The 57,671-nt window shown below is 65.6% G+C and carries 50 protein-coding genes, 1 pseudogene and 1 riboswitch (1 of these 52 running past the window's edge); of the genes and pseudogenes, 34 read left to right on the top strand and 17 right to left on the bottom strand.

The window, feature by feature from the left end:
• From GGQ90_RS15250 to qhpE, 8 genes are all read left to right on the top strand, one after another.
• On the top strand, positions 1–1,227 hold the 3' portion of the coding sequence (locus tag GGQ90_RS15250; protein WP_188082940.1) for a xanthine dehydrogenase family protein molybdopterin-binding subunit. 957 nt of this gene lie to the left of the window's left edge; the window shows 1,227 of its 2,184 coding nt (coding positions 958–2,184); its start codon lies off the left edge, out of view; the stop codon is at positions 1,225–1,227.
• 175 nt (positions 1,228–1,402) lie between these two features.
• Positions 1,403–3,139: a quinohemoprotein amine dehydrogenase subunit alpha gene (gene peaA / locus GGQ90_RS15245; RefSeq protein WP_188082939.1), complete on the top strand. Its 1,737-nt coding sequence runs from the start codon at positions 1,403–1,405 to the stop codon at positions 3,137–3,139.
• Positions 3,136–4,584: a quinohemoprotein amine dehydrogenase maturation protein gene (gene peaB / locus GGQ90_RS15240; protein ID WP_188082938.1), complete on the top strand. Its 1,449-nt coding sequence runs from the start codon at positions 3,136–3,138 to the stop codon at positions 4,582–4,584. The genes peaA and peaB overlap by 4 nt, the downstream gene beginning before the upstream one ends.
• On the top strand, positions 4,581–4,961 hold the full coding sequence (qhpC, locus tag GGQ90_RS15235) for a quinohemoprotein amine dehydrogenase subunit gamma (RefSeq protein WP_188082937.1): 381 nt from the start codon (positions 4,581–4,583) through the stop codon (positions 4,959–4,961). The genes peaB and qhpC overlap by 4 nt, the downstream gene beginning before the upstream one ends.
• 8 nt (positions 4,962–4,969) lie before the next feature.
• A complete protein-coding gene (locus GGQ90_RS15230; RefSeq protein ID WP_188082936.1) occupies positions 4,970–6,061 on the top strand; it encodes a YncE family protein in 1,092 nt (363 codons plus the stop codon).
• The gene (locus tag GGQ90_RS15225) at positions 6,058–7,077 is read left to right on the top strand and encodes a hypothetical protein (RefSeq protein WP_343053797.1); all 1,020 of its coding nucleotides are present in this window, start codon (positions 6,058–6,060) and stop codon (positions 7,075–7,077) included. Before GGQ90_RS15230 ends, GGQ90_RS15225 begins: the two co-directional genes overlap by 4 nt.
• The gene (locus GGQ90_RS15220; RefSeq protein ID WP_188082935.1) at positions 7,074–8,768 is read left to right on the top strand and encodes an ABC transporter transmembrane domain-containing protein; all 1,695 of its coding nucleotides are present in this window, start codon (positions 7,074–7,076) and stop codon (positions 8,766–8,768) included. The genes GGQ90_RS15225 and GGQ90_RS15220 overlap by 4 nt, the downstream gene beginning before the upstream one ends.
• Entirely contained in the window at positions 8,761–9,435 is a 675-nt protein-coding gene (gene qhpE / locus GGQ90_RS15215; RefSeq protein ID WP_188082934.1) for a subtilisin-like serine protease QhpE, read from the top strand. Before GGQ90_RS15220 ends, qhpE begins: the two co-directional genes overlap by 8 nt.
• Here the strand turns inward: qhpE and GGQ90_RS15210 are convergent, their stop codons facing one another.
• From GGQ90_RS15210 to GGQ90_RS15190, 5 genes are all read right to left on the bottom strand, one after another.
• Complete coding sequence (locus GGQ90_RS15210; protein WP_188082933.1) at positions 9,436–10,188, bottom strand: FadR/GntR family transcriptional regulator; 753 nt, start codon at positions 10,186–10,188, stop codon at positions 9,436–9,438.
• 16 nt (positions 10,189–10,204) lie between these two features.
• A complete protein-coding gene (locus tag GGQ90_RS15205; protein ID WP_188082932.1) occupies positions 10,205–11,128 on the bottom strand; it encodes a Gfo/Idh/MocA family protein in 924 nt (307 codons plus the stop codon).
• On the bottom strand, positions 11,125–12,105 hold the full coding sequence (araD1, locus tag GGQ90_RS15200) for an AraD1 family protein (RefSeq protein ID WP_188082931.1): 981 nt from the start codon (positions 12,103–12,105) through the stop codon (positions 11,125–11,127). The genes GGQ90_RS15205 and araD1 overlap by 4 nt, the downstream gene beginning before the upstream one ends.
• Positions 12,102–13,679 carry an aldehyde dehydrogenase (NADP(+)) gene (locus GGQ90_RS15195; protein WP_188082930.1) on the bottom strand — a complete coding sequence of 526 codons (1,578 nt, stop codon included), beginning with the start codon at positions 13,677–13,679 and terminating at the stop codon, positions 12,102–12,104. The genes araD1 and GGQ90_RS15195 overlap by 4 nt, the downstream gene beginning before the upstream one ends.
• A gap of 158 nt (positions 13,680–13,837) precedes the next feature.
• The gene (locus tag GGQ90_RS15190) at positions 13,838–15,640 is read right to left on the bottom strand and encodes an IlvD/Edd family dehydratase (protein WP_188082929.1); all 1,803 of its coding nucleotides are present in this window, start codon (positions 15,638–15,640) and stop codon (positions 13,838–13,840) included.
• Between the two features lie 135 nt (positions 15,641–15,775).
• Here GGQ90_RS15190 and GGQ90_RS15185 point away from each other — a divergent pair, with 135 nt between their 5' ends.
• Both GGQ90_RS15185 and GGQ90_RS15180 read left to right on the top strand, forming a co-directional pair.
• The gene (locus GGQ90_RS15185) at positions 15,776–16,678 is read left to right on the top strand and encodes a 2-dehydro-3-deoxygalactonokinase (RefSeq protein WP_188082928.1); all 903 of its coding nucleotides are present in this window, start codon (positions 15,776–15,778) and stop codon (positions 16,676–16,678) included.
• 3 nt (positions 16,679–16,681) lie between these two features.
• The gene (locus GGQ90_RS15180; protein ID WP_188082927.1) at positions 16,682–17,314 is read left to right on the top strand and encodes a 2-dehydro-3-deoxy-6-phosphogalactonate aldolase; all 633 of its coding nucleotides are present in this window, start codon (positions 16,682–16,684) and stop codon (positions 17,312–17,314) included.
• A gap of 4 nt (positions 17,315–17,318) precedes the next feature.
• Here GGQ90_RS15180 and GGQ90_RS15175 read toward each other — a convergent pair whose 3' ends face one another.
• Positions 17,319–19,355 carry a hybrid sensor histidine kinase/response regulator gene (locus GGQ90_RS15175; RefSeq protein WP_246428257.1) on the bottom strand — a complete coding sequence of 679 codons (2,037 nt, stop codon included), beginning with the start codon at positions 19,353–19,355 and terminating at the stop codon, positions 17,319–17,321.
• 137 nt (positions 19,356–19,492) lie between these two features.
• Here GGQ90_RS15175 and GGQ90_RS15170 point away from each other — a divergent pair, with 137 nt between their 5' ends.
• From GGQ90_RS15170 to GGQ90_RS15140, 7 genes are all read left to right on the top strand, one after another.
• Positions 19,493–20,536, top strand: coding sequence for a COX15/CtaA family protein (locus GGQ90_RS15170; protein WP_188082925.1), 1,044 nt, complete (start codon positions 19,493–19,495; stop codon positions 20,534–20,536).
• Positions 20,533–20,850, top strand: coding sequence for a divalent-cation tolerance protein CutA (gene cutA, locus GGQ90_RS15165; protein WP_188082924.1), 318 nt, complete (start codon positions 20,533–20,535; stop codon positions 20,848–20,850). The genes GGQ90_RS15170 and cutA overlap by 4 nt, the downstream gene beginning before the upstream one ends.
• Positions 20,847–21,638 carry a hypothetical protein gene (locus tag GGQ90_RS15160; protein ID WP_188082923.1) on the top strand — a complete coding sequence of 264 codons (792 nt, stop codon included), beginning with the start codon at positions 20,847–20,849 and terminating at the stop codon, positions 21,636–21,638. Before cutA ends, GGQ90_RS15160 begins: the two co-directional genes overlap by 4 nt.
• A 131-nt stretch (positions 21,639–21,769) precedes the next feature.
• On the top strand, positions 21,770–22,249 hold the full coding sequence (gene rplM / locus GGQ90_RS15155) for a 50S ribosomal protein L13 (RefSeq protein ID WP_188082922.1): 480 nt from the start codon (positions 21,770–21,772) through the stop codon (positions 22,247–22,249).
• Complete coding sequence (rpsI, locus tag GGQ90_RS15150; RefSeq protein WP_188082921.1) at positions 22,249–22,788, top strand: 30S ribosomal protein S9; 540 nt, start codon at positions 22,249–22,251, stop codon at positions 22,786–22,788. Before rplM ends, rpsI begins: the two co-directional genes overlap by 1 nt.
• Before the next feature lie 249 nt (positions 22,789–23,037).
• Positions 23,038–25,803 carry a DUF3857 domain-containing protein gene (locus GGQ90_RS15145; protein WP_188083040.1) on the top strand — a complete coding sequence of 922 codons (2,766 nt, stop codon included), beginning with the start codon at positions 23,038–23,040 and terminating at the stop codon, positions 25,801–25,803.
• Between the two features lie 87 nt (positions 25,804–25,890).
• On the top strand, positions 25,891–26,073 hold the full coding sequence (locus GGQ90_RS15140) for a CsbD family protein (protein ID WP_188082920.1): 183 nt from the start codon (positions 25,891–25,893) through the stop codon (positions 26,071–26,073).
• Positions 26,074–26,148: 75 nt separating this feature from the next.
• Here GGQ90_RS15140 and GGQ90_RS15135 read toward each other — a convergent pair whose 3' ends face one another.
• Positions 26,149–27,051, bottom strand: a complete 903-nt coding sequence (locus GGQ90_RS15135; RefSeq protein WP_188082919.1) for a hypothetical protein — start codon at positions 27,049–27,051, stop codon at positions 26,149–26,151.
• A gap of 209 nt (positions 27,052–27,260) precedes the next feature.
• Positions 27,261–28,628, bottom strand: coding sequence for an alanine/glycine:cation symporter family protein (locus GGQ90_RS15130; protein WP_188082918.1), 1,368 nt, complete (start codon positions 28,626–28,628; stop codon positions 27,261–27,263).
• A 93-nt stretch (positions 28,629–28,721) separates the two neighbouring features.
• Here GGQ90_RS15130 and glmM point away from each other — a divergent pair, with 93 nt between their 5' ends.
• The 5 genes from glmM (at position 28,722) to GGQ90_RS15105 (ending at position 32,463) form a co-directional block, all read left to right on the top strand.
• Positions 28,722–30,062 carry a phosphoglucosamine mutase gene (gene glmM / locus GGQ90_RS15125; RefSeq protein ID WP_188082917.1) on the top strand — a complete coding sequence of 447 codons (1,341 nt, stop codon included), beginning with the start codon at positions 28,722–28,724 and terminating at the stop codon, positions 30,060–30,062.
• Between the two features lie 108 nt (positions 30,063–30,170).
• Positions 30,171–30,395 (top strand): DUF1272 domain-containing protein, encoded by a 225-nt coding sequence (locus tag GGQ90_RS15120; RefSeq protein ID WP_188082916.1) that lies wholly within the window; start codon positions 30,171–30,173, stop codon positions 30,393–30,395.
• Complete coding sequence (gene thiD / locus GGQ90_RS15115) at positions 30,392–31,153, top strand: bifunctional hydroxymethylpyrimidine kinase/phosphomethylpyrimidine kinase (RefSeq protein ID WP_188082915.1); 762 nt, start codon at positions 30,392–30,394, stop codon at positions 31,151–31,153. The genes GGQ90_RS15120 and thiD overlap by 4 nt, the downstream gene beginning before the upstream one ends.
• Positions 31,146–31,745, top strand: coding sequence for a ribonuclease HII (locus tag GGQ90_RS15110; protein WP_188082914.1), 600 nt, complete (start codon positions 31,146–31,148; stop codon positions 31,743–31,745). Before thiD ends, GGQ90_RS15110 begins: the two co-directional genes overlap by 8 nt.
• 79 nt (positions 31,746–31,824) lie before the next feature.
• Positions 31,825–32,463: a L,D-transpeptidase family protein gene (locus tag GGQ90_RS15105; RefSeq protein ID WP_188082913.1), complete on the top strand. Its 639-nt coding sequence runs from the start codon at positions 31,825–31,827 to the stop codon at positions 32,461–32,463.
• Between the two features lie 4 nt (positions 32,464–32,467).
• On the opposite strand, the gene GGQ90_RS15100 is transcribed toward GGQ90_RS15105, so the two are convergent.
• Entirely contained in the window at positions 32,468–33,889 is a 1,422-nt protein-coding gene (locus GGQ90_RS15100) for an APC family permease (RefSeq protein ID WP_188082912.1), read from the bottom strand.
• A 148-nt stretch (positions 33,890–34,037) separates the two neighbouring features.
• Between GGQ90_RS15100 and GGQ90_RS15095 the strand changes: the two genes are divergently transcribed.
• Complete coding sequence (locus tag GGQ90_RS15095; protein WP_246428256.1) at positions 34,038–34,628, top strand: hypothetical protein; 591 nt, start codon at positions 34,038–34,040, stop codon at positions 34,626–34,628.
• Positions 34,629–34,715: 87 nt separating this feature from the next.
• Here GGQ90_RS15095 and ahpF read toward each other — a convergent pair whose 3' ends face one another.
• From ahpF to betI, 3 genes are all read right to left on the bottom strand, one after another.
• Entirely contained in the window at positions 34,716–36,296 is a 1,581-nt protein-coding gene (gene ahpF, locus GGQ90_RS15090) for an alkyl hydroperoxide reductase subunit F (protein WP_188082910.1), read from the bottom strand.
• A 187-nt stretch (positions 36,297–36,483) separates the two neighbouring features.
• On the bottom strand, positions 36,484–37,047 hold the full coding sequence (gene ahpC, locus GGQ90_RS15085; RefSeq protein WP_188082909.1) for an alkyl hydroperoxide reductase subunit C: 564 nt from the start codon (positions 37,045–37,047) through the stop codon (positions 36,484–36,486).
• A gap of 132 nt (positions 37,048–37,179) precedes the next feature.
• Positions 37,180–37,782, bottom strand: a complete 603-nt coding sequence (gene betI, locus GGQ90_RS15080) for a transcriptional regulator BetI (protein ID WP_188082908.1) — start codon at positions 37,780–37,782, stop codon at positions 37,180–37,182.
• A gap of 171 nt (positions 37,783–37,953) precedes the next feature.
• On the opposite strand from betI, the gene GGQ90_RS15075 reads away from it, so the two are divergent.
• Positions 37,954–38,424: a hypothetical protein gene (locus tag GGQ90_RS15075; RefSeq protein ID WP_188082907.1), complete on the top strand. Its 471-nt coding sequence runs from the start codon at positions 37,954–37,956 to the stop codon at positions 38,422–38,424.
• A 353-nt stretch (positions 38,425–38,777) separates the two neighbouring features.
• Positions 38,778–39,212, top strand: coding sequence for a hypothetical protein (locus GGQ90_RS15070; protein ID WP_188082906.1), 435 nt, complete (start codon positions 38,778–38,780; stop codon positions 39,210–39,212).
• Positions 39,213–39,338: 126 nt separating this feature from the next.
• Here the strand turns inward: GGQ90_RS15070 and ndk are convergent, their stop codons facing one another.
• The 3 genes from ndk to GGQ90_RS15055 all read right to left on the bottom strand — a co-directional run bounded on the left by ndk (position 39,339) and on the right by GGQ90_RS15055 (position 41,762).
• On the bottom strand, positions 39,339–39,761 hold the full coding sequence (ndk, locus tag GGQ90_RS15065; RefSeq protein WP_004210674.1) for a nucleoside-diphosphate kinase: 423 nt from the start codon (positions 39,759–39,761) through the stop codon (positions 39,339–39,341).
• A 112-nt stretch (positions 39,762–39,873) separates the two neighbouring features.
• The gene (locus GGQ90_RS15060) at positions 39,874–40,311 is read right to left on the bottom strand and encodes a DNA polymerase III subunit chi (protein ID WP_188082905.1); all 438 of its coding nucleotides are present in this window, start codon (positions 40,309–40,311) and stop codon (positions 39,874–39,876) included.
• A gap of 5 nt (positions 40,312–40,316) precedes the next feature.
• Positions 40,317–41,762 carry a leucyl aminopeptidase gene (locus GGQ90_RS15055; RefSeq protein WP_188082904.1) on the bottom strand — a complete coding sequence of 482 codons (1,446 nt, stop codon included), beginning with the start codon at positions 41,760–41,762 and terminating at the stop codon, positions 40,317–40,319.
• Between the two features lie 179 nt (positions 41,763–41,941).
• On the opposite strand from GGQ90_RS15055, the gene GGQ90_RS15050 reads away from it, so the two are divergent.
• From GGQ90_RS15050 to rsmA, 4 genes are all read left to right on the top strand, one after another.
• Positions 41,942–44,206 (top strand): LPS-assembly protein LptD, encoded by a 2,265-nt coding sequence (locus tag GGQ90_RS15050; protein WP_188082903.1) that lies wholly within the window; start codon positions 41,942–41,944, stop codon positions 44,204–44,206.
• Positions 44,207–44,292: 86 nt separating this feature from the next.
• Positions 44,293–45,657 (top strand): peptidylprolyl isomerase, encoded by a 1,365-nt coding sequence (locus GGQ90_RS15045; RefSeq protein ID WP_188082902.1) that lies wholly within the window; start codon positions 44,293–44,295, stop codon positions 45,655–45,657.
• On the top strand, positions 45,635–46,660 hold the full coding sequence (gene pdxA / locus GGQ90_RS15040) for a 4-hydroxythreonine-4-phosphate dehydrogenase PdxA (protein WP_188082901.1): 1,026 nt from the start codon (positions 45,635–45,637) through the stop codon (positions 46,658–46,660). Before GGQ90_RS15045 ends, pdxA begins: the two co-directional genes overlap by 23 nt.
• Positions 46,650–47,504, top strand: a complete 855-nt coding sequence (gene rsmA / locus GGQ90_RS15035) for a 16S rRNA (adenine(1518)-N(6)/adenine(1519)-N(6))-dimethyltransferase RsmA (protein ID WP_188082900.1) — start codon at positions 46,650–46,652, stop codon at positions 47,502–47,504. The genes pdxA and rsmA overlap by 11 nt, the downstream gene beginning before the upstream one ends.
• A 550-nt stretch (positions 47,505–48,054) precedes the next feature.
• On the opposite strand, the gene GGQ90_RS15030 is transcribed toward rsmA, so the two are convergent.
• Positions 48,055–48,681, bottom strand: coding sequence for a hypothetical protein (locus GGQ90_RS15030; RefSeq protein ID WP_188082899.1), 627 nt, complete (start codon positions 48,679–48,681; stop codon positions 48,055–48,057).
• A gap of 4 nt (positions 48,682–48,685) precedes the next feature.
• A complete protein-coding gene (locus GGQ90_RS15025) occupies positions 48,686–49,360 on the bottom strand; it encodes a glutathione S-transferase family protein (protein WP_188082898.1) in 675 nt (224 codons plus the stop codon).
• Positions 49,361–49,443: 83 nt separating this feature from the next.
• Positions 49,444–49,553: riboswitch (TPP riboswitch) on the top strand.
• 29 nt (positions 49,554–49,582) lie between these two features.
• Here GGQ90_RS15025 and GGQ90_RS15020 point away from each other — a divergent pair.
• The 5 genes and pseudogenes from GGQ90_RS15020 to GGQ90_RS15000 all read left to right on the top strand — a co-directional run bounded on the left by GGQ90_RS15020 (position 49,583) and on the right by GGQ90_RS15000 (position 57,377).
• Positions 49,583–51,877: pseudogene (locus tag GGQ90_RS15020) on the top strand (TonB-dependent receptor).
• A 2-nt stretch (positions 51,878–51,879) separates the two neighbouring features.
• A complete protein-coding gene (locus GGQ90_RS15015) occupies positions 51,880–53,022 on the top strand; it encodes a phosphotransferase enzyme family protein (RefSeq protein ID WP_188082897.1) in 1,143 nt (380 codons plus the stop codon).
• Positions 53,022–53,600, top strand: coding sequence for a nicotinamide riboside transporter PnuC (gene pnuC / locus GGQ90_RS15010; protein ID WP_188082896.1), 579 nt, complete (start codon positions 53,022–53,024; stop codon positions 53,598–53,600). The genes GGQ90_RS15015 and pnuC overlap by 1 nt, the downstream gene beginning before the upstream one ends.
• Positions 53,601–53,727: 127 nt before the next feature.
• Complete coding sequence (locus GGQ90_RS15005; RefSeq protein ID WP_188082895.1) at positions 53,728–56,097, top strand: TonB-dependent receptor plug domain-containing protein; 2,370 nt, start codon at positions 53,728–53,730, stop codon at positions 56,095–56,097.
• Positions 56,098–56,114: 17 nt separating this feature from the next.
• A complete protein-coding gene (locus GGQ90_RS15000; protein ID WP_188082894.1) occupies positions 56,115–57,377 on the top strand; it encodes an aminotransferase class V-fold PLP-dependent enzyme in 1,263 nt (420 codons plus the stop codon).
• The last annotated feature ends 294 nt before the right edge of the window (positions 57,378–57,671 follow it).

Raw genomic sequence — 57,671 nt, 5'->3', positions numbered from 1 at the left:
GTGGACGCGGCCTTTGCCGCGGCGGCGAAGACGGTCAGCGCGGAATATGATTATCCCTTCCTGGCGCATGGCACGCTGGAGCCGCAGAACTGCACCGCCCTGTTCAAGGATGGCGCGATCGAGATCTGGGCGCCGACGCAAAATCCGGAAAGCGGGCGCGGGCTGGTGGCCAAGGCGCTGAACCTGCCGCCGGACAAGATCCGCATCAACTTCACCCGCATCGGCGGCGGTTTCGGCCGGCGGCTGATGAACGACTATATGGTGCAGGCGGCGGCAATCGCGGCGCAATTGCCCGGCGTGCCGGTGAAGCTGCTGTTCAGCCGCCAGCAGGATATGCAGCGCGACTTCTACCGCCCGGCTGGCTGGCACGGCTTCCGTGCGGCGCTGGACAAGACGGGCAAGCTGACCGCCTTTCACGATCATTTCGTGACCTTCGGCAAGGACGGCAAGCCGGTGCGGTCGGCCGAGATGCCGGCGACCGAAATCCCCGCCGGCCTGATCGACACGGTGCTGCTGGAGCAGAGTTTCCTTGCCACCAACATGCCGACCGGCTGGCTGCGCGCGCCCGGCTCCAATGCGCTGGCGTTCGTCACCCAGGCCTTCCTGGACGAAGTGGCGCAGGCGGCGGGCAAGGATCTGCCGACGCTGATGCTGGAATTGCTGGGCGAACCGCGCGACCTGCCGCGCGGCCCCAACGCGCCGCCCTTCGTTACCGGCCGCGCCAGGGGCGTGATCGAGAAGGTGGTGGCGATGAGCGGCTGGGCGGATCGCGGCCAATTGCCCAAGGGGCGGGGCAAGGGCTTTGCCTTTTACTACAGCCATATGGGCTATTTCGCCGAGGTGCTGGAGGTGGCGCTGGTCGACGGCATGCCGAAGGTCGCGACCGTCTGGGTCGCGGGCGATGTCGGCAGCCAGATCATCAACCCGATGAATGCGCTGCACCAGGCGCAGGGATCGGTGATCGAGGGGCTGGGGCAGGCGCTGGCCGGGCAGAAGATCACCCAGGTTGCCGGCGCGGTGGAGCAGGCCAATTTCGACACCCATCCGCTGCAGCGCATCCCCGATACGCCGCAGATCATCGTCGAGTTTGTGAAGACCGATTATCCGCCGACCGGCATGGGCGAGCCGGCGCTGCCGCCGGTGATCCCGGCGCTGGTCAATGCGCTGCACGCGGCCACCGGCAAGCGCATCCGCACCCTGCCGATCGTGCCGGAGATGTTCGCCTGAACCCTGTTTTCCAACCCCTCTTTACTTGGCCTGAAAAATCTTGATGATCGTCAAGAATCTGATGGCGGATCGACATGGCGTCATCCGTCATGCCGGTCAGAGGGGCAAAAAAGCCCCCGCCTGAGATTGGGCCGCGTCCAGGGCAAAAGGCCGGACGCCAAAGGGGGACATCAGGGTGAAGCAGCTTCCGGTGAAGTTCGGTCTGTTGGCGTTGCTCTCCGCATCGGTCGTGCTCGCCCAGGGGGGGAGCGGGGCCGATGGCGGTCCCGACGGCGCGACGATGAAGGAGACGGAGGAGGGTATCCCCGTCACCGATCCGCTGGTCCAGGAAAAATGCGGCAGCTGTCACGCGCCCGATGCCAAGGGCAACCTGTCCCGCATCAGCTGGGTGCGCACCACGCCGGAGGGCTGGGCGCAGGCGATCAAGCGGATGGTGCGGTTGAATGGCCTTCCCATCACTCCCGAGGAATCGCGCGCGGTCATCAAGTCGCTGTCCGCCTCGCACGGGCTGGCGCCGGAGGAGGCGCGGCCGGTCATGTATCTGCCCGAAAAGCGGATCGTCGACGAAGTGCTGCCCAATGAGACGATGCGCGGCGCCTGCGCCAGCTGTCACGCCTTTGCCCAGCCCTTGTCCTGGCGCCGGTCGAAGCTGGAATGGAAGACACTGCAGGATCTGCATGTCGCCCTCTATTCGCAGGCCGACGCCCAATATCGCCGCCCGGCCGAGGATAGCGAGCAGCCCGCCGGCCGCGACCCCAAGGACAAGATGACGCGCGGCGAATATGCGCTGACCTACCTGCCCAAGGTGGCGGGGCTGCATACGCCCGAATGGGCCGCCTGGAGTTCGCGCCTGCGCGCGCCGCGGCTGGCGGGCGACTGGCTGGTGGTGGCGTCGGTGCCGGGGCAGGGCCGCTTCGTCGGCACGATGACGGTGGCGCCCGGTGCGGCGGCGGACGAGTTCAAGACCAGCGCATCGCTCACCTCGCTCACCAATGGCGCGACCATCAGCCGCAGCGGCACCGGCCTCGTCTATTCCGGCTATAGCTGGCGGGGGTCGTCCAAGGGCGGCGCGGCGCCGGGCAAGCCCGATGACCTTGGCAGCCCGGCGCGCGAGACGATGTGGTTTGCGCCCGATCAGCAGCGCGCCGAAGGGCGCTGGTTCTGGGGCGAATATCAGGAATTCGGCTATGATGTGAAACTGGTCCGCGCGACCGCCGCGCCCGCGATCCTGGCGGTGACGCCGGGCGCGGTCAAGGCTGGGGCGAAGGGCGTCGATGTCACCATCTGGGGCCATAATCTGCCGGCGTCTCTGGCGGCGGGCGACGTCGATCTGGGCGCGGGCGTCACCGTCGCCAGGGTCGTGTCGGCGACGCCGGGCAAGGCGGTGCTGAGCGTTGATGTCGCGGCCAGCGCGCCCGCCGGCCAGCGCGATGTCGGGATCGGCGGCGCGGTGCTGGAAAAGGCGTTCCCGGTCTATCGCAAGGTCGATTATCTCAAGGTCACGCCGGAAACGAGCCTGGCCCGGCTGGGCGGCACCAAGTTTGCCAAGGGATATCAGCAGTATGAGGCGATCGGTTACGATAATGGCCTGGACGGCAAACCCAACACTGGCGACGATGTCGCGATCGGCCCGGTCGACGCGACCTGGTCGATGCAGGAATTCATGTCGGTCTATTATGATGACGACATGAAATATGTGGGCGCGCTGAGCCCCACCGCCTTCTTCACGCCGGGGCTGGAAGGCCCCAATCCCGAACGCCGGTTCAGCCGCAACAATTATGGCGAGGTCTGGGTCGTCGCCACGGCGAAGGGCGAGAAGGACAAGTTCGGCAAGCCCCTGAGCGCCCGGTCCTATCTGGTCGTGACCGTGCCCATGTATCAGCGCTTCGACCAGCCGGAGGTGTCGCGATGACCGTCATGCAGGCCCCCGCCTATCGCCGCGCCGAATATCATGGCTTTGCCGCCGGCGGCAGCGACTTCGTCTATCTGGTGAGCGCTGGCGCGATCTTCGAGATCGATGCGCAGGTGCAGGCCGTGCTGGACCGGCTCGATGGCCAGGAACTGGGCCATGCCGCGCTGGTCCGCGAACTGGCGGGCGAAGGCGGCGACCTGGCCGAAGCCGAGGCGCTGGTGCGCGAATTGCGCGCGGTGCAGCTCATTCATCTGGGCGCTGCGCCATTGTCCGTGCCCGAAGCACCGCCGGCCGATTTCCCGTTGCAGGCGCTGGTGCTGAACGTCACCAACCAGTGCAATCTTGCCTGCACCTATTGCTATGAATTTGGCGCGGACAAGATCGCGACCCCGGCCGGCAAGCCCAAATATATGACGCTGGAGACGGCCAGGGCATCGGTCGACCTGCTGATCGCGGAGGCCGCCCTTCGCCCGTCGGTTCACATCACCTTCTTCGGCGGCGAAACCTTGATGAATTTCAAGCTTCTGCGCGATGTGGTCGATTATGCCAATGGTGCGACGGCCGCCGCGGGCAAGGGCATCACCTATAGCCTCACCACCAATGCGACGCTGCTGACACCGGAAATCGTCACCTTCCTGTCGGACAACCGGGTCGGCGTCACCGTGTCGATGGACGGTCCGCCCGAGTTGCAGGACAAGCATCGCGTCTACAAGAATGGCAAGGGCAGCTATGCGGTGATCGAGCCGCGGCTGCGCACGCTGATCGCCCATCACCGCACCCGCGCCGTGACCGCCCGCGTCACCCTGACCGAGGGCGTGACCGATGTCGTGCGCATCTACCGCCATCTGAAGGAGGATCTGGGTTTCCATGAGATCGGCTTTGCGCCGGTGACCACGGGGGAGACGCGGGCCTATTCGATCGACGCCGACGGCATGGACTACGTGCTGGCGCAGTTCAACCTGCTGGCGCGTGAATGGCTGGAATATGCGCTTCGTGGGGAAATGCATGGCTTCACCAATGTCAGCGAGACGATCAGCGAGCTGATTTCGGGCGTCAACAAATCGCATCCCTGCGGCGCGGGCATGGGGCTGATGGGGGTCAGCCCGTCGGGCGACCTGTCGCCCTGCCACCGCTTCACCGACGCCGACACCCATGTGATGGGCCATGTGTCGAGCGGCATCGACCGGGCCAAGCAGGGCGATTTCCTGAGCCGTGGCCATGTCGGCGCCAAATATGATTGCCAGAGCTGCTGGGCGCGGCCGCTGTGCGCCGGCGGCTGCCACCATGAGGCGTTCGTCCGCTATGGCGACACCGGCCACGCCAATCTCCATTATTGCGACTGGATCCGGCAATGGACCGATACCTGCCTGCATATCTATGGCGAGCTGGCGGTGAAGAACCCCGGCTTCCTCGAACATTTCGCTGAACGAAAGGGGCTGTCATGAAGCATCTTCGTGCCATCAATAAAAAGGCGCGGCGGATCGACGACGCCGTGCCCCAGATGGAGGCGGCGAACGAGGCCGCTGCCGCGTCGGGCGCCACGCCGTCCGACATGGAGGAGGATGTCGTTGCCCTGCAACAGGCGCCGCGTCCGCATGTGCCGATGGGTTGCACCCTGTCCTTCTCGCCGGGCTGGGAAGTGGATGCGGGCGGCGGTACGGCGGGGCTGTGCCAGCCGGTCGAGCGCGACATCTATGATTGCTACGTCACCTGCTTCTGGCCGGTGCAGGTGCCCGACCATGTGAATTATTCGCCCGACTGGGCCAGCAACTGCGCCACCGCGACCAAGGACTGGCGCAATCTCGACCTGGTATTCCCATGAGGCGCGCGATGCAGAAAATCCGCTTTGGGCTGGCGGCGGGTCTGGCCGTGCTGGCAGCTCTTCCGACACAGGCCGCGACCCTGTTCATGGGCGCCTATCCCGACGTTTTGCTGGTCTTTGACGAGGGCAAGGGCGCGGTCACGCAGAAGATCAAGCTGGACACCGGCCTGCCGACGGCGATGTCCCTGTCGGACGATGGCAAGCGCATCTATGTGTCGACCATCACCACCAGCGGGATCGAGGTGATCGACGCCGCCAGCCGGCAGGTGGTGAGTAAGTTCAGCCTGAACGACGGACCCAATAGGGTGCGTTTCTATGGCGGCGTGGCCGACCCGGCGGGCCGCTATTTCTACACGATCGTCACCAGGATCGACAAGGAAATGGACCGCTACAAGGTCAGCAAGCCGCTTTATGGCGTGGTCGACCTGAAGCTCGGCAAGCTGGTGCGCACCGCGGAAATCGAGAAGGAAGACGAGAAGGCGATCGGCGGCTATCGCGTCGCCTTCAAGGTGTCGGGCGACGGCAAGTCTCTCTACGCCTTTGGCGAGAAGGTGATCGTCATCGACACCGCGACATTGAAGGCCACCGACCGCATCGACCTGGCCCGGCCCGAAGGCACGGGGCTGGAGAATGTCGGCTTTGGCGGATCGCTGGAGACGCTGCGGACGCCCGGCCAATATGTCTCGCTGTTCAACGCGGCCGACCCTTACATCCACAGCAAGATGTTCGGCCTGGCCCGGTTCGACCTTAACAGCCGCCAGTTCGACTTCACCCCGATCGGCCCGGCGCCGGCCGCGATGGCGGGCCTTGAAATCACGCCCGACGGCAAGCAGGCCTACACCGTCGTAACCAACGGCACGCTGGGATCGAAGCGCTGCGAATTCTGGCACATGGACCTTTCCACCAATGCGGTGGTGGACAAGGCGGAATTCCCCTGCCGTTCGCGCTTCCGCTTCGGCATGTCGATGGATGGGGCCAAGCTCTATATCTACGGCGCCAGCTTCGACGTCGAGGTCTATGACGCGAAGACGCTGAAGCTGGAAGCGACCTGGGATCTGGGCAATGACGCAACCGGCGCCGGCATGGTGGCGGTGCCGTGATCCGTTCCGGCCGTCCCGACACTCCGATGGCCGTGGCCATCCGGGGCAGCGGGATGGCCGCCAATGCCTGCGCGCATCTGCTGAAAGGAGCGGGCCTTCGGGTCGCAATCGAGGCCGCTCATCGCCCGCCGGTGCCCCGCCTGTTGCTGAGCGAGGCGGCGCTGGCCTTGATGCGCGACCTGTTCGCGCGGCCGGAGCTGTTCGCCGACGCGCCGCGCGTGCGCCGCCGACTGGTCGCCTGGGGCGGCGCGCCGGTGATGGTGCCGCATGATGCCGTGCTGGCATCGGAGGCGATGGTGCAGGCCGCGCTGGCCGTGGCGGAGGAAGCGCCGATAGCCGTGCCCGATTTCACCATCCATGCCGCGCCGCCGCTGCCGATGGGCGAACTGCATGTCTTTGGCGAGCGCGATGCCGTCGCCGCCCGTGTGCGGCTGCGCGACCCGGCCTGTCGGGAAGAAGGCCGGGTCGAGGCGGTCGAGCGCGGCTGGCTGTTCCTGGTCCCGGCGGACGGGGAAGAGGGCTGGCTGCTGGGCGTCGGTGGCGAAATCGACGCGCTGCTGGCGCAGAGCCGGCTGATCGCGCCGGTGGTCGATCCGATCGGCGGATCGTCGCGCCCCTTTCTCGCTGCGCCGCGCCTGCATTTGCCGCTGGTCGGCGACGACTGGCTGGCCTGCGGTACGGCGGCGATCGGCTTCGATCCGATCTGCGGCGATGGGACGGCCCAGTCGGTGCGCGAGGCGATATTGGCGAGCGCAGTGCTGACGGGCATTGCGGAGGGCGGCGATCGGGCTGCGCTGCTCGGCCATTATCAGGCGATGCTGATCGCGGCGCTGCGACGGCATCTGCTGCTCTGTGCGCGATTTTACGCCGATGGCGGGCAGGGCGAGTGGTGGCGGGCGCAACATGAGGCGCTGATGCAGGGGCATCACTGGTGCACCGGGCTGCTGGCAAAGCTGCCCGAACCGCAATTTGCGCTGCATGGGCTGCGTCTGGTGCCAAGGCGGGCGGCGGCGTGAGTGCGCCTGTTGCCGGCTGGAGCAGCTATCGCCGGCTGCTCCCCTATATCCGGCCCTATCGGCGCGGGCTGATGCTGGTGCTGGCGATCAGTGTGCTGTCGACGGCGCTGGGATTGGCGCAACCCTATCTGTCCAAGCTGATGATCGACCATGCGCTGTTGCAGCGGGACATGGGCGCGCTGTGGCGGATCGCCGGGATCATGATCGCGGTCACTGTGCTGGGCTTCGGCGTCAACATCCTGGCCAGCTATCGCTATGTCCGGCTGTCGGCGGCGATGCTTTATGACATGCGCGCCGCGCTGCTGCGCCATCTCCAGACGCTGTCGCCGCGCTTCTATGCCAGCTTCCGGCTGGGCGACCTCGTCTCGCGCATGAACAGCGATGTGAGCGATGTGCAGCGGATCGCGTCCGATACCCTGCTCTCGGTGGTCAGCAACCTGCTCTTCTTCATCGGCTGCGTCGCGATGATGCTCTGGCTCGACTGGCGGCTGTTCCTGGTCGGCGTGCTGCTGGTGCCGGCCAGCCTGGCGGCCTTCACTCATTATCAGCGGCGGCTGACCGCGCTGACGCGCGACATGCGCGAGCGGGGCGCTGATCTCGGCAGCCTGCTGGTCGATACGGTGATGGGCATGCGCGTCGTCACCGCGCTGCGCGCCGGCGAGCATGAGGTCGGTCGCTTCAAGGCGAAGAATGACGCCTTTGTCGGTGCGATGCTGCGGATGCAGGTGGCCTCCTACATGACCGGGGCGCTGCCCGGCACGCTGATGACCGGGGCGACCTCCGCCGTCATCCTATATGGTGGCTGGCGGATCATCGAGGGGGGCATGAGCATCGGCACGCTGGTCGCCTTCATGACCTATCATATGCGGCTGCTGTCACCGATCCAGACGCTGATGGGGCTGACGTCCGGGCTGGCGTCGGCGCGGGTGTCGCTGGGGCGCATCTTCGAACTGTTCGACACCCGGCCCGATGTCGAGGAGCGCGCCGATGCCACGCCGATCGGCCGGGTGCGCGGCGAGGTGCGTTTCGAGCAGGTGGCGATGCGCTATGATCGCGATCCGGTGCTGCGCGACATGGACCTCTCCATCCCCGCCGGCAGCATCTGCGCGATCCTGGGGCCGAGCGGCGTCGGCAAGTCGACCATGGCCGACCTGATGGTGCGCCATGCCGATCCGACCGGCGGGCGTATCCTGCTCGACGGCCATGATCTGCGCGACCTGCGGCTCGACGATCTGCGGCGCGAGGTGATGCTGGTCGACCAGTCGCCCTGGCTGTTCAACGACAGTATCGCCGCCAATATCGGCTTTGCCCTGCCGGATGTGCGCATCGAGGAGATCGAGGCGGCCGCCCATGCCGCCGGGCTGGATGCGTTCCTGGCACGGCTGCCCGAGGGACTGGAGACGCGCACGGGCGAGCGGGGGCTGGCGCTGTCGGCGGGCGAGCGGCAGCGCATCGTCATCGCCCGCGCGCTGCTGCGCCGGCCATCGGTGCTGATCCTCGACGAGCCGACATCGGCGCTGGATGGCGAGACCGAGGCGCTGGTGGCCGGGCGATTGCGCGGTGCGCTGCCCGATGCGACCATCATCCTCATCACCCACAAGCCGGCACTGGCGCGGATTGCCGACCGGATTGTGACGATCGCCGATGGGCAGGCGCATGTGGCGCCGCAGCCCGAGCCGGCCCATGTCTGATCTGCCGCCTGATCCGCTGCGCATCGCCGTGATCGACAGCGGCGTCCATCCCGATCATCCTCATATCGATGCTGTCCGGCTGCTGCCCGGCTATGTGATCGCCAAGGATGGGGGTGACAGCGAAGATGACACAGCCGACCGGCTTGGCCATGGCACCGCCGTCACCGCCGCGATCCAGGATCAAGCGCCCGATGCGCTCTGCCTGCCGATCCGGGTCTTCCATGATGCGCTCAGCACCACGGCGCGGGCGCTGGTCGCGGCGATCGACCGGGCGGTGGCGGCGCGGGTGGACCTCATCAACCTTAGCCTCGGCACCATCAATCCCGCTCATGGCGAGGCCCTCGCGGCGGCGGCGGATCGCGCACTGGCGGCCGGCATCCTGATCGTCGCGGCGCGCGATAATGAGGGCACGCCCTGCTATCCCGGTAGTCTGGATATGGTCTTAGGCGTCGGCCTCGACTGGGATTGCCCGCGCGACGATTATCGGCTGCGTGACGGTCTGGTCTTCGCCTCCGGCCATCCCCGGCCGATCCCCGGCATGGCGCCGCGCCGCAACCTTCATGGTGTCAGCTTCGCTGTCGCCAACATGACCGGCATGATCGCGCGGCAGGGGCGGGCGGGGATGGCCCGGTGGATGCCGGCCGGCGCTCGCGCAGAGGCAGGCTGATCAGCCGCCCGGTTCGGCGAGCGCGATGTCCATGTCGGCAAGGGCGAGCCGTAGCAGTTCCGCCATGGTATTGCGCGCGGCGGCCGTGTCGCGCGCGGCGATGGCGCGATGCACCGCCTGATGGTCGGGCAGCGGGTCGCGGGGCAACAGCTTCTTGCGATGCTTGAAGGTGGTGGTCCAGCTGACCGCCGCGCCGACCGAACTGGCCAGCGCCTCCAGCGCGTCATTATGGGTCGCGGCCAGGATCGCATTGTGGAAACGCTGGTCTGCTGCACGCCCCTCCGGCGTGGACAGGCCATAGCGTTCCATCTCGGCCAGCGCCGCGTCCATGATCGCCAGTTGTTCCTCGGTGCGGCGACGCGCGGCAAATTCGGCCGCCGCCGGTTCGATCACGCCGCGTAGTTCGAACAGGTCGCGGATGAAATGGGCATCCGGCTCGCCAGCGAACATCCAGGCCAGCATTTCGGGGTCGAGCACGTTCCAGCGCGCGCGCGGCAGGACGCGGGTGCCGGCCTTCGGGCGGCTTTCCAGCATGCCCTTGGCGATCAGGATGCGGATCGCCTCGCGATAGGCGGTGCGCGATACGCCGAGGCGTTCCGACGCCTCGATCTCGCCCTCGAACAGGTCGCCGGGCTTGTGCTTGCCGGTCAGGATGGCGGTGCCCATGTCGCGGGCAATCGCCTGATGAATGCGGAGCGAGCCTTCGTCCGTCGCGAACTTGCGTTCCGATCCGTCCTTGCGCTCGCTCCCCATTCTACCTCCGTTGAATTTAGTCCTCAAAATCAGCCGTAGGGCAATGCCGGCCACAAAGGAAGGCATCGGCCACCAGGCGCAGCGGTGCGGTGTCCGCGTCGATCGCCTTGTCCGCCACCAGCCCGACGAAGCGCCGATACATGGTGGGATATTCCTCGTCCGGTGCCTTCAACTGGACTTCGCCGTCCAAGGTCAGCGTGTTGCCGCCTTCGGACAGGAGCAGCTTGCCATTGCTGGTTTCGACCGCGATGTCCCAGGTCTGGGGACCGGTCTGGCGCCAGTCGAACACGGTGTCGATCGGGGCGCCCGAAGCGGTCGCCATCGCCAGCGTGGCGCCGATCGGCGCCTGCTTGTTGGACGGCACTTCCAGTTCGGCCGACAGCAGCGTGATCGGCTCGGCGACGATTTCGGTCAGGATCGACAGGGCGTTGATGCCCGGATCGAACACGCCGAAGCCGCCCGCTTCCCAGATCCAGGGCTGGCCCGGATGCCAGTGACGGACATCCTCGCGCCACTGGATCGAGATGCGCTCGACCGTGCGCGATGCCATCCACTCCTTGGCCTGGGCGACGGCCGCGGCATAGCGGCTATGCCAGCTGGCATAGAGGGTGACGCCATTGGCCCTGGCGAGCGCGATCAGCGCGTCCACTTCCGACACGGTCGCGCCGGGCGGCTTTTCCAGGAAGACATGCTTGCCGGCCAGGATCGCCTGACGGGCCGCCTGATAGCGGACCTGGGGTGGCTGGCACAGGATGACGGCATCCATGTCGGGCTCGCCCGCCAGCATCGCGCCGAGATCGGGATAATTGTTCACCCCTTCGCCCTGCGCGTTGCGGCTGGCGACGGCGACCAGATCGATGCCGTCGATCTTGGCGATCGCGGGCAGATGCTGGTCGCGGGCAATCTTGCCCAGGCCTACAAGGCCGGCCTTGATGCTCATAGCGCCTTCACCTTGGTCTTGCCCTCGTCTGCTGCGCGCTTCAGGCCATTGCGGACCGGCAGGGTGAAGGGCTTGGCCTCGACCTCGAACACATCGCCTTCCTGGGTGGCGAAGCCATCGGAGAAGGAGAGGGTGGCGGTGCCGAAGAAATGGACATGAATGTCGCCGGGGCGGCGGAACAGACCATATTTGAAATGATGATGTTCCAGGTTCGCGATCGTGTGCGACATGTTGGTCTCACCCGACAGGAACGGCTTTTCCCACACCGTCTCGCCATTGCGGACAATGCGGCTGGTGCCACGCAGATCCTGCGGCAGGTCGCCCAGCAGCAGTTCCGGGCCGAGCGAGGCCTGGCGCAGCTTGGAGTGAGCGAGCCACAGATAATTGCCGCGTTCGGTGATGTGATCGGAAAATTCATTGCCGATCGCAAAGCCCAGACGCACCGGCGTGCCGTCGGCGTCGATCAGATAGATGCCGGCGACTTCGGGTTCCTCGCCACCATCCTCGGCAAAGGCCGGCATGGTGAAGTCCAGGCCCGGATCGACCAGGATCTGGCCGTCGCCCTTGTAGAACCATTCGGGTTGCGCACCGATGCCGTCATCGGCGGGCTTGCCGCCCTCGACGCCCATCAGGAACATGCGCATGGAATCGGTGAGGTCGCCCGAGGTGGCGGCCTTGTGCATCTTGTCGCGGCCTTCGGCCGAGCCGAGATGGGTAAGCCCGGTGCCGGCGACCAGCAGATGCGCCGCATCCTCATGATCGATCGGCGACAGCAGGGTGACGGTGGACAGGTCCACCGCATCGCCCAGCTTGCCTTCCGCAAAGGCGGCCAGGCCCTGGCCCGCCGCGATCGCGTCCAGCGCCAGCTGGCGGGTGGAGCTTGCGCCCGTCACCCGCTTCGCCGCGCCGGTCTGGTCGAGGGCGGCGACGCCGCGCGCGCCACCCTCGTTGAACTGAACCAGCGAAATGACGGTCACTGCGCCAGCTCCAGCTTGCCTTCCATGCGGCGGTTGAGCTTCCAGGGATTGGCCGCCTGCAGCGCCGGCGGCAGCACGGCGTCGACGACGTCCTGATAGCAGACCGGACGCAGGAAGCGCATCATGGCCAGCGTGCCGACCGAGGTGGTGCGGCCGTCCGAGGTCGACGGGAAGGGACCGCCATGGACCATGGCATGGGTCACTTCGACGCCGGTCGGCCAGCCATTGGCGAGCACGCGGCCGACCTTGCGGGACAGCGTGGGCAGCAGCTTGGCGGCATTGTCATTGTCGCTTTCGTCCATCTGCAGCGTGGCGGTCAGCTGACCTTCCATCTGGGCGATGGTGGCGATCACTTCCTCGATCGTGGCGCACTTCACCAGGATCGACGAGGAACCGAACACTTCATGCGACAGCGCCGGGTTGGTGCGGAACTGCTCGCCGCTGGTGGCGAACAGGGCCGACTGGGCCAGGTTCACGCCTTCGGCTTCGGCGCCGCGCGCCACGGTGGTGACGCCTTCCGCGCCGGCCAGCGCCTCGACGCCCTTTTCATAGGCGGCGTGGATGCCCGGCGTCAGCATGACATGGGGCTGGTTGGCCGACAGGGCTTCAGCGGCCGAAGCAACGAAGCGGTCGAGATCGGGGCTGTCGAGCGCGATCACCATGCCGGGGTTGGTGCAGAACTGGCCAGCGAAGAGGCTCAGCGAACCGACGAAGGCGGTGCCCAGCGCTTCGGCGCGGGCCGCGAGCGCGCCCGGCAGCAGCACGACCGGATTGATCGACGACATTTCCGAATAGACCGGGATCGGTTCTTCGCGGTTGGCGGCGATCTTCATCAGCGCAATGCCGCCGCCGCGCGAACCGGTGAAGCCGACCGCCTTGATGCGCGGATCGGCGACCAGCGCGCCGCCCAGGTCGTTGGTGGTGCCCGGCAGGTAGGAGAAGACGCCTTCATGCAGGCCGCTGGCCTTGACCGCGGCGGCGATGGCGCGGGCGACCAGTTCGCCGGTGCCGGGATGGGCCGGGTGGCCCTTCACGACGACCGGGCTGCCGGCAGCGAAGGCCGATGCGGTGTCACCGCCCGCGACCGAGAAGGCGAGCGGGAAGTTGGACGCGCCGAACACGGCGACCGGGCCGACCGACTGGTTGACGCGGCGCAGGTCGCTGCGGGGCAGCGGGGTGCGTTCCGGCAGCGCCTTGTCGATGGTGGCGTCGAGCCAGTCGCCCTGGCGGACATAGGCGGCGAACAGGCGCAGCTGGCCGACCGTGCGGCCACGCTCGCCCTCCAGGCGGCCACGCGGCAGGCCGGTTTCGCTCATGGCGGTGGTGATCAGCAGGTCGCCGATCTCCAGGATCTGGTCGGCCACGGCTTCCAGGAAGGAGGCGCGGGTTTCGGGAGACAGGGTCGAGAAGCTCTCGAACGCGGCGTCGGCCAGCGCACAGGCATCGGCGACATCGGCGGTCGAGGCGTTGTGGAAGGCGATGTCGCCCTTGGCGCCGGTCGACGGGTCGACCGCGAAGAAGGGCTCACCACCGGTGCGCTCGGCAGCACCGACCAGAATGGCTCCGTTGAACATGGATATCTCCCGAAATGTCGTGGAAAGGGGGTAATATTTGCCGGAACGGCGCGCCTGTCAGATGGGGACGAGGGGACGCAATTTCGAGCATCGCTGCACGGAAATTACGTCCTGTTGCCTCCTTTGAATGACGCGCCGTTTACCGGATCAATGCCAAATCAGTGGTTGTCGCGCGGCAGGCCCATGGTCTGGGCGATGCGCTGATATTTCTCCGCGCCTTCCAGGATGGCGCCGGTGTTCATCTGGCCGACGACCGAACGCTGGATTTCCTGCCAGGGGGTCTGCGACGCGGGATATTTGAACCCGCCCTCTGCCACCAGCTTGGCGCGGCGTGCTTCCAGTTCCTCGTCGGAAATCAGCACATTCACCACGCCGGCCTTCAGGTCCATGCGGACGCGGTCGCCGGTTTCCAGCAGCGCCAGGCCACCCATCGCCGCCGCTTCGGGCGAAGCGTTGAGGATCGACGGGCTGCCCGACGTGCCCGACTGACGGCCATCGCCGATGCAGGGCAGGGCGGAGACGCCTTCGGTGATCAGATATGCCGGCGGACGCATGTTCACGACCTCGGCCGCGCCCGGATAGCCGATCGGGCCGGCGCCACGCATGAACAGCAGCGTGTCGGCGGTGATGCCGACCGACGGATCGTCGATGCGGTGGTGATAATCTTCCGGACCGTCGAACACGACCGCCGGGCCTTCAAAGGCTTCGGGATCATCGGGGTTCGACAGATAGCGCATGCGGAATTCTTCGCTGATGACGCTGGTCTTCATGACCGCTTCGTCGAACAGGTTGCCGGTCAGCACCAGGAAGCCCGCTTCGTCTTTCAGCGGCTGGTGGAACGGACGGATGACCTTCTCATCCTCGATTTCCACGCCCTTGCAATTCTCGCCCATGGTCTTGCCATTGACGGTCATCGCGCCTTCCTTGATCAGGCCCTGGTCGATCAGCTGGCTGATGACGGCGGGCAGGCCGCCGGCGCGGTAATAATCCTCGCCCAGATATTCGCCGGCGGGCTGCATGTTGACCAGCAGCGGCACCTTGTGCCCGACCGTCTCCCAATCCTTGAGCGGCAGCTCGACGCCCATGTGGCGGGCGATCGCGGCGAGGTGGATCGGCGCGTTGGTCGAACCGCCGATCGCCGAGTTGGCGACGATGGCGTTGTGGAACGCGTCGAGCGTCATGATCTCGGAGGGCTTCAGGTCTTCATGCACCATTTCGACGATGCGCTTGCCGGTGCGGTAGGCGGCTTCCTGACGGTCGCGATAGGGGGCGGGGATCGCCGCGCTGCCGGGCAGCATCATGCCCAGCGCTTCGGCGAGCGCGTTCATGGTGCTGGCGGTGCCCATCGTGTTGCAGAAACCGGTCGACGGCGCGGACGAGGCGACCAGCTTGATGAAGCCTTCATCGTCGATCTTGCCGGCGGCCAGCAGCTGGCGGCCATGCCAGACGATCGTACCCGAACCGGTGCGCTCACCCTTGTGCCAGCCATTGAGCATCGGGCCGACCGACAGGGCGATCGCCGGGATGTTGACGGTGGCGGCGGCCATCAGCAGCGCCGGGGTGGTCTTGTCGCAGCCGCTGGTCAGGATCACGCCGTCGAGCGGATAGCCATACATGGCTTCGACGAGGCCCAGATAGGCGAGGTTGCGGTCAAGGCCGGCGGTCGGGCGCTTGCCGGTTTCCTGGATCGGATGGACCGGGAATTCGAGCGCGATGCCGCCCATTTCGCGAATGCCTTCGCGCATGCGCTCGGCCAGCACGAGATGATGGCGGTTGCAGGGCGACAGGTCGCTGCCGGTCTGGGCGATGCCGATGATCGGCTTGCCGCTGCGCAGTTCTTCGAGGGACAGGCCGAAGTTCAGGTAGCGCTCCAGATAGAGCGAGGTCATGTCGATATTGTCTGGGTTGTCGAACCAGGCGCGGCTACGCAGCTTGGGAGTAGGCTTGGACGAATCGCTCATGTGGGCATCCTGACACTTTGAAAAGGCTTGGCACGTTGACGCGCTTGCCTCTCCGATATACTCAGACAAATAACTTTTCAAGGATACAAAGAGAGGGAAAGTGCGGTTGAACGCGAAAAATCGGGCGGATCATCGATGAGCGACTATGCAGTGATCGGCGACTGGGGGACCAGCAATCTGCGGCTGTTCCGGGTGGAAGCGGGGCGGATCGTGGCGCGCCGCGACGGGCCGGGCATCGGCGTGGTCGGCCGCGAGGCGGAAGCCGCCTTTGCCGAGACGATCGCTCCCTGGCTGGAAGATGGCCTGCCGACATCGATCCGCCTGTGCGGCATGGTCGGCGCGCGCGACGGTTGGGTCGAGGCGCCCTATGCCGATTGCCCTGCCGATGCCGATAGCTGGGCGGCGGTTGCCGTGCGCTTCGACTGGCGCGGCGCGCCGCTGGCGATCATGGCGGGCCTGGCCTGCACCGACGCCGACGGCATTGCCGATGTGATGCGCGGCGAGGAGGCACAGATTTTCGGCGCGATGGCGCTCGATCCCCGGCTCGCCACGGGCCGCCACCTGATCGTGCTGCCCGGCACCCACAGCAAATGGACCCTGGTGGAGGATGGCCGGGTGATCCGTTTTCGCACCGTGCCGACCGGGGAATTGTTCGCGCTGCTGCGTGACCGCTCGACGCTCAGCCCCAGGATCGCCGCTGCCGATGCCGATCCGGCAGAGGAAGCGGCCGGTTTTGCCGAGGGGCTGGAGCGGGCCGGCGCGGGCCGGCTGCTCGCTTCGCTGTTCGCGGCGCGGGCAATGCGGCTGCGCGCCGGGCGTTCGGCCGACTGGGCGCTGGGCTATCTGTCGGGTCTCGTCATCGGCTGCGAAATTGCCGAGGCGCGGGCTGCGCTGGCGGGCGACACCGGCGTCGTCTTGATTGGTGACGCGCGGCTTTCGGATCGCTATGCCCGTGCCCTCGATGCCCAGGGCATCGCTTCGCAATCGCTCGACGGCGACGCCTGTGCGCGGGCTGGCCTTGGCTTTCTGGAGAACTGACCCATGATCCTCGACGACCTGCTGGCCGACGGCGCGCCGCCGATCGCCGCCATATTGCGTGGCGTGAAGCCCGAAGAGGCGCTCGATATCGCCGCCGCCCTGGTGGAGGCGGGCATCCGCGTGATCGAAGTGCCGTTCAATTCGCCCGAACCGCTGGTCAGCATCGCCGCGATGCAGAATGCGTTTGGCGACCGCGCGCTGATCGGCGGCGGCACGGTGCTGACGATCCAGGCGGTCGAGGCGCTGGCAGGTGCGGGCGGCCGCATCATGGTGACGCCCAATACCGTCCCCGACGTGATCGCGCGCGGCGCGGAGCTTGGTCTTGACCTGCTGCCTGGCTTCATGACGCCGAGCGAGGCGTTCCGTGCGGTCGAGGCTGGCGCGCGCCGGGTGAAGCTGTTCCCCGCGGCCCAACTCGGCCCGGCCTATGTCAAGGCGGTCAAGGACGTGCTGCCCAAGCATGTCGGCGTGTGGGCCGTAGGCGGCACCGGTGCGGACACGATCGGTGACTGGCTGGCCGGCGGCTGTGAGGGTATCGGCGTGGGCGGCGCGCTCTATCGTCCCGGCGACGATGCGCTCACCGTGCGGGAGCGGGCGGTCGATCTGGTCACCGCCTGGCAGCGGGCGAAGGGCTGACCTCCTACCGGGCCGGGGTTTCCACCCGGTCCAGCATCTCGCGAATCTTCTCGCCCAGCGCGCTATATGTGAAGGGTTTGGTCAGCAATTCGACCCCCGGATCGAGCCGTCCATGGTGGATGATGGCGTTGCGGGCATAGCCGGTGGTGAACAGCACGCGCAGCCCCGGCTGCTTCGCTTTTGCGGTGCGGGCGATGTCTGCACCGGTCATGCCGCCGGGCAGCACCACGTCGGTGAACAGCAGGTCGATCGGCTCGGCGGCGGCATCCAGCGCCGCCAGCGCCGATGAGCCATCGCCCGCCTCGATTACGCGATAGCCCAGGTCGCGCAGAACCTCGACCGAATAGGCGCGGACGTTCTCGTCATCCTCGCACACCAGAATCGTCTCGCGCCCGGCCTGCGGGGAGGGTGGAGGTGGGGCCGGCACGACATCCTCGGTTGCCGGGAGGGGGCCATGATAGCGCGGCAGGTAGATTTTTACCGTCGTGCCATGGCCGGCCTCCGAATAGACCCGGACATGGCCGCCCGACTGCTTGACGAAGCCATAGACCATCGACAGGCCGAGGCCGGTGCCGCGCCCGACGTCCTTGGTAGTGAAGAAGGGTTCGATCGCGTGCGCCAGCGTGTCTGCATCCATGCCCATCCCGGTGTCCGACACGCAGATCAGCATATATTGGCCGGGTGAGATTTCCTGCTCGGTCGCGGTATAATGGCTGTCCAGATGGGTGTTGGCGACCTCGATCGTCAGCTTGCCGCCTTGTGGCATGGCATCGCGCGCATTGACCGCCAGGTTGAGCAGCGCATTTTCCATCTGGTTGACGTCGATCTCGACCGGCCAGACCCGCGGGCTCTGCACCGTCTCCACCTCGATCATCTCGCCCAGCGTCCGGTGCAGCAGGTCCGACATACCGGCGATCAGCCGGTTGGGATCGACCCGGTCGGGGGCCAGCGGCTGGCGGCGGGAAAAGGCGAGCAGGCGCTGGGTCAGTATCGCCGCCCGCTCGGCCCCGGCCATGGCGTTGTCGGCGGCGCGGCGCAGGCGCGGCAGGTCTTCCGGCAGCCCGCGCTGCAGCAGGTCGAGATTGCCGGTGACGATCTGCAGCAGATTGTTGAAGTCATGGGCCACGCCGCCGGTGAGCTGGCCCAGCGTCTCCATCTTCTGTGCCTGGCGGAGCGCTGCCTCGGTCTCGCCCAGGGCGCGGGCGTCGGCACGATGCTGGGTCACGTCGCGCGCGACGCAGTAGATGAGGTCGCCCTCGGGCACGGCGGTCCAACTGAAGGTGCGATAATCGCCCCGCTTGGTGCGGAAGCGGTTTTCGAACCGCATGGTGGGATGGCCGTCGGCGAGATCATCAATCTGCCCACGGGTGCGCTTCACATCGTCGGGATGCTCCATCCATTCCGACGTGCGGCCGATCAGTTCCTCCTGCGACCAGCCCAATATGTCGGTCCAGCCTGGACTGGCCGACAGCCAGACGCCGGCACTGTCGGCGATCAGGAACGGATCGCGCGCCAGCGCCCAGAGCCGGTTGCGGTCGGCCCGCGCCTCGCGCTCGGCCAGCACCCTGACCGTCGTTTCGCTGACGATGCACAGCACGCCGCCGATCGACCCGTCGCCTTCGAACACCGGCGAATAGGAAATGTCGAAATAGACTTCCTCGCCCCGCCCTCCGTCCCGCTCGATATAGAATGGGCGATCCTTGGCATGGAAGGTCTCGCCGCTCTCACGCACCGATTTCAGCAAGGGGCCAAGATCGTTCCACAATTCCGCCCAGCCTTCGCTGGCCGGGCGTCCCAGCACATGGGGATGCTTGTCCCCGATCGTCGGGGCATAGGCTTCATTGTAGAGGGCGCAGAAATCGGCGCCCCAGAACAGCACGATCTCCGCCTTGGACGACAGCATCAGCCGCACCGTCGATACCAGCGATGGCGACCAGCGTGATACCGGTCCCAGTGGCGAGGACGCGTCGATCGTCGCGGTCAGGGCGCCCAATGGCCCCTGCCCGGCGATCATGTCGGCAATGTTCCTCTGCTGGCTCATCATAACCCTGTCGTTGCAATGCGTTGGGGGGAGACGCCCATCAACCGATTTGTATCCCCCGGCGATGGCACCCCCATGACCTTTTGTCCCAGTCCGTCCCTCTTGAATAGGGCGCGTCATCGGCGCATGGACCGGGCATGAATCGCACTGCATCCACCGCTTTCAGCGCGGCTCCGCGCCCCGTTTCCATCGCCCGCTGGCTGCTCATCGTGGCGGCTCTGGTTTTCTGCATGGTGGTGGTCGGCGGTATCACGCGCCTGACCGAATCCGGCCTGTCGATTACCCAGTGGAAGCCGATCACCGGCGCGATCCCGCCGTTGACCCATGACCAGTGGATGGATGCGTTTCGCGATTATCAGCAGATCCCCGAATATAAGGAGATCAACCAGGGCATGAGCCTGGCCGCCTTCCAGTTCATCTTCTTCTGGGAATGGCTACACCGGCTGCTTGGCCGCCTGATCGGCGTCGCCTTTGCCCTGCCTTTGATCTGGTTCGCGGCGCGGCGGGCGATTCCGGCCGGCTATGGCTGGCGCCTGGTCGCGCTGCTGGCGCTGGGCGGGCTGCAGGGCGCGATCGGCTGGTGGATGGTGAAGTCGGGCCTGTCGGTGCGCACCGATGTCAGCCATTACCGGCTGGCGGTGCATCTGCTGACCGCGCTCTTCATCATCGGCGGGCTGGTCTGGACCGCGCTCGACCTGCTGGCGCTGGCGCGCAACCCCTATGCCCGGCCCGCCACGCTGCGGCCTTTAGCGCTGGCGACCCTGCTGGTGCTGCTGGTCCAGCTGATGTTCGGCGCCTTCACTGCGGGCCTCGACGCCGGCTATGTCTCCAGCACCTGGCCGCTGATGAACGACCATCTGGTGCCCGATGGCATCCAATGGCTCGGTTCGCTCTGGGCGACGGTCTCCAGCGATCCCTATCTGGTCCATTTCATCCACCGCTGGTGGGCCTGGGTTGCGGCGGCGATGCTGATCCTGCTGGCGCGCAAGGCCAAGGCGGCGGGCCATCGCGGCGCGTCGATCGCGATCAATGCGGCGGTCGGCGCGCAGGTGTTGCTGGGCATCGCCACCGTCATCAGCGGCATCGCCCTGCCGCTGGCCGTGTTGCACCAGGCGGTCGGCGCGCTGGTGGTCGCCGCGGCGGCCTGGGGCGCCCATGCGGTGGGATCGCGCCGGGCATGAGCGACATGATGCTGGTCTACAGCCTGTTTGGATCGGCCGAGCAGGCCCGCGCCATCGTTCGCACGGTGGTGGAAGCAAGGCTGGCCGCCTGCGCCAATATCCTTGGCCCTTGCACCTCCATCTATGAATGGCAGGGCAGGGTGGAGGAGAGCGCGGAAGTCCCGGTCCTGTTCAAGACCGGCGCCGATCGCCGCGATGCGCTGATGGCGCGGCTTGCGGCGCTGCACGATTATGATGTGCCGGCGATCCTGGCGCTGCCGGTCGAAGCTGCCCATCCGCCCTTCGCCGCCTGGATCGCGGAGCAACTGGCGTGAAGCGGGCGATCGCCTTCCTGTCGCTGGCCTTCGCATCGCCGGCGCTGGCCGCCCCGGTCGCGATCGGCTTCGCGCCGCCGACCGGGCAGGATCTGCTCTATCGCATCGAACAGCATCGCCCGGTCGACGGGCGCGACAGCCTGTTCAGCGCCGAACGGACCCTCCGCTTCGAAAAGGCGGGGGATGGCTATATCCTGCTTGTCACGCTGCGCAGTCTGGACAGCGACGCGCCCGGCACTGGCGCCGATGCCTATCGCGCCGCCCTGTCACCGCTGATCGGGGTGGCGCATCGCTTCCGTCTCGATGCCCATGGCAGGATCGTGGGCCTCGACAATCTGGACGAGGTCCGGGCAGTGATGGAAAAGGCGCTCAATGCCATGGTCGCCGGCGCACCGGACGACAGTCCGCGCCACCGGACGGCCAGGAATGTCCTGACCCTGCTCGATGGCTTGACGCCCGAAGGGCGGCTGGCGCTGCTGTCGGGCGAGGTGCAGCCGTTGCTGCTGTTCGTTGACAGCGAAGTTGACGATGCCAGGCCGCGCGGCGTGCGCACCATGGCCGGTCCGCCGCTTGGCCGCGCGGTGGCGGTGGAGGGCAATTCGACCGTCACAGGGCACGAGGGCAACCGTCTGACCTTGCACGAGGAACTTCAGGGCGAAGGTGCGCATGTCGCGATGCGCTACGCGGTCTCGACCCGGACGGGCCTGGTGGATGAGCAGGAGCGCAGCCTGACGCTGGGCACCCAGACGCTGACCGAAAAGCGCAGCCTGACCCTCGCCGGCAAGTGAGCGGTATTATTTTACCCGTCGTGAAAGCCGCCGAATCTCTTGACTTGTTGGCCCCTAACCGTCATTAGCGCCCATCTTCCGGCGACCCCAAGGGTGGCTGGTTCACTGTTCATTCTTGGAGAATTGGCACCATGAAGGCGCTGATGAAGACCACCAAGCCGGCAACCCCGGCGACGGTCGAAAAGAAGTGGATCCTGATCGACGCCGAAGGGCTGGTCGTGGGTCGTCTTGCTTCGACTGTAGCGAATATCCTGCGCGGCAAGCACAAGCCGAGCTTCACCCCCCATGTCGATTGCGGTGACAATGTCATCATCGTCAACGCGGGCAAGGTCAAGTTCACCGGCCGCAAGCTGACCGACAAGGTTTACTACAAGCACACCGGTTATGCCGGCGGCATCAAGGAAACCACCCCCCAGAAGATCCTGGAAGGTCGTTTCCCCGAGCGCGTCCTGGAAAAGGCCATCGAGCGCATGATCCCCCGTGGTCCGCTGGGCCGCCAGCAGATGCGCAACCTGCGCATCTTCGCCGGCACCGAGCATCCGCATGAAGCCCAGAACCCCGAAGTGCTCGACTTCGCGTCGCGCAACCGCAAGAACAAGGTGGGTGCATAATGTCCGATAACCGTCAGTCCCTGTCCGACCTCGCGTCGCTGGCCACTGCCGCTCCTGCCGCCGCCGCTCCGGCTGCCGTCGAAGGCGAAGCGCCCGTCGCTGCCGCCCCGGTTCAGCCCTCGGCTCCGCTGCGCGACCAGGAAATCGACGGCCTCGGCCGCGCCTATGCCACCGGCCGCCGCAAGGATGCCGTGGCCCGCGTGTGGGTCAAGCCCGGCACCGGCAAGATCACGGTCAACGGCCGTGACCAGGAAGTCTATTTCGCCCGTCCGACCCTGCGTCTGGTGATCAACCAGCCGTTCGGCGTCACCGAGCGTGAAGGCCAGTATGACGTTGTCTGCACCGTCAAGGGCGGCGGTCTGTCGGGTCAGGCCGGTGCGGTCAAGCACGGCATCGCCCAGGCTCTGTCGAAGTATGAGCCGGCGCTGCGCAGCGCGGTCAAGGCCGAAGGCTTCCTGACCCGCGACAGCCGCGTCGTCGAGCGTAAGAAGTACGGCAAGGCCAAGGCCCGCCGCAGCTTCCAGTTCTCGAAGCGCTAATCCGCTTCGCGACAGCGAGACATTTCGAGAAGGGGCCGGTTTTCCGGCCCCTTTTTCTTTGTGCCCGCCGCTTTCCCTTGAGCGCTTCGCCGCGATGCCATAGCCTTTGATCAAACGGGGTCTGGACCTTGATCGCTTCAGGTTGAATCGGCCTGAAGCGTGAAACAAGGTCCAGAATTAAAGAGCAGCGCGCAAAAGGATGTTCGGGGGAAAATGAGGCATTTCGGGTGGTTGGCGGCTTCGGCGGCCATGACGGTTGTGGCGCCTGCCTTGGCCGGAGAGGTGCCGCTGTACCAGCCAGCGCCTGGCTGGATCGACAAGGCGGCGATGCCCAGGCTGGCGGCCGATGGCGATCCGCCCTCGATGATGATCCTCGACAGCCAGCAGCGGGTCGAAAAGGGCCGGTTGTGGAACTATGCCGACATCGCCACCCGCGCGGGATCGGCCGAGGCGCTGACCCAGTTGTCGTCGCTGACCCTGCCCTGGGCGCCGGACAAGGGCGACCTCATCATCCATGAACTGTCGATCCTGCGCGGCGATCAGGTGATCGATGCGCTGGCCAGCGGCAAGAAATTCACCGTGCTGCGCCGCGAACAGGGGCTGGAAGCATTGCAGATCAGCGGCATCCTGACCGCGACCATGGCGGTCGAGGGAGTGCAGGTGGGCGATGTGGTGCGGCTGCGCTATTCGACCACCAGCAAGGATGATGCGCTGGGCGGCCATGTCCAGAATGTCTCGGCCCTGCCGGCCGCGCCGCTGCGGCTGGGCTATGGCCGGGTCCGCCTGCTATGGGACGATACGGATGCGCCGCGCTGGAAGCTGCTGGCGAGCGGCGTCGATGCCAAGCCGGTCAAGAAGGGCGGCCTCACCGAGCTGAGCTTTGCCGTGCCGCTGGCCAAGCAGCCGGAAATGCCGGCCGACGCGCCGACCCGCTTCACCCATCCGCCGCTGTTCGAACTGTCGACCTTTGCCAGTTGGGCCGATGTGTCGAAGACGATGGCGCCGCTCTATGCAACTGACGGGCTGATCGCCGATGGATCGCCGCTGGCGGGCGAACTGGCCAAGCTCAAGGCGCTGCCGGGATCACCGAAGGACAAGGCGGCGGCTGCGCTGCAACTGGTGCAGGACCATGTCCGCTATCTGATGGTCGGCATGAATGGCGGCAATTATGTGCCGCAGAAGCCGGCCGAGACCTGGACGCTGCGCTATGGCGACTGCAAGGCGAAGACGCTGCTGCTGCTCTCGCTGCTGCGCGGCCTTGGGATCGAGGCGGAGCCGGTGCTGGCCAGTTCGACCCTGGGCGATTCCGTGCCGGAGCGGCTGCCCACGGCTGCGGCCTTCGACCATGTGCTGGTGCGTGCGGTGATCGATGGCCAGTCCTACTGGCTCGACGGCACGGGCCTTGGATCGCGGCTGGAGGATATCGGTGACACGCCGCGTTTCGGATCGGTGCTGCCGGTGCGCACCGCCGGCGCCGATCTGATGGCGATCCGGACCCATGCCAATGCCCGACCGACGATCGACGTCAGCGTCGAGGCGGACGAAAGCGGGCATGAGAAGCTGCCGACCGTGTTCGATGCAAAGGCGGTCATGCGTGGTCAGATCGCGACGATGATCAGCACCGGCCTTGGCCAGATGGATGCCAAGCGGCGTGACGAGATGGTGCAGGGCTTCTTCAGCGAGCAGGTCGGCACGGCCCAATATAGCCAGGTCGGTGTCACCACTGATGCAGCGTCGGCCACCGTTACCTTTACTGCCCATGGCGTCACCGGCTCGCCCTGGAAGCTCAGCGACCGGCGTTATCGCCGCGACGCCAGCAAGCTGATCGACGAGATCAGCTTCGCGCCGGACCGGGCGCGGCCTGCCTGGCTGGCGATCCCGGTGGCGACGAGCGCGCCGATCGGCATCCGCTATCATCTGCGCCTGCGCCTGCCCCAGGGTGGCAAGGGTTATGTGATCGAAGGCGAGCAGGGCCTCAGCAAGACGGTGGCCGGCTATGACCTGCGCCGGACCGTGCAGCTGAAGGACGGCGTGCTGGATGTCGAGGAGCGGACCGACGCCACCGGCGTCGAGATCGCGGCCGATCGCCTGCCCGACGAGCGCGATGCGCTGGCCACGGTGCAGGCCATGTCGCCGCATGTGATCGGCCCAGCCAAGCCCACCTATTTGTGGGATTACAGCCCGGCGACCATCGCCGCCTGGCCGCAGTCCAGGGCGGTCGAGGCGACCTTTGCCAAGGCGATCGCCGCCGATGCCGAGGACGCAACCGGTTACTCCAGCCGCAGCAATTTCCGCTGGGGCATCGGCGACTACAAAAATGCGCTGGTCGACCTGGACAAGGCGATCGGGATCAAGCCCGACGTCGATCTCTATCTGCAGCGCGCCTATCGCCGGTTCCAGACCGGCGATGTGACCGGCGCGCTGGCCGATGGCCGGATGGCGCGCCAGCTCGACCCGGCGTCGGGTGCGGCGGTCGGCACGGTCGCGACCTATCTGGCGGAAAGCGGCAAGCTGGACGATGCGATCGGCATGGTCGACGCGAAGATCGCGATCGGTGGCGAGGCGCGCGACAGCTATCGCAGCTTCAAGGCGACGCTGCTCGGCACCTATGGCGATCCGGGCAAGGCGATCGAGATCATCGACGCGCAACTGGCGGAAAAGCCGGGCATGACCGGCCTGTTCAACGAGCGTTGCTGGGTCAAGGGATCGCGCAATGTCGAACTGGACAGTGCGATGCAGGATTGCACCAAGGCGGTGGAACTGAGTTCGGGCAGCATGGCCGCGCTCGACAGCCGGGCGATGCTGTGGTTCCGCATGGGGCGGTTCGATGATGCGCTGCGCGACCTGGACGTCGTCGTCGCGCAGGAGCCGGGCAAGGAGCCGAGCCGCTACATGCGCGGCATCGTGCTGCACCGGCTGGGCCGGGGGAGCGAGGGCGATGCCGAGATCGCGATTGCCCGCCGTATCGATCCGCGCATCGACGCCGTCTACGCCCGCTACGGGATCAAGCCCTGATTTAGTCGTGACGCCTGCGTTTTGATGGAAACCTTTCCCCCTGTTGGCTGGTTGACAGGGGGAAAGCCACTTTCAAGGAGAAACCAGATGGGTGAAATGACCGACAAGGTGAAGGCCGCGGGCAACAAGGCCGCCGGTGCCACGAAGGAAGCGATCGGCAAGGCCACGGACAACGAGCGTCTGGAAGCCGAAGGCAAGGTTCAGAAGGCCAAGGGTACGGCTCAGGACGTAGCCGGATCGGTCAAGGGTGCGCTCGGCGACAAGATCTGACGTCCAGCCGCTCGCCAAACGAAGAGGCTCCGCTAAGTGGCGGGGCCTTTTTCGTTTCTGTCCTATCTGGTTATGTTACCATTTGCCGCGGCCGCGGTCCTGGCGAGCCGGCATGCGCTTTGTACGGCTGCAATAGAGGAAATGATTGGGGTATGTGGCTGGTGTTTCCGCAAGGCGCGTTGCGTGAACCAGGTTGCTGAATGTTGATTGCCGCAATCCGACATAGATGGGGGCAGTCAGGGCCATCTCGAAATCGAGCGAGGCATTGGCCAGGCTGGCGGACGGCAACGAGAAGAGGTGGGCAATGTCGGGCTTGAACAACAGGTCCAGGCCGAATTGACGTCGAATATCGTTCTTTATGGTTTCGATGTTCCATGGCAGTGCGGCTAGGTCGCAGAAGGCGAACCAGCGCCGATAGGATGCGGTTTCCGGTGTCGCGACGATCTTTTCGAAAATGGCCGACGGATCAAGCAGGAAACCGCGTCGTCCGCTCGCCATCTTTGCGCGGGCATAATCCTGCCAATCCTGTTCGATGCGCAACTGGATATAGCCGATATCGGACCCCAGCGCCGCGACGAGGTTGCTTGCCAGAACGCGCAAAGGGGCCGCGCCGCGCATCGCCCGCAGAAAATCGGCGACAAAATCCTCCTGTTGCGGATCTTCCCAGATTTGCGCACCATAGGAGAAACAGTCGACCCAATTGACATGATGATAGCTGTCGGGATCCCCGCCCAGGAGATTTTGCCGCCGGAGCCAGGCGAACAGCGCATCCGTGTCGAAGACTTCGGCGGCGTCGACACGACCCAGACCCTCGCGACGAGCCGAAAAATCGACCAGTCTGTGAGGAATGCGCACCTGTCCCTGGGTGGCGATCGCCATCGCGCATAGCCCCAGGATGGCAATGCGCTGGTTGTTGAGGCCCGCCCGGACCGCCTTGGGCGTCGTGCTATATTCACATCGTTTGGGTTGGTCCGCCAATGGCCTGTCCCGCTATCCTGCTCTGTCGACAATGCCACTAGAGCCTTTTCTGCGGTCGTCGAAAAGGCTGGTGTCGTTCGGGTGGATATTTTTGTTCGAGTCGAGTGCCTGTCCTATGTGAGCGGGAACGTGCTATAAAGATGAGGCCGCTTTCCGATAGGATCGCGGCCGCGCAAGAATATGTCAGAATGTGCGGGAAATGTGCGAAGTTAAGCCTGTTCCGCCAGATAGGCCTTCACGTCACGGCGCAGTTCGCCCGCGCACAGATACAGGGCGATGACATTGGGGATCGCCATCAGGAAGAAGCTGCTGTCGACGATGCCGACGACCCGGCCGAGGTCGATCGCGGCGGCCGGGGGCAGGGCGACGACATAGAGAATCTTGTAGACCCATTGCGCGCGCGGGCCGTTGCCGAACAGATAGCCCCAGGCCTGAAGACCATAAAAGCCCCACGCGACCAGCGTCGAATAGGCGAAGAGGAAGACGACGACGGCGAGCAGCCAGGGGAACCAGGGCGACACCTTGGCAAAGGCGGCGGAGGTAATGGCGATGCCTTCCAGCCCGTTGTTCCAGGTGCCGGCGACCACCAGCGCCAGCCCGCCCAGCGCGCAGACGATCATCGTGCCGAGCAGCGGTTCCAGTAGGGCGACAAGCCCTTCGGACACCGGATGGCGTGCCCGCGCCAGGCTATGCGCCATCACGGCCGAGCCCACGCCGGCCTCGCTGGCGAAAACGGCGCGGCGCATGCCCGCGACGAAGGCGCCGATCGCGCCGCCGGTGGCCGCATCGCTGGAAAAGGCGCCGTGCCAGATCAGCGTCAAAGCGCCGGGAATGGCGTCGGCATGGAGGATCAGGATCGCGGCGACACCGCCCAGATAGACGGTGACCTTGAGCGGGGTCAGGCGCTTCGACACCTCGCCCAGCCAGGCCGCGCCGCCCATCGTCACCAGCGCGACGGCCGCGGCGATGAACACGCCATAGGCCCAGCCATTGGTCATGCCGGTGACCACCTTCACCTGGGCGAAGCTCTGGTTCACCTGCACCATCGGGATCGCGCCGAACAGGGCGAAGAAGGCATAGGCGCCGCCTAGAATGATACCGATCTTCGGCCAGCCGCGCGCCGCGCCGACGGCTTTGAGCACATACATCGGCCCGCCATGGACATGGCCGCGTTCGTCGAACACGCGATATTTGAGGCCCAGCGTGACCTCCGCCATCTTCACCGTCATCGCGAACCAGCCGATGATGAACATCCACAAGATCGCGCCTGGCCCGCCCATGGTCAGCGCCACCGCGACGCCCGCGATATTGCCCAGCCCGATCGTGCCGGACAGGGCGGTGGAGAGCGCACCCCACTGGCTGACATCGCCCTTCGCCTCGCCCTCATGCGGCTGGCTGCGCAGGATGCGGATCGCCCGACCGACCTGGGTGACATTGGGGAAACCCAGCCAGATGGTGAAGAACAGCATGGGGAGCGCGAGGTAGAGCACGATCAGCTCGATCTGTGCGCCGAACAAAGGCACCTTGAAGAAGACCGTGCTGGACAGCGCGTCGACGGCGGCGTTGAAATTTTCCATGCGGCGGCGATGCCGGGACAGCGGTGGAAAGTCGATCAAAGATTGCTATGGGGGAGCTGAGTTTTACCCATAGCCGCCCTGGGGCAGGATCGCATGAGCAGACAATATTTCGGCACCGACGGTATTCGTGGTCGCACCAACCAGTGGCCGATGACGCCACAACTGGCGATGAAGGTCGGCATGGCCGCCGGCACCCATTTCCAGCGCGGCAGCCATCGTCACCGGGTGGTGATCGGCAAGGATACGCGCCTGTCGGGCTATATGGTCGAAAATGCGCTGGTCGCGGGCTTCACCGCCGTCGGCATGGACGTGGTCCAGTTCGGGCCGATCCCGACGCCGGCGGTCGCGCTGTTGGCCCATTCGATGCGCGCCGACCTGGGCGTGATGATCTCGGCCAGCCACAATCCCTATTATGATAATGGCATCAAGCTGTTCGGCCCCGATGGCTACAAGCTGTCGGACGAGGATGAGCTGAAGATCGAGGCGCTGCTGAACCAGGATGTGCCGCTGGCCGCGTCCAAGGATATCGGCCGCGCTCGCCGGGTCGAGGACGCCCGTGGCCGCTATATCCATGCGGTCAAGTCCAGCTTCCCCGCCGACCTGCGCCTCGACGGCCTCAAGATCGTGGTCGATTGCGCCAATGGCGCCGCCTATCAGGTCGCGCCGTCGGCCTTCTGGGAATTGGGGGCGGAGGTGGTCGCGGTCGGCGTTACGCCCAACGGCACCAATATCAATGACGGTTGCGGCTCGACCTCGCCCTTGCTGTGCCAGGAGACCGTCGTGTCGTCCGGCGCGGACATCGGCATCGCGCTGGACGGCGACGCCGACCGGCTGATCGTGGTCGACGAAAAGGGCCAGATTGTTGATGGCGACCAGATCATGGCGCTGATCGCGTCCAATTTCGCCCGCGCCGGTACGCTGCGCGGCGGCGGGTTGGTGGCGACGATCATGTCGAACCTGGGCCTCGAACGCTTCCTGACCGGGCAGGGCATCGGCCTGGAACGGACCAAGGTCGGCGATCGCTATGTGCTGGAGCGGATGCGCGAGGGCGGCTTCAACGTCGGCGGCGAACAGTCCGGTCACATGATCCTGTCCGACTATGCGACCACCGGCGACGGCACGGTGGCGGCGTTGCAGGTGCTGGCCGCTTTGGTCCGGTCGGGCAAGCCCGCGAGCGAGACGCTGCACCAGTTCGATCCGGTGCCCCAGTTGCTCAAGAATGTTCGCTTCGCCGGCGGCAAGCCGCTGGAGGATGAGACGGTGCAGCGGGTGATCGCCCAGGCCGAGGCGGAACTGAACGGGTCGGGCCGGCTGGTCATCCGCCCGTCCGGCACCGAACCGGTGATCCGCGTCATGGCGGAAGGTGACCGCGAGGATCAGGTCAGGGATGTGGTCGAGCGCATCTGCGCCGCGGTCGAGAAGGCGGCGGCGTGAACGCTTCTCAATCCCGTCATGCCAGCGAAGGCTGGCATCTCTCTTCTTCTTGCCGCTGGCTCAGTAACAGTGAGATCCCAGCCTTCGCTGGGATGACGGAGTGGTTCCATGCTTGAGATGCGCCCCGATTGCGAACGTTGCGGCACCGACCTGCCGGCCGATGAACCCGGCGCGTTCATCTGCTCGTTCGAATGCACCTGGTGCGCGCCCTGTGCCGAGGCGCTGGACGATCGCTGCCCCAATTGCGGCGGGGAACTGATGGATCGGCCGACGCGGATGGGTAAGGCGCTGACGAACAACCCGGCCTCCACGGAACGCAAGTTCAAGGGATGAGCGTGCCCCGCATTCTCATCATTGCCGGGTCCGACAGCGGCGGCGGCGCCGGTATCCAGGCGGACATCAAGACGGTGACGCTGCTGGGCGGCCATGCCATGACCGCGATCACCGCGATCACCGCGCAGAACACGCTGGGCGTGCAAGGCGTCCATCCGGTGCCGACCGAGATGGTGCTGGCGCAGATGGAAAGCTGCATCAGCGACATCGGCGTCGACGCGGTCAAGATCGGCATGATCGGTTCGGCGCAGACGGCTGCGGCCGTGGCCGAGCGGCTGGCGCTGCTGGAGAATGTGCCGATCGTCTTCGACCCCGTCATGGTTGCGACCAGTGGGTCGCTGCTGGCCGACGACGCGACCATCGCGGCGTTCGAGCGGTTGATGGCCATCGCCACGCTGGTGACGCCCAATATCCCCGAACTGGCGGCGCTGGGCGGCGAGGAGATCGCCATCCGTTTCGCCACCCATGTGCTGGCCAAGGGCGGCCATGGCGAGGGGCCGATGCTGACCGACCGGCTGATCGGGCCGCAGGGTGTGCGCAAGGCATGGAGCAATGTGCGGATCGACACGCGGCACAGCCATGGCACCGGCTGCACCCTGGCCAGCGCGATCGCGACCGGCCTGGGGCAGGGGCTGGACCTGATCGAAGCGGTCGAGCGTGGCCGCAAATATGTGCGCGAGGCGCTGGCGCTGGCGCCGGGGCTTGGCGCGGGCCATGGCCCGATGGGCAATCCCTTCGGCTTCCACGCCTATGCCTGATTTCGCGCATGAACTGATCCATCATCCCGGCCTGGTCGCCGGGGTGGACGAGGCCGGGCGCGGGCCGCTGGCGGGGCCGGTGGTCGCGGCGGCGGTGATCCTGCGGCAGGAGGATTGCCCCGATGGCCTCAACGACTCCAAGAAGTTGACCGCCAAAAAGCGGGCCGTGCTGGAGGGGGAGATCAAGGCCCGCGCGCTGTGCTGGGGACTGGGCATCGCCAGCGTGGCCGAGATCGACGAACTCAACATATTATGGGCGACGATGCTGGCCATGACCCGTGCGGTCGAGGCGCTGGAGCAGGAGTGCGCTCATGTGCTAGTGGATGGCAATCGTTGTCCCAACTGGCGCTGGCCCTCGACCGCGGTGGTGGAAGGCGACGCCAAATGCCTGTCGATCGCCGCCGCATCGATCCTGGCCAAGGAAGAGCGCGACCGGATCATGATCGCCGCCGCCGCCGAGCATCCCCATTATGGGTGGGAGAGCAACAAGGGCTATGGCAGCGCCAAGCATATGGCGGCGCTGCGCGACCATGGGCCGACCCCGCTGCACCGGCGCAGTTTTTCGCCGGTGGCGCAACTGCTGCTGATCTGACGATGCTGTCCCGTCTCGGGGCGGGATAGGGATGCATTGAGGGCTGGCGCGGGTGTGGCGCTTGCTTAAGAAGGGATTCATGTCCTTCGCCCGTTCCGGCCCTGCCAGCCTGTTCCTGCTTGTCGGTGCGCTATCGCTGCCGGTGCAGGCGGCTGCGCCGGTCAAGCGCGCGCGGCCGGCTGCCAAGGTCGGCGCGCTGGCGCCGGGTGGCTATCGCTGGCTGGAGGAGGGGCCGCTCGACGGGCCGATCCATCTGGTCATCAGCATCGATCGACAGATGGCCCATGTCTATAGCGGCGACCGGCTGGTCGGCATGGCGAGCGTGTCGACCGGCATGGCCGGGCACAGCACGCCGACCGGCGACTATCCGATCCTGCAGAAGAATCAGTGGCACCGGTCCAACCTCTACAGCAATGCGCCCATGCCCTTCATGCAGCGGCTGACCTGGGACGGCATTGCGCTGCATGCCGGGCATAATCCGGGCTATCCGGCCAGCCATGGCTGCATCCGCCTGCCCTATGCCTTTGCCCAGAAGCTGTTCGGCATGACCAGCCTGGGCGGGCTGGTGACGGTGACCAGGGATCGGCTGTATCCCTCGCTGACGATCGCGCAGATGGCGGCGGCGGATTCCGTGGCCAAGGTCGCTGCGCCGGCCCCGGCCCAGCCGGCGCTGGATATCGACCCGATCATCTTCATGCCGAGGGTATCGCGCCGCTGAGCGATCAGCGCTGGGCCAGTGCCGAGCGCCGCATCGAATAGCCGAAATAGAGCAGGGCAGCAGCAGCAACCCAGACAGCGAACAGCGCATAGGTGTCGGCCGGCAGGCCGAAGATCAGATAGGCGCAGAAGAGCGTGCTGGCGATCGGCAGGACCGGATAGAAGGGCACCTTGTAGCCGCGCGGCAGGTCCGGCCGCGTGCGGCGCAGGATGATGACGCCGATCGACACGGTGGCAAAGGCGATCAGCGTGCCCATGCTGGTGAGGTTGACCAGCACGTCGAGCGGCACGAAGGCGGCGAGCAACGCGACGCCGATCGCGACGATCCATGTATTCTGGCGCGGCACATGGCGCACCGGATCGACCCGGCAGAAGAAGGCGGGCAGCAACCCGTCACGACCCATGGCATAGAGGATGCGGGTCTGGCCGTAGATCACCACCAGGGTGACGCTGAAGATCGAGGCGATGGCGCCCAGCGACAGGATCACCGCCGGCCAGCCCGCGCCGGTGAGGTTGTGGAGGATGACGGCCAGGCCGGCTTCCTGCCCGGCAAATGCGGTCCAGGGCTGGGCGCCGATCGCCGCGACCGCGACCAATATATAGGCGGCGGTGACGATCAGCAGCGACAGGATGATCGCGAGCGGCAGGTCGCGGCGCGGATTGCGCACTTCCTCGCCGGCGGTCGAGACTGCATCGATGCCGATATAGGAAAAGAAGATGGAGGACGCAGCGGCGCCGATGCCGACCATGCCCTTGGGCGCGAAGGGATGGAAATTGGCGGGCTGGAAATGGGCGAGCGCGACGGCGACGAACAGCGCCAGCACGGCGAGCTTGGCGATCACCAATATGGCGTTGGCGGTGGTCGATTCCCGCGTGCCGCGCAACAGCAATATGAGGCAGAGGCCGACCAGCAGCACGGCGGGCAGGTTGACGATGCCGCCCGCTCCCGGCGGCCGGGCGATGATGTCAGGCAGGCGCCAGCCGGTGCTGATCGACAGAAGTTCATTGAGATATTGCCCCCATCCCACGGCGATGGCGGAGGCGGAGACGCCATATTCCAGCAGCAGGCAACTGCCGATCAGGAAGGCGGCGAGTTCGCCCATGGTCGCATAGGCATAGGAATAGGAAGAGCCCGACGCCGGCACGGCTGATGCCATTTCGGCATAGCAGAGCGCGGTCAGCGCGGCGGTGATGCCGGCGATGACGAAGGACAAAGTGACCGCCGGCCCGGCTTCGGGCACGGCAGTGGTCAGGGCGACGAAGATGCCGGTGCCGATGGTCGCGCCGACGCCCAGCATGGTTAGCTGGAACAGGCCGATATTGCGGGCGAGGGGCTTCGCGTCGGGATCGTCGCCGATGAAGTCGAGCACCGGCTTGCAGCGCAGCAGCGCGATCAGGAGCGGATGGCGGGGCTGTTTGGGCGTCATGTTGCGCCGGGCGCTGTCACGATCCGCGCGCGAAGGCAAATGAATATCGCGTGAGAAAAGGGCGGTGGCAGGCGGTGGGCCGCGATTGTCGGCAGGCTGCCACTCGGCTAGGCATGGGGCTGTTGGCCGCCGACCTGTTCGGCTTGGGATGGATGATCGAGCCTTGATGGATCAGAAGCGATTGCCCGGCGCGCGGAAATGGGCGCGGTCCATGCTGATGGCGGCGGCGATGCTGCTGCCTGCCATGGCATCAGCGGCGGATGTGCCGAGCGGCGGCACCATATCGGTATCCATGCAGGAGGATGCGAGCGGACAGGCGGGCGCGGCGGATGCCTTTGTTGATGCGGCCACACTTGCCCTGTCGGACAAGGGCTTCACTTTGCTGGACGACGGCCATGCCGCGCTGGTCATGGAACTGGTCATCCGCGCGTCCGAGGTTGGGACCGGGACCGGCAAGGTCGAGAAGAGCAATTCCGACCTGATGCCTGGAGGTGTGTCCGGGGCGGTGGGATCGAGCTTCTCGCTGGCGGTGCCGTCCGGCAAGACGCGCCATGTCGCGCTGGAACGCACCGAACTGGAGATGCGCCTGCACCGCCGGGGCGACGCGGCCGTGATCTGGAGCGGCAGCGCCGTGACAGTGCGCCCGGCCGACAAACGGGATAGCGCTGCCATGGCGTTGTGCAACGCGCTGCTGCGCGCCTATCCCGAGCAGCCCGAAACGGTGATCGGCGTTCCCTGACAGGAAAAAGGCCGGTCCGTCAGGGCAACGGACCGGCCTTCGCTGGCCTGAAAACCAGAAGGGGGGACTGGTTCAGGCGGGCATTTTTCAGGCTGCCTCGGCCGCTTCCTCGGCTGTGGGCAGACGGATGAGATAGTCGAAGGCCGACAGGGCTGCGGTTGACCCCGCACCCATGGCGATGACGATCTGCTTGTAGGGCACGGTGGTGCAGTCGCCGGCGGCGAAGATGCCGGGCTGGCTGGTTTCGCCGCGCGCATCGATCTCGATCTCGCCACGGGGCGAGAGGGCGATGCTGTCCTTGAGCCATTCGGTGTTGGGCACCAGTCCGATCTGGACGAAAATGCCTTCCAGCTCGACATCATGCTCGGTGCCGCTGTTGCGGTCCTTGTAGCTGAGGCCGCTCACCCGTTCGCCATTGCCGTTCACCTTGGTGGTCAGCGCCGAGGTGATGATCTTGACGTTGGGCAGGCTGGCGAGCTTGCGCTGCAGCACCGCATCGGCGCGGAGCTGGCTGTCAAACTCGATCAGCGTCACATGGGCGACGATGCCGGCCAGGTCGATCGCCGCTTCGACGCCGCTATTGCCGCCGCCGATCACCGCCACGCGCTTGCCCTTGAACAGCGGACCATCGCAGTGCGGGCAGTAGGCCACGCCCTTGTTGCGATATTCGTCCTCACCGGGGACACCCATCTGCCGCCAGCGGGCGCCGGTCGACAGGATGATGGTGCGGCCCTTCAGCGACGCGCCATTTTCCAGCACGACCTCATGATAGTCGCCTTCGGTCTTGGCCGGGATCAGCTTCGCCGCCTTCTGCAGGTTCATGATCTCGACGTCATAATCCTTGACGTGCGCTTCCAGCGCCGAGGCGAGCTTGGGGCCTTCGGTGCGGCTGACCGAGATGAAATTCTCGATATCCATGGTGTCGAGCACCTGGCCGCCGAAGCGTTCCGCCGCGACGCCGGTACGGATGCCCTTGCGCGCCGAATAGATGGCCGCCGCCGCGCCGGCAGGGCCGCCGCCGACCACCAGCACCTCGAAGGGGTCCTGCGCCTTGATCTTCTCGGCCGCCTTCGCCTCGGCACCGCTGTCGATCTTGGCGACGATCTGCTCCAGCTCCATCCGGCCCTGGCCGAAGGGTTCGCCGTTCAGGAAAATGGTCGGCACGGCCATGACCTTGCGCGCGTCGACCTCATCCTTGAACAGGCCGCCGTCGATCGCGACATGGCTGATCCGGGGGTTCAAGACGCTCATCAGGTTCAGCGCCTGCACCACGTCGGGGCAGTTCTGGCACGACAGCGAGAAATAGGTTTCGAAGGCATAGTCGCCATCGAGATTCTTGACCTGCTGGATCAGATCCTGCGCGGCCTTAGACGGATGACCGCCGACCTGCAGCAGGGCGAGCACCAGCGAGGTGAACTCATGGCCCATCGGCAGGCCCGCGAAGGTCACGCCGATATCGGTGCCGACGCGGCGGATCATGAAGCTGGGCTTGCGCTTGTCCGAACCGGTGGCAAGGCTGACCTTGTCCGAAAGTTCGGCAATTTCGGTCAGCAATTCGTTCATTTCGCGCGACTTGGCGCCTTCATCCAGCGAAGCCACCAGCTCGATCGGCTGGGTGATGTTCGCCAGATAGGCTTTCAACTGCCCCTTGAGATTTGCGTCCAACATGTCTGTCTGGCTCCGTGGAAAAGATGGCGGGCCGTCCCGATCGGGAGGACGCGACGGCCCGTCCGGGGAATTGGTGCGACCCAAAAGCCCCGTTGAAACTAAGATAAGTCTGTAGAAAATATTTTGAAGGTCCGCCGGGTCCCCTCAATCTGGGCGAACCCGGCGGCCTATCAGCACCTATAGGTGCTTAGATCTTGCCGACGAGGTCGAGCGAGGGGGCGAGGGTTTCCGCGCCTTCTTCCCACTTGGCGGGGCAGACTTCGCCCGGGTGGCTGGTCCAGTACTGCAGGGCCTTGATCTTGCGCAGCAGTTCGGCCGCGTTGCGACCCACGCCCTCGGGGGTGATTTCAACCAGCTGGATCACGCCTTCCGGATCGAGCACGAAGGTGCCGCGATCGGCCAGGCCGACGCCTTCGCGCAGCACGCCGAACTGGTTCGAGATGTCGTGGTTCTGGTCACCCAGCATGTAATAGTTGATCTTGCCGATGGCCGGCGAGGTGTCGTGCCAGGCCTTGTGGCAGAAATGGGTGTCGGTCGACACCGAATAGACTTCCACGCCCAGGCCCTGCAGGGTGGGATAGATGTCGGCCAGGTCTTCCAGCTCGGTCGGGCACACGAAGGTGAAGTCGGCCGGGTAGAAGAAGAAGACGGCCCACTTGCCCTTCACATCGGCATCGGTGACGTCGACGAACTTGCCTTCCTTGAAAGCGGTTGCCTTGAACGGCTGCAGGGGGGTGTTGATGAGAGCCATGGGCTATCCAGTTCCTTATTGGGTTGCTGTTGCGAAGCCTGTGTAGGGAAGCGGATGATTCGGGGGAAATTGGTTTTCTCGGACATGTTGATAGATAAAAGCGATCACACACTATCCGATTAATCGAACCGGTCATTGGTCTCGCAAGGCATGGCCCATCGCGCGTTCGACCAGTTGCTGCGCCTCCGCCGCGCTGAAACTGGTGGGGTCGAGGCAATATTCAAGCCACAACCCATCGACCAGCGCGGTCAGGCCGATCGCCTTCAGCCGCACCTGCGCAGGCGAGAAGCCGGGACCGGCGGCGGCGACCAGCCCCTCCAACTGGGTCCGCGAGGCAGCGTAGATCTCCGCATGGGCGGCGGCGACATCGGCATTGGACTTGATGAGGCTCCAGAAGGCGATCCAGGTGGCGAGCAGGTCCGCGTCGAGCACGGGGGCGCGGAAATTGGCCTGGAGAAAGGCGCGCAGCCGGTCCTGCGGATCGTCGCCCGCCGCTACGATCGCCGCGTCCATGGCCTGGGATACGCGCTGGCCGACATCGCGATAGGTGGCGAGGATCAACGCGTCGACGCCCTCGAAATAATGGGTCAGTAATCCCGAAGACACGCCGGCCGCGGCGCAGATGGCGCGGACCGACGTGGCCGCCACGCCCTTTTCCGCCAGACATTTTGCCGTCGCGTCGATCAGTGCCTGCCGCCGGACATCGGCGGACTCCCTTACGAATTTCGCTCTCACTCGCCCCCCGGCATGGGACGACCTGGCGCCCCGAACATGTTATTTCTGCGCCGCGCATTGTGCGGATATGACGGGCGCTGGCAAGCGCGGTTCGACCCGATTGGGGATCGATCCGGCCGGTTCGCCCGTTTGCCCCGCATATATGTCGTCATGACAGCAAGGAGACCATGGATGATCCGCCAGCCCGCTTTTCGCCTGATCCTGCCCGGCCTGGGCGCCGCATTGCTGCTGGGCGGCTGCGCCAAGGGCGTGGACAATGAAGCGGTGGCGAACAATGCGAGGGTGCCGGCCCATGCCGAGGCGATCGAGGATACCGACTCTGTCGCGGCCCCGGACAATGCCGGTGCGGCGCGGCCGACCGACGAGTGGGTCGGGCGCTGGACCGGGCCGGAAGGGCTGTTCCTCGACATCCAACCCGCGTCCGACGGTAAGCCGGGCCATTATGCGCTGGCCAACAGGGATAATCTCGACCGGGAAGCGACCTATAGCGGGCTGGCCGATGGCGCGACGATCCGCTTCGTTCGCGATGGCCGCGACCTCGCCATCCGGCCGGGCACGGGGGCGGAGACAGGCTTCAAATATCTTGCCGACAAGCAGGACTGCCTGATCGTGAAGCCGGGCGAGGAAGGCTATTGCCGATAAAGCGGGATCAGCAAAGGTCATGCCGACGCGACAGCGCCGAAGTTCACAGTGTCGTGCGGCATTTAGGGCCGTTTGCACCGGATATGCGCCTGCCGCGCGCCCAGGAGGCGACAGGCGCGCGTCAACTGGGTCAGGGCAGCCTCGCACCGACGCGCCGGTCGGGTCATGCCGACGCGACAGGGAGGCGACATATGGGGCACGGACTGTGGCGGGCTGCGGCAGGGGCGAGGGAAGGGCACGGTGCTGGTGCATCGCCCAGGGTAGATCAGAGATTGGGCGAGTAGGACAGGGGCGTCGCTACGCCTGCATGACGATGTCGGGCTTTGACAGCTAACGACCAGTTGAAGACATAAATGGCATACGATAGCCTTTCCATCATGCGGACGTTCATCCTATTCGGTTTCTTATGGGCGCTTTCAGGATGCGACGCATGGCCAACGGTCGTCGGCAATCGAGCGGAATCGAATGTCACTGTCCAATATCTGCATCAAGATTATGATCAGTGGTCAGCACCTTTCACGGTCAAATCTGGCTTCTCGATGCCCCTAGCCTTGGCGCATTGGATACCTGAAATTCGTGGCATCCGTATCAAAGACGGCCAGCGCACTTACTCATGGTCCGCAACAACAATGCATCGTCTTGCCGCAGCATGTCCCGGCTCAGACCTGCCCGGCAGAGCATATTTCGTTGGCGATTGTTATCTTATCTACCTCGGGCATGGCCGCATAAAGGCTGTAGCGGAAAGGCCGGGCGATTTGCTTCCTGAACAAATGTCAAGCGGCAGCTAGCCTAGGTTCCTGCTTAGGAAGCAGACCGTCCACTTCCCACCCAACGCCGCCATCCCCCAACAAAAAACCCGGCCGTTCCTTGCGGGAGCGCCGGGCCTTTTGCTCGTCCGTGGACGGGTGTCGGGTTTAGCCGACGATTTCTTCGGGCTTGAAGAAATAGGCGATCTCGATCGCGGCATTTTCTTCGCTGTCCGAACCATGGACCGAATTGGCTTCGATCGATTCGGCCAGTTCCTTGCGGATGGTGCCGGCGTCGGCATTGGCTGGGTTGGTAGCGCCCATGATGTCGCGGTTGCGGGTCACGGCGTTTTCGCCTTCCAGAACCTGGACGACGACCGGGCCGGAGATCATGAAGGCGACCAGGTCAGCAAAGAAGGGGCGTTCCTTGTGAACGGCATAAAAGCCTTCGGCCTGTTCGCGGCTCATGCGGATGCGCTTGGAAGCGACGACGCGCAGGCCGGCTTCTTCCAGCATCTTGGTGACGGCGCCGGTCAGGTTGCGACGAGTCGCGTCGGGCTTGATGATCGAAAAAGTGCGCGTGACGGCCATGGCCCTCATAACTCCGAATTGTTGGAATAAAGTTGCGCGCCCTTTAGACCGGGCCGGATCACTTCGCAAGGGGGTGGAAAAGGGGACGGGGAAAGCCCCTAGTTCCGGCGGTTCATGGACCCTGCACCCATTTGCGGCCTTCCTGCCGCCAGAAGCGCGGGGTCACGCCCTCGCGCTTGCTGAGCGCGCGCCAACTGGCCCGCGCCCCGTCGATCGTGTCCGCATCGAAGAAATAGAAGGCGCGCTCGAAGTCCAGGGCCTCTTCGCGCCATATCCCGTCCGCCAGCGCGATATGCCTGGCGCCATTCGCGGCGACACAGTCCTGTGCCAGCAGCACCGGCTGGGCAGAATCCACGCCGTCCCCTGCCTGGCCATTGGCCAGGAAGCTTTCGGGTGGCCCTGCCCATAGCCCCGCCGATATGCGGGCCAGCCGTTCCGGCTCATCGGCCACCACCAGCAGCCGCGCGCCCATGTCCAGGATGCGCGCCGCGATCGCGGGCAGCACCCCTTCCACGGGATCGCGGCTGAGCTGGTAGAAGTCGACCTGCACCGGCTTCAGCGCTCGAACTTGTCGGCCACCAGTTGGTCGATCAGGCGCACGCCATAGCCGGTCGCCCCCTTGTCGGCGGTGGCGCCTGGCTTGTCCGACCAGACCATGCCGGCAATGTCGAGATGCGCCCACTTCACGCCTTCGTTGACGAAGCGCTTGATGAATTGGGCGGCGGTGATCGAGCCGGCGAAGCGCGGGCCGATATTCTTCATGTCGGCGATCGGGCTGTCGATCAGCTTGTCATAGGCCTCCGACAGCGGGAAGCGCCACAGCTTCTCGCCGCTGGTCTTGCCCGCCGCCAGCAGGTCGTCGGCCAGCGCATCGTCATTGGCAAACAGGCCGCCATGCTCGCTGCCGAGCGCGATCATCATCGCCCCGGTCAGGGTAGCAAGATCGATCATCACCTCGGGCGCATAGGTCTTCTGCGCCCAGGTCACTGCGTCGCACAGCACCAGGCGGCCTTCGGCATCGGTGTTCAGCACCTCGATCGTCTGACCCGACATCGACGTCACGATGTCACCGGGGCGCTGGGCATTGGCGTCGGGCATATTCTCGACCAGGCCACAAATGCCGACGACGCGGGCCTTGGCCTTGCGACCGGCCAGCGCCTTCATTGCGCCCGCTACCGCGCCGGCGCCGCCCATGTCCCACTTCATGTCTTCCATGCCCGGCCCGGGCTTGAGCGAAATGCCGCCGGTGTCGAAGGTCACGCCCTTGCCGATGAACACGACCGGCTTGTCGGCAGCGCCATCGGTGCCGTCCCATTCCATCGCCAGCAGCCGCGCCTCGCGCGCCGACCCCTGCGCCACGCCCAGCAGCGCGCCCATGCCCAGGTCCGTCATCGCCGCGCGGTCCAGCACGGTGATCTTGACGCCGAGGTCAGCCAGATGCTGGCACCGCTCGACGAAGCTTTCGGGATAGAGGATGTTCGCCGGCTCCGACACCAGTTCGCGGGTGAAGGCGACGCCGGCGGCGACCGCCGACAGCTTGGCCCATTCGGCCTCGGCGCCGGTCGCGACGATCGTCACGGTCGCCAGCGTCGGCTTGGCCTTCTCCGGCTGGCGGGTGCGGTAAGTATCGATCCGCCAGCTGCGCAGCAGCGCGCCCAGGCCCAGCCGCGCGGCGTCCTCGCCGCTGACGCCGGCCGGGAATTCGACTGCCGCGTGGGTCGCGCCGCTGGTCGACAGCTTGGCGGTCAGCGCGCCGCCGGCCCGTTCCAGATCCGCCGCGCCGCCATTGCCGATGCCCAGCAGCAGGACGCGCAGCACCGCGCCGCCTTGCTCGACGAAGCTCTCGACGCTCGCGCCCGCTTCACCGGCGAAGCGCGCAGCCGCGGCGCCAGCGACCAGCGTGGCCGACGCGGTCAGCGGCAGGCTCTCGACAGTCCCCTTCGCCACGGCAAGGACCAACGTGTCGACCTGGGGGCGCGTGGGGCTGAATTGGATGTCCATCTGGGGGCCTTTTCTCTGGATTGCCGTTTCTTTCTTGGTTCTGCCAGATAGTGCGGCTTTGCCGCTCTGCAAAGCCATTCGGCGGATTTCGGTTCTCCCGAATGCCAGGACCGATTGCGGCGCGCGCCAAGCAGTGCGATAGGCAGGAACCACAAGTGCCCCCAAAGAGGCCCCATCGCTTGCAGATTTCCGTGTTTCCCCTGTCGTTCAAACAGGCGCTGCTTGCCGGCGCGGCCTCGTCCTGCCTGCTCGCGGCGCCGCTGGCGCATGCCCAACAGGCGCCCGAGCCCAAGCTGAACGAGCCCCAGACGCCGATCAGCGCGCCCGATGCGCCGGTGCCCGACAACGACCAGGAAATCGGCTTCGCCGCCGATGCGCTGGAATATGACACCAACAGCCAGGTCGTGACCGCGACCGGCAATGTCCAGTTGCTGCGCGACGGCAACCGACTGCGCGCCGACAAGATCGTGTGGGACCGCACCACCGGCAAGGTCGAGGCGCAGGGCAGCGTCTCGGTGATCGATCCCGACGGCAATGTCGCCTATGGCGACCGCTTCGACGTCACCGATACGCTCAAGGACGGCGCGGTCGACAATATCCTGCTGGTGCTGCAACAGGGCGGCCGCATGGCGGCGACCAAGGGCGAGCGGGTCAACGGCGTCTACACGCTGCATCATGCCGCCTATACCGGCTGCCCGGTGGAAGGCGGCGACGGCTGCCCCAAGGAACCGACCTGGCAGATCAACGCGGTCAAGGTCGTCTATGACCCGACCAAGCAGCGCGTGTCCTACACCCGCGCCAATGTCGAACTGTTCGGCCTGCCGCTGATCCCGGTGCCGGGCCTGTCGCATCCAGTCGGCGATGACGGCGGCAGCGGCCTCTTGGTCCCCAATATCCGTTATGACCGGGTCAACGGCTTCGAGGTCGCGGTCCCCTATTATCTCAAGCTCGCGCCCAATCGCGACCTGACCGTCACGCCGCACGTCTACACCGATTCGCTGCCGATGATCGAAGGCAATTTCCGCCATCTCTATGACCGCGGTGCCTATCAGATCACCGGCTATGCCACCTATGGCAGCCGGTCGAGCGGCATCACGCCGACCGATTCGCAAAAGGATATTCGCGGCGCGATCGACGCCAGCGGCGGCTTGCAGTTGACACCTGAATGGAGCGTCAACGGGTCGATCCGCGTCGCCACCGACCGCACCTTCCTGCGCCGCTACGACATCAGCCGCGACGACCGGCTGCGTTCGACCCTGGGCGTCCAGCGGATCGGCGACAACAGCTATTTCTCGCTCGCCGGCTGGGCGGTGCAGACGCTGCGCGTCGATGACCCCCAGGGCCAGATGCCGATCGCCCTGCCGGTGATGGACTATCGGTTGCGGATGAAGGATCCGCTGCTCGGCGGCCAGATGCAGTTCCAGGCCAATACGCTGGCGATCACCCGGACCGAGGGGCAGGATACCCAGCGCGCCTTCGCCGCTTTCGAATGGAATCTGCGCAAGCTGACCGGCCTGGGTCAGGAAGTGACCTTTACCACCTATCTGCGCGGCGACGTCTATCACAGCAGCGACAATGCGCTGACCGACACGATCAGCTATGCCGGTGATCCGGGCTGGAAGGCGCGCGGCATCGCCGCCGCCGCGGTCGACATGCGCTGGCCCTTCATGGGCGAGGCGTTCGGCGGCGTGCAGCGCATCGCCCCGCGCGTCCAGATCGTCGCGGCCCCGCATCTCGCCAATCTGTCGGTGCCCAATGAGGATGCCCGCTCGGTCGACCTGGAGGATAGCAATCTCTTCGCGCTCAATCGGTTCGCGGGCTATGACCGGTTCGAGGATTCGAGCCGTATCACCTATGGCCTGGAATATAATCTGGCCGTGCCCGACTTCACGCTCGACGCCAATGTCGGTCAGAGCTACCGGCTCGACAATCGCGCCAGCATCCTGCCCGACGGCACCGGCCTGTCCGACCGCATGTCCGATATCGTCGGCCGCTGGACCGTGCGCTACAAGGATTTCCTCAGCTTCACCCAGCGTTTCCGGGTCGACAAGGACAATCTGGCGGTCCGCCGCAACGAAGTCGATGCGACCGTGGGCAGCAAGAAAACCTATGCCCAGGTCAGCTATCTGCGCCTCAACCGCAACGCCAATGCGGCGCTGGAGGATCTGCAGGACCGCGAGGAACTGCGCGTGGGCGGCCGCGTCCAGTTCGCCCGCTTCTGGTCCGTGTTCGGCTCGACCGTCATCGACCTCACCGGTGCGCAGGAAGATCCGGGCACCACGGCCGACGGCTATCAGCCCGTGCGCCAGCGCCTTGGCGTTGCCTATGAGGATGATTGTTTGACGCTGGGCTTTACATGGCGGCGCGACTATCAGACCAACGGTGACGCGCGCGCCGGCAACAGCTTCCAGCTACGGCTGGCTTTTCGTAATATTGGCATATAAGGAACTGCCTTCCCGCCGTCCGCTCAGGACCGGTTAAGGCGGACCGGGGCATAGGCACCGGACCGTATTGGAGATTTTTGCCGACGATGTTTTCTGTCGTTTTCTTGCCCAAATCCGTTCGCTCGGGCCTGCGCACCCTGTTCCTGTCCACCGCCCTGCTGGGCATGGCGGCGCAGACCGTGTCGGCGCAGGCCGTCGACGATGATGCTGGCCAGGGGCTGAACCTGCCCAAGGACGTCACCATCTTCGGCAAGAATGATCCCAATGTCCGCAAGGCCACGGCGATCGTGAACGGTCGCATCATCACCGGCACCGACGTCGACCAGCGTCTGGCCCTCATCATCACCGCCAATGGCGGCAAGGTGTCGGCCGAGGAAAAGGATCGCCTGCGCGTTCAGGTGCTGCGCAACCTGATCGACGAGACGCTGCAAATTCAGGAAGCGGCGGCCAACGACATCAAGATCGATCCCGCTGAAGTGAACCAGAGCTATGAGCGCGTCGCGGCCAATTTCCGCAAGTCGCCGCCCCAGTTCGACCAGTATCTGCGCGAACAGGGCAGCGCCGCCGCCAGCATCAAGCGCCAGATCGAGGGCGAACTGGCCTGGAGCCGCCTGCTCCGCCGCAACATCCAGCCCTTCGTCAACGTCTCGGAAGACGAGGTGAAGTCGGTGGTTGATCGCCTCAACGCCGCCAAGGGCAGCGACGAAGTGCGAATCAGCGAAATCTATCTGTCCTCGACGCCGGAAAATCGCGAGCAGATTGCAGCCAACGCCCGCAACATCATCGAACAGATCAAGCAGGGCGGCAGCTTCGCCGCCTATGCGCGCCAGTTTTCCGAAGCGTCCACCGCGGTCGTCGGCGGCGATCTGGGCTGGGTGCGCCCCACCCAGTTGCCGACCGAACTGGCGCAGGCGGCCACCGAATTGCAGGTCGGCCAGCTTGCCGGGCCGATCGAGACGGTCGGTGGCCTGTCGATCATCTATGTGATGGACAAGCGCAAGGTGCTGACTGCCGATCCGCGCGATTCGCTGCTCAGCCTGAAGCAGCTGTCGGTCCTGTTCCCAGCCGGCACCACCAAGGAAGCCGCCAGCCAGAAGGCCGCCGCCTTCGCCGCGGCGGTCAAGGAGATCAAGGGCTGCGGTCAGGCGAACGAGATCGGCGCCCGTGTCGGCGCCGATGTGGTCGACAATGACAATGTGAAGCTGCGCGACCTGCCGCCGCAGTTGCAGGACATTCTGGTCAATCTGCAGGTCGGCGAATCCACCCCGCCCTTCGGGTCGATCAACGATGGCGTCCGCGTCCTGGTCGTCTGCGGCCGCGACGAACCCGCATCGGCCAACGCTCCCAATCCCGAACAGATTCAGGCGCAGTTGGAAGAGGAACGCGTGAACAAGCGCGCCCGCATCTATCTGCGCGATCTCCGCCGCGATGCCGTTATCGAATATAACTGATCCGGGCACCCTGCCGCCCTTCGCCGTCTCGCTCGGCGATCCGGCAGGCATCGGCCCGGAAATCGTCGCCAAGGCGTGGGTCATGCGCGAAGCGCGTGGCCTGCCCGCCTTCTTCGCCGTCGGCGACGCCGCATCGCTGCGTGCGGTCTGGCTCGGCCCGGTCGAGATCGTCGGATCGCCCGAGGAAGCCGCGCAGGTCTTCCCCGATGCGCTCCCTTGCCTCCAAGTAGCGGAAGCGGGTGAAATCGTGCCGGGATCGCCCAGCATCGACGGCGCCCGCACGGCCTTCCAGTCGCTGGAGGTCGCGGTCGGCCTTGCCCGGACCGGATCGGCAGCCGGCATCGTCACCGCACCGGTCGGCAAGGAACAGCTCTACGGCGTCGGCTTCACCCATCCGGGCCAGACCGAATTCGTCGCCGAACGCTGCGGCGTCTCGGCCCAGAACGCCGTCATGATGCTCGCCGGCCCGTCGCTCAAGGTGGTGCCGATCACCATCCATATCGCGCTGGCCGATGTGCCTTCGGCGCTGACCATCGACCTGATCCGCGCCCGCGCGCTCACCACGGTGAAGGGCCTGCAGCGCAATTTCGGCATCGCCCGCCCCCGCCTCGCCGTCGCCGGCCTCAACCCCCATGCCGGGGAAAATGGCGCACTTGGCCGCGAGGAGATCGATGTGATCCGCCCGGCGATCGAATCGCTCCGCGCCGAAGGCATCGACATAATCGGCCCGCTGGCCGCCGACGGCATGTTCCATGCCCGCGCCCGCGAAACCTATGATGCGGCGCTCTGCATGTATCATGACCAGGCGCTGATCCCGATCAAGACGCTGAATTTCGACGATGGCGTCAACATCACGCTCGGCCTGCCGATCGTGCGGACCTCGCCCGATCATGGCACCGCCTTCGGCATCGCCGGCACCGACAGCGCCAATCCCGGCGCGATGATCGCCGCCCTCAGGATGGCGGCCGAAGCCGCGCGTGCCCGTATCGCCTATGCCGCCTGAATCCCGTCCCACCCTGCCGCCGCTGCGCACCGTGATCGCGGCCCATGGGCTTCAGGCCAGCAAGGCGCTCGGTCAGAATTTCCTGCTCGATGAGCAATTGCTCGACCGGATCGCCGCCATTCCCGGCGGCATTCAGGATCAGCCCACGTTTGAGGTTGGCCCCGGCCCCGGCGGCCTGACCCGCGCGATCCTGCGCGCCGGCGGCCGGCTGGTCGCGGTCGAGCGTGATCGCCGCTGCCTGCCGGCGCTCGCCGAACTGGAGCTGGCCTTTCCCGGCCAGCTGCGCGTCATCTCCGGCGACGCGATGGAGGTCGATGCCCGTGCCGAGGCCGGCGATGGCGCCCATATCATCGCCAACCTGCCCTATAATGTCGGCACTGCCCTGCTGGTCGGCTGGCTGTCGGCGCAGTGGGCGCCGCTGCCCTGGTGGTCCAGCCTGACGCTCATGTTCCAGATGGAAGTGGCCGAACGCATCGTCGCGAAGCCGGGCACCGACCATTATGGCCGCCTCGCCGTCCTTGCCCAGTGGCGCAGCGACGCGCGCATCGCCATGAAGGTGCATCGCAGCGCCTTCACCCCGCCGCCCAAGGTGATGTCGGCTGTGGTCCACATCACCCCCAAGCCAGCGCCCGAAGGCGTGCAGCTCAAGATCCTGGAACGCCTCACCGCCGCCGCCTTCGGCCAGCGCCGCAAGATGCTGCGGCAGAGCCTCAAGGGCGTCCCCGGCGCCCTCGACGCGCTGGAAGCGATCGGCATCGACCCGCAACGCCGCGCCGAAACCGTCAGCGTCGAAGAATTCATCGCCCTTGCCCGCCAGCTCGGCCAGGCAACGACCATCGCCTGACCCCGCTGCGGCGCGCTGCATGCGATATCGGTGGATGGGGCTATGTAGGCATGCGCCACCTTAATCTTCATACTGTCGTCCCAGCGAAGGCGGAGATCCATCTCCCCGGCATAGTGTGACACTCAAGGTCAGGAGATGGGTTCCCGCCTTCGCGGAGATGACGAGACGGGGTGGTTCTGTGCCATTCCCCTTCCCGCAGGCGGGAGGGGCAGCGAGACTTGCGCGCGTAGCGCGTTAGTCGCAGCGGGGTGGGCTTTCGCGACGTCCAACCCACCCCCTTGATGGGAGTCACGTGCCTCCCATCAACCCCTCCCGTTTACGGGAGGGGGAACAGGTCCGCTTCTGGCCGTTAGCTGCCAAGCACAGCCGGCGTCATCCTGACGAAAGTCAGGATCCATTATGCGCGACGACGGACGGCGAGCGCCGAATGGATCCCGGACCAAGTCTGGGATGACGGAAACGGCTAGGCCCGCTTTTCGGAACGACGATCGAGCAAATCGACGACAGTGAATGGTCGACTTGCGGCCTGTCCAAATGTGGCCGTGTGGTCCTATCGTTTCGTCTGGCGCGCCCAGCGGGCGTCGATCTGGGACTGGGCGCTGGCGCCCTTGGCATGGCTGACCAACGAGAGGCCGCGCAGGGTCAGCTTGTGGCCGGACAGCCATTTGCCGGCGATGCCATAGCCGATGTCGTAGACGGCGGAATCGTTGTGGGTGTCGCCATTGACGACGAACTGGGTGACGATGGTCACCGGCAGTTTCTCGTCGCCGATGCTGTCGTCGGGCAGTTTGGCGGCGTTGCGCGCCTTTTTCAGCGCATCCTCGAACCAGCCTGCCTCGATCCGCGATTCGCCGGTGGTGTCGACCGGGGCTATGCCAAGCGCCTTGGGGAAATGGATGGTCTGGCTCTGCACCAGCTGATCGGGATCGGCGGGCTTGAGCGTCAGGCGGCTGTCACCATCGGCCGCGGCGTTCAGCACCAGCCGGGCGGCGCGGGCGGAGGCCTTGCTGCTTTCCGCGGCCTTGCTGGCGCGTTCGTCTTTCTTGTCGACCCAGTTGAGATAGAGAGTGAGGGCCGAGATCAGCACCGCCGCCACCGCGAGCGTTTCGCCCAGCGTGATCCAGCGTCGGCGAATCCTGGCCGCTTCTTCCTTCCGTGTTTCCGGGCTGTCGCTCATCGGGTCAGGCCGTCTGGGGCGGGACTTCGAACTTGTCGATCACCCATTCCTCGGCCTGCGCCTCGCCGATCCATTCCTGCATCCAGGGATGGGCGATGATCGCGCGCATATAGGCTTCGGCAAAACGGGCGACCGGCAGTTGATAGGTGATGAAGCGGGTGACGACGGGCGCGAACATGATGTCGGCCGCCCCGAACTCGCCGAACAGGAAGTCGCCTTCGCCACCATAGCGGGCACGGGCCTGTGCCCAGAGCTGCATGATCCGGCCGATGTCGTGGGCAACGGCCTCCGACGGCGGGACCGGATCATAGATCTGGCGAATGTTCATGCTGTGCTCGCGGCGGAGCGCGGCGAAGCTGCTGTGCATTTCTGCCGCCATCGAGCGGGCCATGGCGCGGGCGCCCGGATCGGTCGGCCAGAACTGGTCGCCGTCGATCTTCTCATTGAGATATTCGATGATGGCGAGGCTGTCCCAGACGACGATATCGTCGCCGTCCCACAGGATCGGCACCTTGCCGGACGAGGGAGCGAACTCATCGCCCTCGCGGCGCTTTTCCCATTCCTCGTCATAGAGGGGGACCACCACTTCCTCGAACGGAAGGCCGGACAGCTTGCATGCCAGCCAGCCGCGCAGCGACCAGCTCGAATAGGCCTTGTTGCCAATGAACAGCTTCATCATGGCCATGTCTTAGCCGGGCGGGCTTCGATAAGTCGAGAGCCGATAGAGAGGGCTTTCCACTTCGCGTCGAAACGCCTAAGGGGCGGGCATCCCCGGGGGGCCGCTGATGCGCGGCTGAGAGGTGGTCCGCAGACCACGACCCGCTGAACCTGATCCGGCTGATACCGGCGTAGGGAGGGCAAGGCGGCAGGTCCGTCGTCCCTCCTGTGGAGTGGACGTGAGATGAAGACTGCCCGATTACCCCATGCTGGAAGTGCCTGCCTGACGCTGGCCCTGTTGATGATTGCATCGCCCGCGATGGCGGAGGATGCGCCGGATCAGTCGACCAATATCCAGGTTGTCGGCCATCCCGACCCGGAAGGCCTGTTGCCCGATCAGAGCGCACCCAAGGCGGTCAGCGCGATCTCGACCGACTTCATCATCAAGCAGGCGCCGACGCTCAACGCGTTCCAGCTGGTCAACCTGCTGCCGGGCGCCAATGTCTCGTCCAGCGACCCCTATGGCCTGTCGGCATCGTCCAGCCTGACGCTGCGCGGCCTGGGCTAGGACCAGATCGGCGTGCTGATGGAAGGCGCGCCGCAGAACGACATCGGCTATTATTATGCCTATCCCTCGCAATTCGCCGATGCGGAGAATGTGCGGCAGGTGATGCTGGCACAGGGCGCGGCGGATATCGATTCGCCGGTGGTCGCGGCCGCCGGCGGCCTGTTGTCGCTGACGCTGGATGATCCCAGGGCGGAGGCGGGCGGCCTTATCAACCTGTCGGTCGGTTCCTATGACGAACGGCGCGTCTTTGCGCGGATCGACACGGGACGGATCGGATCGACCGGGCTGAAGGGCTTCATTTCCTATTCCAACAACCGCGCCGACAACTGGCGCGGGGCAGGCCATGACCAGCGCCAGCATATCGACGCCAAGCTGCTGAACGAATGGGGCGAGGGCAATCGGGCGAGCATCGCCTTTTCCTTCAACGACGCCAAGACATCGACCTATCCGAGTCCCGGCAAGGCGGATTGGGAGGCGTCCGGTCGCGGCTATAATTTCGACGAGCGCTACAGCGAGGGGAACACCAACTACTGGCGGCTCTATCGCGCGCCGTTCCGCAATTTCTACGTCGCGGCGCCGGTGCATCTCAAGCTCAGCGACACGCTGAACTTCGACAGCAGCGCCTATCTGCAGATGGGCCATGGCAATTCGCCCTATGGCACGCAACTCGCCACCACAGGCAATTATCTGGGTAGTGAGGAGCTGACCCAGCCGATCGACCTGCCCGGCGCGGTCGATGGCGTCGCCACGGTGATGGGCAACTGGACCGGCAAGCAGTTCCGCGTCGGCGACGTCAGCAAGCTGACACTGCAGGCCGGCGCGCATCGGATCGTGGCTGGCCTCTGGTTCGACTATGGCACCGACCGGGTGACGCAATCCTATACGTCGATCGATGCCGATGGCCGGCCGGTCGACCAGTGGGGCTATCAGGACAAGGCGATCCGCACTGCCGACGGTCGGCTGCTGGCTTATGAGAATCAGCGCACGGAGACGGTCACCAAGGGCTTCTTCCTGGCCGATAGCATCGCGGTGACGCCCAAGCTTGGCATCGACATCGGTTTCAAGGGCGTCAACCTGCTGCGCAACGGGCGCAATTATCTGCCCGGCCCGCAATCGAGGGTGCGGATCGACAGCTTCGCCGCGCTGCCGCGGGCGGCGATCCATTATCAGCTGGACGACCGGCAGCAGCTGTTCGCCAACATCACCACCAATTTCCGCACGCCCAACGAGTTCGCGCTCTACGACAGCTATTATGGCGGCGAACTGGTGAGCCAGGGCACCGACCGCCTAAAGAATGAATATTCGATCTCGCAGGAGCTGGGCTATCGCTATATCGGCCCCAGCCTGTCCTTTTCGCTGACCGCTTTCCATTATCATTTCCGCAACCGCCAGGTGGCAACGGTGATCGACAGCGGCGGCGCGCTGGTCAATTCGACGATCAACGCGGGCAGCCAGAGCAGCTATGGCCTGGACGGCGAGATCGACTATCGACCGGCCAAGGGGATGAGCATCTATGCCTCGGCCGAATATCTGCACACGCGGCTGAACGACGATCTGGCGATCAACGGTGATTATCTGCCGACCAGGGGCAAGCGGGCGGTGTCGGCCCCCAGCTTCCAGTTCGCGCTGGGCAGCACCTATGATGACGGCCGGCTGTTCGGCAGCAGCGCGCTCAAATATGTCGGCCGCCAATATGCGACCTTCATGAATGACGAGAGCATCAAGGGCTATGCCACGCTGGACCTGTCGGTCGGCGTGCATCTGGCCGGGTTGATCGACGCGCAGGTGATGGACCTGCGCATCAACGCGATCAACGTCACCAATCCGCGCGTCCTGTCGGGCGTCTATTCGATCGGCACCAATGCGCAGGATACGGTCGGGCGCAACGGAACGCTGATCACCGGGTCGGCGCCGACCTATTATGTCGGCAGCGGGCGCGCCGTGGTGGCGACGCTGTCGCGCGCCTTCTGACGATGAGCGCCGCCGCCCCGCATCTGGTCCATGGCATGGGGCTGACGCTGGAGGCGCCGGCCTGGCCGGCGATCACGGCGGACGAGGCAGCGGCGGTGCTGGCCCACTTCCCCGACGCAGGCCGGCTGGCGGCGATCGCCTGGCATTCGCCGCGCCCCTTTTCGGCGGCGGCGCTGGTCGAGACGGATCGCGGTGCGCTGTTCCTGAAGCGGCATCACCAGAGCTTGCGGACGCCGGCGGCGCTGACCGAGGAGCATCGCTATATGGCGCATCTGCGCGGTGCCGGGCTGGCGGTGCCCGATGTGCTGCGCGCCGCCGACGGCGCTGGTGCGATCGCTCTTGGGGAATGGAGCTATGAGCTGCATTGCCAGGCGCCGGGCATCGACCTGTATCGCGATCACCAGTCCTGGACGCCCTTCCTGTCGCCCGATCACGCCTTTGCGGCCGGTGTCGCGCTGGCACAACTGCATCGGGCCGCAGCCGGTTTCGGTGCGCCTGCCCGCGGACTGCATCCGCTGGTGTCAAGCTTCACCATATTGCCCGCCGTCGATCCACTGGCCGCAGCGGACGCCTATGTCGCGGCGCGGCCGGCGGTGGCGGCCTTTCTGGCGGGCCGGCCCTGGCGGACGGAACTGGCGCGGTTGTTTGCGGCGCTGGGGGAGGGGCTGGCGCAGCGGCTGGCGGATGAACCATCGCTCTGGACCCATAATGACTGGCACCCCTCCAACCTGCTCTGGTCGGCGGAAGGCGCGGTCAGCAGCATCTTCGATTTCGGCCTGTCGACCAGCAGTTGCGCCCTGCATGATCTGGCCACCGCGATCGAGCGGACGGCCATTCCCTGGCTGACGCTGGATCAGGGGCGGCTGGCCGAGCCAGTGGATATGGATGGGGCGCTGGCCTTGCTGGCGGGCTATCACAGCGTCCTGCCGCTGGGGCCTGGCGAGATCGATACGCTGCTGCGCCTGCTGCCGCTGGTCCATGTCGAGTTCGCCCTGACCGAGATCGATTATTTCTTTGGCATATTGGCCGATCGGGAGGGAGCGATGCTGGCCTGGCAAGTCTATCTGGTCGGCCATGCCGACTGGTTCCTGTCGGACGAGGGGCAGGGCTTTCTGGCGCGACTCCGTCAGGGAGTAAGGTGCTGATGTCTGTGCTGGAGATCGTCGCCGTCATCATCAGCTTCCTCGGCATCTGGCTGACGGCGCGGCGGCATCTGCTGTGCTGGCCGGTCAATCTGCTGGCCTGCGCCCTTTATGCCAGGCTGTTCCTGGACGTGCGCCTCTATGCCGACATGGTGCTGCAGGGCCTGTTCGGCATCGCCATCGTCTATGGCTGGATCGGCTGGGCGCGGGGCAAGCGCGAGGAGGGCGAGGTGCGGGTGGTGCCCTTGCCGCCGATGCGGGCGGCCAAGGGGCTGGCGCTGGGCGCGCTTTGTGCCGGCGCGATCGGCTGGTTCACCCATCATTATACCGATGCGGCGCTGCCCTGGATGGATTCGGCGCTGAGCAGTTTCAGCCTGGTCGCCCAATATTGGACCGCACGGCGCCATGCCGCGAGCTGGCTGCTGTGGATCGCGGTCGACATTTTCTATGTCGGGATGTTCGTGTTCAAGGGATTATGGCTGACGGCCGGCCTTTATGCCGCGATGATCGGGCTGGCGGTGCTGGGCTATGGGCGCTGGCGGCAGGCGGCTCGGCGTATGCGTGGCGAGACCGGCAGGTAAGATCGTATCGCAAGCGCATGCCCCCGTTTTGCGCATCAAAGATTTTCCCGCCGCGACACGGAAGCGTCATCTAGCGTCCCTATCCGCTGCCGCAGAACAAGAATCTGTCGCATCCGTGGGGACAATCATGAAATTTATGACCGCCAGCGCGCTTGTCGCGCTGCAATTTGCTGCGTGCTCTTTCGCTGCGGCCCAGGATGCCGCACCGGCCGCCGACAATGCCGGTGACGCGATCATCGTGACCGGCACGCGTGACGCGAAGCGCACAAAATTCGATGCGTTGGCGCCGATCGACGTCCTGTCGTCGAAGGCGATCGACGGCAGCGTTTCCAACGATCTGTCCGATACGCTGGCCCAGTTGCTGCCGTCCTTCAACGTGCAGCGCCTGCCGGCGGCTGACGGCCAGGCCTTTGTCCGGCCCGCCACGCTGCGCGGCCTGTCCGCTGACCAGACGCTGGTGCTGGTCAACGGCAAGCGCTATCACCGCTCCGCCCTGCTCGGCACCCGCGGCGCGCAGTCGGCCGACCTCGCCACCATCCCCAATCTGGCGATCAAGCGGATCGAAGTGCTGCGTGACGGCGCGTCGGCGCAATATGGGTCGGATGCGATCGCCGGCGTCGTCAACATCATCCTCGACGACCAGCCGGGCATGGAAGCCTATGGCCAGTTCTCGCAATATTATAAGGGCGATGGCACCACCTATCAAAGCGGCGCGCAGGGCGGCCTGGCGCTGGGCGATCGCGGCAGCATCGTCTTCACCGGCGAATTTTCCAAGTCCGATGCCACGTCGCGCACGCGCCAGCGGCCCGATGCCGCCGCGTTCCAGGCGGCCAATCCCGATCTGGACGTGCCCGATCCGGTGCAACGCTGGGGCCAGCCCGACCTGCGGTCGGTGCGGGCGGGCGTGAACGCCCATTATGATTTTTCCGATGCCGTCACCCTCTATGCCTTTGGCACCGCGGGCAATGGCGAGGGCGTGACCGACTTCAACTGGCGCAACCCGGCCAGCACGGCGAACGTCTATGGCAATAGCTCGGCTTTCCCCGGCTTCAACTTCGCCAGCCTCTATCCGGCCGGCTTCACCCCGCGCTTCGGCACAAAATATGATGATTATCAGGCCGATGCCGGCCTGCGCGGGGCGATCAGCGAGCGCCTGACCTATGATATCAGCGCCTCGTCCGGGCGCAGCCGCATCAACTACAACATGCATGAATCGCTCAATGCGTCGATGGGGCCGGACAGCCCGACCAGCTTCTATCTGGGCCGCCTGCGCCAGAGCGAGTTCAACCTGAATGCCGACTTCGTCTATCGCCTGCCGCTGGGACTGGTCGAGCCGGCGAACATCGCCTTCGGCGCCGAACGCCGCAAGGAAACCTACGGCATCCGTCCGGGCGACCCTGCCTCCTATGCGATCGGCGCGGGGGCGGCGACCGGCCTTGCCCCCAACAGCAACGGCTTCCCCGGTTTCAGCCCGCTCAATGCCGGCCAATGGTCGCAGACCAGCTATGCCGGCTATGTCGATGTGGAGGTGCGGCCGATCGAGGCGGTGACGCTCGGCGCGGCCGGCCGCTACGAGGATTTCTCGGCCTTTGGCGATACCTTCAACTACAAGCTCTCGGCCCGGTTCGAGCCGGTGAAGGGCGTGGCCCTGCGCGGCACCTATTCGACCGGCTTCCGCGCGCCGACACCGGCACAGCTCAATGCGGTCAACACCAGCCAGGGGCTGGACACGACCACGATGCAGATCTTCAACACTGGCCGCCTGTCGCCCAATGATCCGATCGCGATCGCCCTGGGCGCAAAGCCGCTGACTCCGGAAAAGTCGCGCACCATCACAGCGGGCCTGACCTTCCAGTCCAGCTTCGGCCTGACCGGCAGCGTCGATCTCTACCAGATCAAGCTGCGCGATCGCTTCGGCCAGTCGCGCACCTTCGCGGTGCCGGCCAGCCTGCCCAATCCGCAGCGCTTCACCTCGGTCACCTATTTCACCAATGATTTCGACACCCGCACCCGCGGTGTCGATGTGGTGCTGGCCTACACCAAGCCGGTCGGGCCGGGCACCGCCGACATCAGCCTGGCCTACAACTACAACCAGACCAAGGTGACGAGCGGCACGTCGGCGGCGATCGCCAACGAAAGCCAGCGCATCATCTTCGAGGAGCGGTTGCCCAAGCATAATGGCACCGCCTCGCTCGGCTATACGCTGGGCAAGTTCGGTATCCAGGGCCGGGCGCGCTATTATGGCGCCTGGACCGACGTCAGCGGCAATGCGACCGGTGACCTCTACCAGCGCTTCGGATCGATGGTGTTGTTCGACCTGTCGGCCAGCGTCCAGGTCACGCCCAACATCTCGATCCGGGGTGGGGCGGAGAATATCTTCAACGCCTATCCCGACGAGGCGACCAACCAGGCGGTGCGCGGCCTCATCTACTCGCGCAACGCGCCCTATGACACGGACGGCGGCCAATATTATGTCCGCTTGGGCCTGACCTTCTGATCGGCTGGGCACGGGACATGGAAATCAGCCGCAGGCAGATGATGATCGGGGCGGCCGCCGTGCCGGTCGCAGGGCGGGCCGCCGCCCTGTCGACCGGTTCGGCCCGGCCCGATGATGAAGCATATTGGGCCGGGATCGCGGCCCAATATGATGTCACCCGCGACGTCATCCAGCTGGAAAATGGCAATTGGGGGATGATGGCCCGGCCGGTGCTGGAACGCTATGAGGCGGCCGTGCGCCGGGTCAATCGCGAGACCAGCTATTATGCCCGGCGCGGCCTGACCCCCGACCTGATCGCCGTGCGCGATCGGGTGGCGGCGAAGATGGGCGTCGCCCCCCAGGAAATCGCCTTCACCCGCAATGCGACCGAGGCGCTGAAGGCGCTGATCGGCGGCTATAACCGGCTGCGGCCGGGTGATGCTGTGCTTCAGGCCGATCTCGACTATGATAGCATGCAGGCCTGTTTCGATACGCTCAAGCGCAGCCGGGGCGTGGATGTGGTGCGGATCGCGCTGCCCGAACCGGCGACGCATCAGGGGCTGATCGATACCTATGAAGCGGCGCTGAAGGCCAATCCGAAGATCCGCCTGATCCTGCTCACCCATCTCAGCCATCGCACCGGCCTGGTCATTCCGGTGAAGGAGATCGTGGCGATGGCACGGGGGCGCGGCGTGGATGCGATCGTCGATGCGGCGCATAGCTGGGGCCAGCTGGATTTCCGGCCAACCGATCTCGACGCGGATTTCATCGGTTTCAACCTGCACAAATGGTGGGGCGCGCCATTGGGTGTGGGCGTGATCTATATCCGAAAGGCCAGACTGGATCTGATCGATCCGGACAGTGCCAACAGCCCGCCCTTTGCCGCCAGCACCTATTCGCGCGTGCATACCGGCACGGTGGATTTCGCGGCGCAACTGACCGTGCCGGCCGCGCTCGATTTCCAGGATGCGATCGGCGATATCGCGAGGGCGGCGCGGCTGCGCCATCTGCGCGACCTGTGGGCGGAAGAACTGCGCGGCGCGAAGGGGCTGGAGATATTGACGCCGGCCGATCCGCGCCTGCACGGCGGCATCACATCGTTCCGGCTGGCGGGACGGACGAGCGTGCAGGACAATATGGCGGTCGCCAAACGCCTGCTGGATGACCATCGGATCTTCACCGTCCATCGCGATGGCCCGGCGCGTGGCGCCTGTGTCCGCGTCACGCCCGCCTTATTCAACAGCGCGGTGGATATTGGTGCGTTGGCAAAGGCGCTCTCGCTGCTGCTGTCTGCCAGGTGAGATGTTCGGGGCCGCATCGAATAAAATTCAAAAAAGTGAGAATGAGGCATTGACCGACTCGCCTGACGGGCCTAGATGCCACTCCACCGACGCGGTGAAGACCAACGGTTTTCGCCACGCACGGTCGCCAACATAGTAGGACAGCATGTCCCCCGATAGAGATAGCGGGGAACGATCACTGTCCGCTTCGATGTTTGGACGGCTCTTTGACATTGTGATTTAGATGAAGGGACATGTGGGCGGCGGCCCTGGGTTCTTACGGCTTTCAGGCGTAGGAGTTCAGATAAAATTAGG

It is taken from the genome of Sphingobium scionense (assembly GCF_014197035.1).
GTDB classification, from domain to species: Bacteria; Pseudomonadota; Alphaproteobacteria; order Sphingomonadales; family Sphingomonadaceae; genus Sphingobium; species Sphingobium scionense.
This window is presented reverse-complemented; position numbering and strand designations above follow the sequence as displayed.

Coding starts and splice junctions, on each gene's coding strand:
- peaB (WP_188082938.1), top strand. CDS start 3,136: ATGACCGTCATGCAGGCCCCCGCCTATCGCCGCGCCGAATATCATGGC.
- qhpC (WP_188082937.1), top strand. CDS start 4,581: ATGAAGCATCTTCGTGCCATCAATAAAAAGGCGCGGCGGATCGACGAC.
- GGQ90_RS15230 (WP_188082936.1), top strand. CDS start 4,970: ATGCAGAAAATCCGCTTTGGGCTGGCGGCGGGTCTGGCCGTGCTGGCA.
- qhpE (WP_188082934.1), top strand. CDS start 8,761: ATGTCTGATCTGCCGCCTGATCCGCTGCGCATCGCCGTGATCGACAGC.
- GGQ90_RS15210 (WP_188082933.1), bottom strand. CDS start 10,188: ATGGGGAGCGAGCGCAAGGACGGATCGGAACGCAAGTTCGCGACGGAC.
- GGQ90_RS15205 (WP_188082932.1), bottom strand. CDS start 11,128: ATGAGCATCAAGGCCGGCCTTGTAGGCCTGGGCAAGATTGCCCGCGAC.
- GGQ90_RS15195 (WP_188082930.1), bottom strand. CDS start 13,679: ATGTTCAACGGAGCCATTCTGGTCGGTGCTGCCGAGCGCACCGGTGGT.
- GGQ90_RS15190 (WP_188082929.1), bottom strand. CDS start 15,640: ATGAGCGATTCGTCCAAGCCTACTCCCAAGCTGCGTAGCCGCGCCTGG.
- GGQ90_RS15185 (WP_188082928.1), top strand. CDS start 15,776: ATGAGCGACTATGCAGTGATCGGCGACTGGGGGACCAGCAATCTGCGG.
- GGQ90_RS15180 (WP_188082927.1), top strand. CDS start 16,682: ATGATCCTCGACGACCTGCTGGCCGACGGCGCGCCGCCGATCGCCGCC.
- GGQ90_RS15175 (WP_246428257.1), bottom strand. CDS start 19,355: ATGAGCCAGCAGAGGAACATTGCCGACATGATCGCCGGGCAGGGGCCA.
- GGQ90_RS15170 (WP_188082925.1), top strand. CDS start 19,493: ATGAATCGCACTGCATCCACCGCTTTCAGCGCGGCTCCGCGCCCCGTT.
- cutA (WP_188082924.1), top strand. CDS start 20,533: ATGAGCGACATGATGCTGGTCTACAGCCTGTTTGGATCGGCCGAGCAG.
- rplM (WP_188082922.1), top strand. CDS start 21,770: ATGAAGGCGCTGATGAAGACCACCAAGCCGGCAACCCCGGCGACGGTC.
- rpsI (WP_188082921.1), top strand. CDS start 22,249: ATGTCCGATAACCGTCAGTCCCTGTCCGACCTCGCGTCGCTGGCCACT.
- GGQ90_RS15145 (WP_188083040.1), top strand. CDS start 23,038: ATGACGGTTGTGGCGCCTGCCTTGGCCGGAGAGGTGCCGCTGTACCAG.
- GGQ90_RS15140 (WP_188082920.1), top strand. CDS start 25,891: ATGGGTGAAATGACCGACAAGGTGAAGGCCGCGGGCAACAAGGCCGCC.
- GGQ90_RS15130 (WP_188082918.1), bottom strand. CDS start 28,628: ATGGAAAATTTCAACGCCGCCGTCGACGCGCTGTCCAGCACGGTCTTC.
- glmM (WP_188082917.1), top strand. CDS start 28,722: ATGAGCAGACAATATTTCGGCACCGACGGTATTCGTGGTCGCACCAAC.
- GGQ90_RS15120 (WP_188082916.1), top strand. CDS start 30,171: ATGCTTGAGATGCGCCCCGATTGCGAACGTTGCGGCACCGACCTGCCG.
- thiD (WP_188082915.1), top strand. CDS start 30,392: ATGAGCGTGCCCCGCATTCTCATCATTGCCGGGTCCGACAGCGGCGGC.
- GGQ90_RS15110 (WP_188082914.1), top strand. CDS start 31,146: ATGCCTGATTTCGCGCATGAACTGATCCATCATCCCGGCCTGGTCGCC.
- GGQ90_RS15105 (WP_188082913.1), top strand. CDS start 31,825: ATGTCCTTCGCCCGTTCCGGCCCTGCCAGCCTGTTCCTGCTTGTCGGT.
- GGQ90_RS15100 (WP_188082912.1), bottom strand. CDS start 33,889: ATGACGCCCAAACAGCCCCGCCATCCGCTCCTGATCGCGCTGCTGCGC.
- GGQ90_RS15095 (WP_246428256.1), top strand. CDS start 34,038: ATGGATGATCGAGCCTTGATGGATCAGAAGCGATTGCCCGGCGCGCGG.
- ahpF (WP_188082910.1), bottom strand. CDS start 36,296: ATGTTGGACGCAAATCTCAAGGGGCAGTTGAAAGCCTATCTGGCGAAC.
- ahpC (WP_188082909.1), bottom strand. CDS start 37,047: ATGGCTCTCATCAACACCCCCCTGCAGCCGTTCAAGGCAACCGCTTTC.
- GGQ90_RS15075 (WP_188082907.1), top strand. CDS start 37,954: ATGATCCGCCAGCCCGCTTTTCGCCTGATCCTGCCCGGCCTGGGCGCC.
- GGQ90_RS15070 (WP_188082906.1), top strand. CDS start 38,778: ATGGCATACGATAGCCTTTCCATCATGCGGACGTTCATCCTATTCGGT.
- ndk (WP_004210674.1), bottom strand. CDS start 39,761: ATGGCCGTCACGCGCACTTTTTCGATCATCAAGCCCGACGCGACTCGT.
- GGQ90_RS15055 (WP_188082904.1), bottom strand. CDS start 41,762: ATGGACATCCAATTCAGCCCCACGCGCCCCCAGGTCGACACGTTGGTC.
- GGQ90_RS15045 (WP_188082902.1), top strand. CDS start 44,293: ATGTTTTCTGTCGTTTTCTTGCCCAAATCCGTTCGCTCGGGCCTGCGC.
- pdxA (WP_188082901.1), top strand. CDS start 45,635: ATGCCGTTATCGAATATAACTGATCCGGGCACCCTGCCGCCCTTCGCC.
- rsmA (WP_188082900.1), top strand. CDS start 46,650: ATGCCGCCTGAATCCCGTCCCACCCTGCCGCCGCTGCGCACCGTGATC.
- GGQ90_RS15030 (WP_188082899.1), bottom strand. CDS start 48,681: ATGAGCGACAGCCCGGAAACACGGAAGGAAGAAGCGGCCAGGATTCGC.
- GGQ90_RS15025 (WP_188082898.1), bottom strand. CDS start 49,360: ATGATGAAGCTGTTCATTGGCAACAAGGCCTATTCGAGCTGGTCGCTG.
- GGQ90_RS15015 (WP_188082897.1), top strand. CDS start 51,880: ATGAGCGCCGCCGCCCCGCATCTGGTCCATGGCATGGGGCTGACGCTG.
- pnuC (WP_188082896.1), top strand. CDS start 53,022: ATGTCTGTGCTGGAGATCGTCGCCGTCATCATCAGCTTCCTCGGCATC.
- GGQ90_RS15005 (WP_188082895.1), top strand. CDS start 53,728: ATGAAATTTATGACCGCCAGCGCGCTTGTCGCGCTGCAATTTGCTGCG.
- GGQ90_RS15000 (WP_188082894.1), top strand. CDS start 56,115: ATGGAAATCAGCCGCAGGCAGATGATGATCGGGGCGGCCGCCGTGCCG.